The organism is Nostoc sphaeroides (assembly GCF_003443655.1).
Taxonomy (GTDB): domain Bacteria; phylum Cyanobacteriota; class Cyanobacteriia; order Cyanobacteriales; family Nostocaceae; genus Nostoc; species Nostoc sphaeroides.
This window is the reverse complement of the sequence record NZ_CP031941.1, coordinates 3,546,885-3,604,555: the sequence shown is the minus strand read 5'-3', so window position 1 is coordinate 3,604,555 and position 57,671 is coordinate 3,546,885. Positions and strand designations below refer to the sequence as shown.

General features: G+C 41.7%; 49 protein-coding genes, 2 other RNA genes and 1 pseudogene. 25 read left to right on the top strand and 27 right to left on the bottom strand.

From position 1 onward, the window contains the following. Window positions 1–183 precede the first annotated feature (183 nt). The 3 genes from atpA to ssrA all read left to right on the top strand — a co-directional run bounded on the left by atpA (window position 184) and on the right by ssrA (window position 3,448). Window positions 184–1,704 (top strand): F0F1 ATP synthase subunit alpha, encoded by a 1,521-nt coding sequence (atpA, locus tag D1367_RS15810; protein ID WP_118167292.1) that lies wholly within the window; start codon window positions 184–186, stop codon window positions 1,702–1,704. 146 nt (window positions 1,705–1,850) lie between these two features. Next, complete coding sequence (locus tag D1367_RS15805) at window positions 1,851–2,798, top strand: F0F1 ATP synthase subunit gamma (RefSeq protein ID WP_118167291.1); 948 nt, start codon at window positions 1,851–1,853, stop codon at window positions 2,796–2,798. A 260-nt stretch (window positions 2,799–3,058) separates the two neighbouring features. Continuing rightward, window positions 3,059–3,448: a transfer-messenger RNA gene (ssrA, locus tag D1367_RS15800) on the top strand. 454 nt (window positions 3,449–3,902) lie between these two features. Here ssrA and D1367_RS15795 read toward each other — a convergent pair. After that, window positions 3,903–4,358: a helix-turn-helix domain-containing protein gene (locus tag D1367_RS15795; protein WP_118167290.1), complete on the bottom strand. Its 456-nt coding sequence runs from the start codon at window positions 4,356–4,358 to the stop codon at window positions 3,903–3,905. Window positions 4,359–5,527: 1,169 nt separating this feature from the next. On the opposite strand from D1367_RS15795, the gene D1367_RS15790 reads away from it, so the two are divergent. Together D1367_RS15790 and D1367_RS15780 are read left to right on the top strand one after the other, a co-directional pair. Beyond that, the gene (locus tag D1367_RS15790) at window positions 5,528–7,246 is read left to right on the top strand and encodes a diflavin flavoprotein (protein WP_118167289.1); all 1,719 of its coding nucleotides are present in this window, start codon (window positions 5,528–5,530) and stop codon (window positions 7,244–7,246) included. A gap of 177 nt (window positions 7,247–7,423) precedes the next feature. Further along, window positions 7,424–9,136, top strand: a complete 1,713-nt coding sequence (locus D1367_RS15780) for a diflavin flavoprotein (protein ID WP_118167287.1) — start codon at window positions 7,424–7,426, stop codon at window positions 9,134–9,136. A 454-nt stretch (window positions 9,137–9,590) separates the two neighbouring features. Here D1367_RS15780 and D1367_RS15775 read toward each other — a convergent pair whose 3' ends face one another. Beyond that, on the bottom strand, window positions 9,591–10,394 hold the full coding sequence (locus D1367_RS15775) for a M15 family metallopeptidase (RefSeq protein WP_118167286.1): 804 nt from the start codon (window positions 10,392–10,394) through the stop codon (window positions 9,591–9,593). 102 nt (window positions 10,395–10,496) lie between these two features. On the opposite strand from D1367_RS15775, the gene D1367_RS15770 reads away from it, so the two are divergent. After that, window positions 10,497–11,414 (top strand): AEC family transporter, encoded by a 918-nt coding sequence (locus D1367_RS15770; RefSeq protein WP_118171491.1) that lies wholly within the window; start codon window positions 10,497–10,499, stop codon window positions 11,412–11,414. A 27-nt stretch (window positions 11,415–11,441) separates the two neighbouring features. Here D1367_RS15770 and D1367_RS15765 read toward each other — a convergent pair whose 3' ends face one another. The 3 genes from D1367_RS15765 to D1367_RS15755 all read right to left on the bottom strand — a co-directional run bounded on the left by D1367_RS15765 (window position 11,442) and on the right by D1367_RS15755 (window position 13,079). Further along, on the bottom strand, window positions 11,442–11,648 hold the full coding sequence (locus D1367_RS15765; RefSeq protein WP_118167285.1) for a hypothetical protein: 207 nt from the start codon (window positions 11,646–11,648) through the stop codon (window positions 11,442–11,444). Between the two features lie 199 nt (window positions 11,649–11,847). Next, complete coding sequence (gene tsaB, locus D1367_RS15760; RefSeq protein WP_118167284.1) at window positions 11,848–12,507, bottom strand: tRNA (adenosine(37)-N6)-threonylcarbamoyltransferase complex dimerization subunit type 1 TsaB; 660 nt, start codon at window positions 12,505–12,507, stop codon at window positions 11,848–11,850. Between the two features lie 323 nt (window positions 12,508–12,830). Beyond that, complete coding sequence (locus D1367_RS15755) at window positions 12,831–13,079, bottom strand: Ycf34 family protein (RefSeq protein WP_118167283.1); 249 nt, start codon at window positions 13,077–13,079, stop codon at window positions 12,831–12,833. An 86-nt stretch (window positions 13,080–13,165) separates the two neighbouring features. On the opposite strand from D1367_RS15755, the gene D1367_RS15750 reads away from it, so the two are divergent. After that, on the top strand, window positions 13,166–14,488 hold the full coding sequence (locus D1367_RS15750; RefSeq protein ID WP_118167282.1) for a tRNA nucleotidyltransferase/poly(A) polymerase-related protein: 1,323 nt from the start codon (window positions 13,166–13,168) through the stop codon (window positions 14,486–14,488). Between the two features lie 31 nt (window positions 14,489–14,519). Here D1367_RS15750 and D1367_RS15745 read toward each other — a convergent pair whose 3' ends face one another. From D1367_RS15745 to D1367_RS15715, 6 genes are all read right to left on the bottom strand, one after another. Next, the gene (locus D1367_RS15745; RefSeq protein ID WP_118167281.1) at window positions 14,520–15,071 is read right to left on the bottom strand and encodes a hypothetical protein; all 552 of its coding nucleotides are present in this window, start codon (window positions 15,069–15,071) and stop codon (window positions 14,520–14,522) included. 147 nt (window positions 15,072–15,218) lie between these two features. Further along, window positions 15,219–16,502, bottom strand: a complete 1,284-nt coding sequence (gene iscB, locus D1367_RS15740; RefSeq protein ID WP_118167280.1) for an RNA-guided endonuclease IscB — start codon at window positions 16,500–16,502, stop codon at window positions 15,219–15,221. A 400-nt stretch (window positions 16,503–16,902) separates the two neighbouring features. Beyond that, window positions 16,903–18,183 carry an LbetaH domain-containing protein gene (locus tag D1367_RS15735; RefSeq protein ID WP_118167279.1) on the bottom strand — a complete coding sequence of 427 codons (1,281 nt, stop codon included), beginning with the start codon at window positions 18,181–18,183 and terminating at the stop codon, window positions 16,903–16,905. A 319-nt stretch (window positions 18,184–18,502) separates the two neighbouring features. Beyond that, complete coding sequence (locus D1367_RS15730) at window positions 18,503–18,679, bottom strand: hypothetical protein (RefSeq protein ID WP_225892231.1); 177 nt, start codon at window positions 18,677–18,679, stop codon at window positions 18,503–18,505. A 737-nt stretch (window positions 18,680–19,416) separates the two neighbouring features. After that, window positions 19,417–19,806 carry an agenet domain-containing protein gene (locus D1367_RS15720; RefSeq protein ID WP_118167277.1) on the bottom strand — a complete coding sequence of 130 codons (390 nt, stop codon included), beginning with the start codon at window positions 19,804–19,806 and terminating at the stop codon, window positions 19,417–19,419. A 273-nt stretch (window positions 19,807–20,079) separates the two neighbouring features. Beyond that, window positions 20,080–20,580: a lysylphosphatidylglycerol synthase domain-containing protein gene (locus D1367_RS15715; protein ID WP_228674857.1), complete on the bottom strand. Its 501-nt coding sequence runs from the start codon at window positions 20,578–20,580 to the stop codon at window positions 20,080–20,082. Window positions 20,581–20,823: 243 nt separating this feature from the next. On the opposite strand from D1367_RS15715, the gene D1367_RS30890 reads away from it, so the two are divergent. From D1367_RS30890 to D1367_RS15695, 4 genes are all read left to right on the top strand, one after another. Further along, window positions 20,824–21,021 (top strand): hypothetical protein, encoded by a 198-nt coding sequence (locus D1367_RS30890; RefSeq protein WP_152589897.1) that lies wholly within the window; start codon window positions 20,824–20,826, stop codon window positions 21,019–21,021. Window positions 21,022–21,054: 33 nt separating this feature from the next. After that, window positions 21,055–22,446 carry a hypothetical protein gene (locus D1367_RS15705; RefSeq protein ID WP_225892233.1) on the top strand — a complete coding sequence of 464 codons (1,392 nt, stop codon included), beginning with the start codon at window positions 21,055–21,057 and terminating at the stop codon, window positions 22,444–22,446. Window positions 22,447–23,301: 855 nt separating this feature from the next. After that, a complete protein-coding gene (locus tag D1367_RS15700; protein ID WP_118167274.1) occupies window positions 23,302–23,583 on the top strand; it encodes a DUF4212 domain-containing protein in 282 nt (93 codons plus the stop codon). Window positions 23,584–23,592: 9 nt separating this feature from the next. Beyond that, on the top strand, window positions 23,593–25,248 hold the full coding sequence (locus D1367_RS15695; protein WP_118167273.1) for a sodium:solute symporter family protein: 1,656 nt from the start codon (window positions 23,593–23,595) through the stop codon (window positions 25,246–25,248). A 330-nt stretch (window positions 25,249–25,578) separates the two neighbouring features. Here D1367_RS15695 and D1367_RS15690 read toward each other — a convergent pair whose 3' ends face one another. Both D1367_RS15690 and D1367_RS15685 read right to left on the bottom strand, forming a co-directional pair. Continuing rightward, complete coding sequence (locus tag D1367_RS15690; protein ID WP_118167272.1) at window positions 25,579–26,421, bottom strand: tetratricopeptide repeat protein; 843 nt, start codon at window positions 26,419–26,421, stop codon at window positions 25,579–25,581. 311 nt (window positions 26,422–26,732) lie between these two features. Continuing rightward, the gene (locus tag D1367_RS15685) at window positions 26,733–27,653 is read right to left on the bottom strand and encodes a ribonuclease D (protein WP_118167271.1); all 921 of its coding nucleotides are present in this window, start codon (window positions 27,651–27,653) and stop codon (window positions 26,733–26,735) included. A gap of 470 nt (window positions 27,654–28,123) precedes the next feature. On the opposite strand from D1367_RS15685, the gene D1367_RS15680 reads away from it, so the two are divergent. Continuing rightward, window positions 28,124–28,594 (top strand): BON domain-containing protein, encoded by a 471-nt coding sequence (locus D1367_RS15680; RefSeq protein WP_118167270.1) that lies wholly within the window; start codon window positions 28,124–28,126, stop codon window positions 28,592–28,594. A gap of 161 nt (window positions 28,595–28,755) precedes the next feature. On the opposite strand, the gene D1367_RS15675 is transcribed toward D1367_RS15680, so the two are convergent. Further along, window positions 28,756–29,118, bottom strand: a complete 363-nt coding sequence (locus D1367_RS15675) for a DUF5615 family PIN-like protein (protein WP_118167269.1) — start codon at window positions 29,116–29,118, stop codon at window positions 28,756–28,758. Beyond that, on the bottom strand, window positions 29,093–29,452 hold the full coding sequence (locus tag D1367_RS15670; protein ID WP_118167268.1) for a DUF433 domain-containing protein: 360 nt from the start codon (window positions 29,450–29,452) through the stop codon (window positions 29,093–29,095). The genes D1367_RS15675 and D1367_RS15670 overlap by 26 nt, the downstream gene beginning before the upstream one ends. Before the next feature lie 398 nt (window positions 29,453–29,850). On the opposite strand from D1367_RS15670, the gene smc reads away from it, so the two are divergent. Both smc and D1367_RS15660 read left to right on the top strand, forming a co-directional pair. Continuing rightward, complete coding sequence (smc, locus tag D1367_RS15665; RefSeq protein WP_118167267.1) at window positions 29,851–33,504, top strand: chromosome segregation protein SMC; 3,654 nt, start codon at window positions 29,851–29,853, stop codon at window positions 33,502–33,504. 199 nt (window positions 33,505–33,703) lie between these two features. Then, window positions 33,704–34,702: a PRC-barrel domain-containing protein gene (locus D1367_RS15660; protein ID WP_118167266.1), complete on the top strand. Its 999-nt coding sequence runs from the start codon at window positions 33,704–33,706 to the stop codon at window positions 34,700–34,702. 233 nt (window positions 34,703–34,935) lie between these two features. Here the strand turns inward: D1367_RS15660 and D1367_RS15655 are convergent, their stop codons facing one another. From D1367_RS15655 to D1367_RS15645, 3 genes are all read right to left on the bottom strand, one after another. Then, complete coding sequence (locus tag D1367_RS15655; protein WP_118167265.1) at window positions 34,936–35,163, bottom strand: type II toxin-antitoxin system RelE family toxin; 228 nt, start codon at window positions 35,161–35,163, stop codon at window positions 34,936–34,938. Beyond that, on the bottom strand, window positions 35,112–35,438 hold the full coding sequence (locus D1367_RS15650) for a hypothetical protein (RefSeq protein ID WP_323808699.1): 327 nt from the start codon (window positions 35,436–35,438) through the stop codon (window positions 35,112–35,114). Before D1367_RS15650 ends, D1367_RS15655 begins: the two co-directional genes overlap by 52 nt. A 63-nt stretch (window positions 35,439–35,501) precedes the next feature. Continuing rightward, window positions 35,502–35,738, bottom strand: coding sequence for a type II toxin-antitoxin system Phd/YefM family antitoxin (locus D1367_RS15645; protein ID WP_118167264.1), 237 nt, complete (start codon window positions 35,736–35,738; stop codon window positions 35,502–35,504). A 280-nt stretch (window positions 35,739–36,018) separates the two neighbouring features. On the opposite strand from D1367_RS15645, the gene D1367_RS15640 reads away from it, so the two are divergent. Beyond that, window positions 36,019–37,743, top strand: a complete 1,725-nt coding sequence (locus D1367_RS15640; RefSeq protein WP_118171488.1) for an ABC transporter ATP-binding protein — start codon at window positions 36,019–36,021, stop codon at window positions 37,741–37,743. 241 nt (window positions 37,744–37,984) lie between these two features. Here the strand turns inward: D1367_RS15640 and D1367_RS15635 are convergent, their stop codons facing one another. After that, window positions 37,985–39,442: a protein adenylyltransferase SelO gene (locus D1367_RS15635; protein ID WP_118167263.1), complete on the bottom strand. Its 1,458-nt coding sequence runs from the start codon at window positions 39,440–39,442 to the stop codon at window positions 37,985–37,987. Window positions 39,443–39,564: 122 nt separating this feature from the next. Between D1367_RS15635 and D1367_RS15630 the strand changes: the two genes are divergently transcribed. After that, entirely contained in the window at window positions 39,565–40,245 is a 681-nt protein-coding gene (locus D1367_RS15630; RefSeq protein WP_118167262.1) for an SMI1/KNR4 family protein, read from the top strand. A gap of 450 nt (window positions 40,246–40,695) precedes the next feature. Here D1367_RS15630 and D1367_RS15625 read toward each other — a convergent pair whose 3' ends face one another. The 3 genes from D1367_RS15625 to D1367_RS15615 form a co-directional block, all read right to left on the bottom strand. Then, entirely contained in the window at window positions 40,696–42,660 is a 1,965-nt protein-coding gene (locus D1367_RS15625) for a cytochrome-c peroxidase (RefSeq protein WP_228674858.1), read from the bottom strand. Window positions 42,661–43,079: 419 nt separating this feature from the next. Further along, on the bottom strand, window positions 43,080–43,655 hold the full coding sequence (locus D1367_RS15620; protein WP_118167260.1) for a GNAT family N-acetyltransferase: 576 nt from the start codon (window positions 43,653–43,655) through the stop codon (window positions 43,080–43,082). Between the two features lie 827 nt (window positions 43,656–44,482). Then, complete coding sequence (locus D1367_RS15615) at window positions 44,483–46,045, bottom strand: hypothetical protein (RefSeq protein ID WP_228674859.1); 1,563 nt, start codon at window positions 46,043–46,045, stop codon at window positions 44,483–44,485. Between the two features lie 565 nt (window positions 46,046–46,610). On the opposite strand from D1367_RS15615, the gene bioB reads away from it, so the two are divergent. Next, a complete protein-coding gene (bioB, locus tag D1367_RS15605; protein WP_118167259.1) occupies window positions 46,611–47,618 on the top strand; it encodes a biotin synthase BioB in 1,008 nt (335 codons plus the stop codon). 78 nt (window positions 47,619–47,696) lie between these two features. Here the strand turns inward: bioB and petL are convergent, their stop codons facing one another. The 3 genes from petL to D1367_RS15595 form a co-directional block, all read right to left on the bottom strand. Further along, a complete protein-coding gene (petL, locus tag D1367_RS15600; protein WP_109007553.1) occupies window positions 47,697–47,792 on the bottom strand; it encodes a cytochrome b6-f complex subunit PetL in 96 nt (31 codons plus the stop codon). Between the two features lie 320 nt (window positions 47,793–48,112). Continuing rightward, on the bottom strand, window positions 48,113–48,259 hold the full coding sequence (locus tag D1367_RS30885; protein ID WP_181984850.1) for a hypothetical protein: 147 nt from the start codon (window positions 48,257–48,259) through the stop codon (window positions 48,113–48,115). 18 nt (window positions 48,260–48,277) lie between these two features. Then, complete coding sequence (locus D1367_RS15595) at window positions 48,278–48,433, bottom strand: hypothetical protein (protein WP_181984849.1); 156 nt, start codon at window positions 48,431–48,433, stop codon at window positions 48,278–48,280. Window positions 48,434–48,984: 551 nt separating this feature from the next. On the opposite strand from D1367_RS15595, the pseudogene D1367_RS32250 reads away from it, so the two are divergent. Both D1367_RS32250 and D1367_RS32245 read left to right on the top strand, forming a co-directional pair. Further along, a pseudogene (locus tag D1367_RS32250) lies at window positions 48,985–49,563 on the top strand (Rpn family recombination-promoting nuclease/putative transposase); the annotation flags it as partial. A gap of 54 nt (window positions 49,564–49,617) precedes the next feature. Then, window positions 49,618–49,863, top strand: a complete 246-nt coding sequence (locus tag D1367_RS32245; protein ID WP_228674954.1) for a DUF4351 domain-containing protein — start codon at window positions 49,618–49,620, stop codon at window positions 49,861–49,863. Between the two features lie 62 nt (window positions 49,864–49,925). Here D1367_RS32245 and D1367_RS15580 read toward each other — a convergent pair whose 3' ends face one another. Beyond that, a complete protein-coding gene (locus D1367_RS15580) occupies window positions 49,926–51,008 on the bottom strand; it encodes an MraY family glycosyltransferase (protein ID WP_118167255.1) in 1,083 nt (360 codons plus the stop codon). 158 nt (window positions 51,009–51,166) lie between these two features. Here D1367_RS15580 and groL point away from each other — a divergent pair, with 158 nt between their 5' ends. From groL to rnpB, 4 genes are all read left to right on the top strand, one after another. Beyond that, a complete protein-coding gene (gene groL, locus D1367_RS15575) occupies window positions 51,167–52,843 on the top strand; it encodes a chaperonin GroEL (RefSeq protein WP_118167254.1) in 1,677 nt (558 codons plus the stop codon). Between the two features lie 560 nt (window positions 52,844–53,403). Then, entirely contained in the window at window positions 53,404–54,546 is a 1,143-nt protein-coding gene (gene corA / locus D1367_RS15570; protein WP_118167253.1) for a magnesium/cobalt transporter CorA, read from the top strand. A gap of 64 nt (window positions 54,547–54,610) precedes the next feature. Then, window positions 54,611–55,306: a hypothetical protein gene (locus D1367_RS15565; protein ID WP_118167252.1), complete on the top strand. Its 696-nt coding sequence runs from the start codon at window positions 54,611–54,613 to the stop codon at window positions 55,304–55,306. A gap of 51 nt (window positions 55,307–55,357) precedes the next feature. Further along, an RNA gene (gene rnpB, locus D1367_RS15560) (RNase P RNA component class A) lies at window positions 55,358–55,789 on the top strand. A gap of 278 nt (window positions 55,790–56,067) precedes the next feature. Here the strand turns inward: rnpB and D1367_RS15555 are convergent. After that, on the bottom strand, window positions 56,068–56,451 hold the full coding sequence (locus tag D1367_RS15555; protein WP_118167251.1) for a hypothetical protein: 384 nt from the start codon (window positions 56,449–56,451) through the stop codon (window positions 56,068–56,070). Between the two features lie 127 nt (window positions 56,452–56,578). On the opposite strand from D1367_RS15555, the gene D1367_RS15550 reads away from it, so the two are divergent. Beyond that, window positions 56,579–56,761: a hypothetical protein gene (locus D1367_RS15550; protein ID WP_118167250.1), complete on the top strand. Its 183-nt coding sequence runs from the start codon at window positions 56,579–56,581 to the stop codon at window positions 56,759–56,761. 108 nt (window positions 56,762–56,869) lie between these two features. After that, window positions 56,870–57,589 (top strand): ribonuclease III, encoded by a 720-nt coding sequence (gene rnc / locus D1367_RS15545; protein WP_118167249.1) that lies wholly within the window; start codon window positions 56,870–56,872, stop codon window positions 57,587–57,589. The last annotated feature ends 82 nt before the right edge of the window (window positions 57,590–57,671 follow it).

Below are 57,671 nucleotides of genomic sequence, written 5' to 3'. Positions count from 1 at the left end.
GGAGTTAGAAGTTAGGAGTTAGGAGTTAGAAGTTAGGAGTTAAGAGTTAAGTAAACAATAATTTATTTTGACTTTTAACTTTTAACCTTTGCTTTTTTAACTCATCGCTCTTAACTCATCACTCTTAACTCATCACTCCTAACTATTGAATTTTTCCGTCTCGAAAGCAAACAAGATAGACACATGAGCATATCAATTAGACCTGACGAAATTAGCAGCATTATCCAACAACAAATCGAGCAATACGATCAAGAGGTCAAAGTTGCTAACGTTGGTACCGTCCTCCAAGTAGGTGACGGTATTGCCCGGATTTATGGTCTGGAAAAGGCGATGTCTGGGGAACTTTTGGAATTTGAAGATGGCACAATTGGCATCGCCCAGAACTTAGAAGAAGACAACGTGGGCGCGGTGCTGATGGGTGAAGGGTTGGAAATTCAAGAAGGTAGTTCTGTAACCGCCACTGGTAGAATTGCCCAAGTACCCGTAGGAGAAGCCTTAGTTGGACGAGTTGTAGACGCTTTGGGTCGTCCCATTGATGGTAAGGGAGACATCAAGACTTCAGATAGCCGTTTGATTGAATCTCCAGCACCAGGTATCATTGCTCGTCGGTCTGTACACGAACCCATGCAAACGGGTATCACAGCTATTGACTCAATGATTCCCATCGGTCGTGGTCAACGGGAATTGATCATTGGCGATCGCCAAACAGGTAAAACTGCGATCGCGATCGACACAATCATCAACCAAAAAGAAGAAGATGTAATTTGTGTATACGTTGCGATCGGTCAAAAGGCTTCCACCGTAGCTAACGTGGTGCAGACATTGCAAGAAAAAGGCGCGATGGATTACACCATCGTCGTCGCAGCTAGTGCCAGTGAACCAGCAACACTACAATACCTAGCTCCTTACACAGGCGCAACTATTGCTGAGTACTTTATGTACAAAGGCAAAGCTACCCTGGTAATTTATGATGATCTCTCCAAGCAAGCCCAAGCTTATCGCCAAATGTCACTACTGCTGCGTCGTCCACCCGGACGCGAAGCTTACCCTGGAGATGTATTCTACATTCACTCCCGCTTGCTAGAAAGAGCCGCCAAGCTGAGTGATGAATTAGGTAAAGGCAGTATGACCGCCCTACCAATTATCGAAACCCAAGCTGGTGACGTATCAGCATACATCCCCACCAACGTAATTTCTATTACCGATGGTCAGATATTCCTATCTTCTGACTTGTTCAACGCTGGTATCCGTCCGGCTGTAAACCCCGGTATTTCAGTATCCCGCGTGGGTTCTGCCGCTCAAACCAAGGCAATGAAAAAAGTTGCCGGTAAGATTAAATTGGAACTAGCCCAATTTGACGATCTGCAAGCCTTCGCTCAATTTGCTTCTGACTTAGATAAAGCCACTCAAGACCAGTTGGCACGGGGTCAACGGTTACGCGAACTTCTCAAGCAGCCACAAAATTCGCCACTCTCGGTATACGAGCAAGTAGCAATTCTTTACGCTGGTATTAATGGTTATTTAGATGATGTGCCCGTAGATAAAGTCACCACCTTTACCCAAGGTCTGCGGGAGTACTTAAAGACTGGTAAAACCCAGTATGCCGAAGGAGTAAGAGCCTCCAAAGCACTAGGTGATGCAGAAGAAGCTGCCTTGAAGGAAGCACTTACCGAATACAAGAAAACCTTCAAAGCAGCAGCGTAATTAAAGTCAGGAGTGAAGAGTTAAGAGTTAAAAGTTAATGAAATACTCCTAGCTCTTGTACAGACGCGATTAATCGCGTCTCTGCTCCTAACTCCTGTACAGACGCGATTAATCGCGTCTCTGCTCCTAACTCCTAACTCAAGAATATGGCCAATCTAAAAGCAATACGCGATCGCATTCAGTCGGTCAAAAACACCAAAAAAATCACAGAAGCCATGCGTCTTGTAGCTGCGGCTAGAGTACGCCGGGCGCAAGAACAAGTGCTAGCGACTCGCCCCTTTGCCGATCGCTTGGCACAAGTATTGTATGGTTTACAAAGCCGTTTGCGCTTTGAAGAAGCAAACCTACCACTTTTGAAAAAAAGAGAAGTTAAGTCAGTTGGGCTATTGGTAATTTCAGGCGATCGCGGTCTATGCGGCGGCTACAATAATAACGTTATCCGTCGTGCAGAAAACCGCGCCAAAGAAATCCAGGCAGAAGGTTTAAACTATCAATTTGTGTTAGTCGGACGCAAAGCTACCCAGTACTTTCAACGCCGCAATCAGCCCATTGATGCTACCTATAGCGGCTTAGAGCAAATTCCCACCGCAGCAGAAGCTAATCAGATTGCCGACCAACTACTTTCCTTGTTCCTTTCCGAAGAAGTAGACCGCATTGAATTAATCTACACCAGATTCCTTTCCTTGGTTAGCTCCCGCCCTGTGATCCAAACCTTACTGCCCCTCGATCCGCAAGGACTAGAAGCAGGCGATGACGAAATCTTCCGCTTGACAACCCGTGGCGGTAAATTTGAAGTCGAACGGGAAAAAGTGGCTAGCCAAGTCCGCGCGTTGGCTCCTGACATGATTTTCGAGCAAGATCCAGTGCAGATTCTCGATTCTTTGTTGCCCCTGTATCTGAGTAACCAGCTATTGCGAGCGCTGCAAGAATCGGCGGCTAGTGAACTCGCAGCCCGGATGACAGCCATGAGTAATGCTAGTGAAAATGCCGGTGAATTGATTAATACTCTCACCCTGTCTTACAACAAAGCCCGACAAGCTGCAATTACCCAAGAACTCCTAGAAGTTGTTGGTGGTGCTGAAGCACTAACTTAGGGTATAGCTAATTATTTATTTGTAGTGCGTTGTAATATATAGTCAATTGCTAATTATTTTAAGATTAGCAATTGGCTATTTTTAGTATTTGAGACTTTTATCTATACGACATTACCTTATGCGCCAACTATACTGATGGTCTAGAGCCAAGTTCATATAAAGATACCCTGTGTTTCTCAGCAGTACTGGCATAAACCAAAAATTATTGTCAGCAACACATTTCCAAAATTGCGTATTATAATTAGGTATATGAAGCGCATGGGTCCGTCACGGTTTCGACAGGTTGGCGAACGCTGCTCTGTGATTCAGGTCGAGAGTGAGTCTCCTCTCGGAAATCAAAGGCTCGAAAAAAAAGTAAATGCGAATAACATCGTTAAATTTGCTCGTCGGGAAGCTCTAGTAGCTGCCTAAATACCTCTTTCAGGTTCGAGCGTCTTTAGTTTGACTCCGTTAAGGACTGAAGACCAAACCCCAACGGATGCTCTAGTAAGCGTTCTCTGGTTGGCTTGCTAGCTAAGATTAAATCAGAGCATCCTACGTTCGGGATAATGAACGATTCCCGCCTTGAGGGTCAGAAAGGCTAAACCTGTGAATGAGCGGGGGGTCAATACCCAATTTGGACAGCAGTTCGACTCTGCTCGGATCCACTAATAATAACTAACAAATCCACCTAAACATTAAAGTTTTGGTGGATTTTGTTTTATAAGAAGAATTTAGAAGTCAGAATTCAGAATCCAGTATGTATTCTGTACGACTTCCTAGCGCGGCCTCTTCTCTTTTTAGGTTGCGCCACCGAATCCACGTCCCTTGCGCGTCTGGTAGAAGAGCGTCTAAATAATATTAGTTTAAAACCCTACTTCCTCCCCCTAAGCGCTTTCGCCCCTAGTGGGCGAAACTAGCATTAAAATTTTTCTTTATTTAGGACTTACGCAAAAAGGCAGTGAAAGCCTTGATTTCCCGTAGGGGCAATACCCTGCGGGAAGCCGCTTTGCGTCTACATGAATTGCCCCTACATTTCCTACTTTATGCTTAAGTCCCTCTCCAATGGGCGAGAGGGACAGATTTGAATGAAAGTTAGACAGGGAGAGGTTTATTGAACTCAGGTTAATTATTCTGTTCTTGAGGTTGTTTGCGTGCGCTTCCAAACCTCCTTCCTCTTTTTTTAAGTACCCGTCGTAATCTATCTGCGCTCAAGTTGACTTGGCGCTCAGATGCAAGTTTATTTGCTAATTGTTTAGAGTTATAAGTCTGTGACTCTTGAGCTAAACAATTTTCTAGATAAGCTAAGTCTGATTCCGAATATCGGGGTTTTCCTCCTCGGCCTGGAGCATCCCACAAACCTGCTAAACCCATCTTTTCCCAGCGATGAAGGGTTTGACGTACTGTTGAAATCGCCCAGTTCAAGCCTTTAGCAATTTGCTCATTTTTTAAGCCACGAGTATTCAGCAGTAAAACTTGAGCGCGATCCTTAGTACGTTGAGGAACATCTTTAGCTTTTCTTAACTCTTCTAAAGTCAGCTTTTGTTCGTCAGTTAGAAAGACTTTTAATCGGCATCCCATAAACAATAACCTTTTACACAGTCAATTTTTGCAATTTTTTTATGTCTATTCACGCCTTTATACTTAATTACTTAGGTATTTAATAGCACTCTATAAAGCTGAATTACAAGCATTAAGGATGTCGGCGTTTAAAAGGCTGCTACGTGAGAAGTATTGGCTTGAGAACACTATCAAAGTTTGCAATTTATCATCAAGAATGGATTTTTATAAAAAGTTAGGTACATCATAAATGACACTATTAACCTGCATAGGTAAATTTATTAGATAGCTAAAAGCTGTAGCTTTCAGTTATGACAATAGGAATTTATTGGTGTTGTCCTGATTAATGTTTAAAGTCCATGATAAAGGACTGTATCATTAAATTTATTAGATCATTCGTATGGCTAGAGAGATTTATCGAAACTTTAAAAATGATTTTTACGGTGGTTTACACTTGAATGCCCAGGAAAAGGTATACAGGCCTAGTTCCTTTTTCTTTTACTCGTATCTGGAAATTTGCCTTGGTTATCTCCATAAAAATATTTGTTTTCTCCTCTTTACATAAAGTTTATATTTCCCATAAAGATATTTTATTTGAGAAAAAAATCTATTCGCTATCCATTAGTAAAAACAGTGCTAACAGATTATTCTATGCAGGATGCAAACAGAATTTATCTTACTTTTCCTACCTTTCCTACTTTTCCTACATTTCCTACTTTTCCTACTTAATAATAGAGGACTTGAAAAAAAGTAACTTTTGATGATCGACATCTAAATTTATTCTCTTAACACCTCGATTTTGTGACATATCAATATTTTATACCACAATTAAAAAATATATGTGTGAAACCTGTTAGTTCCTTGGTATACATACGTTATCTTAAAAAAAAGGTTACAAGAAAACTTCTGAGTATGTTCTTATAATTTTTAATATAATAAACACGTAATCAAGACGAATCTTTTTAAATTAGGATAAAATTAAATAAGTAGCAAAATCAAATACTCAGTAAAATTGGAAGAATAAAATAATAATTAGTAGATTTTTTGAGTCATATTTTTTGCTAAAAAAAAGCAATAATTGATACAAGTTAAAAATTTCAAAAACTGATATTTATTACAACTTAAACAAAAAATAATAGGGACAATGGGAGCAGAAGAAAAACCTGTTAATTTGCGCTCGGAGACGGATAATGGTAGCGATCGCAGAGAACGTTCAACATCGGCTAACTATACAAACTGTAGAAATTGCCCCTAACACAACAGCGATTCGCTCTCTTGATTGGGATCGCGATCGCTTCGATATCGAATTCGGACTGCAAAACGGCACAACCTACAATTCATATCTAATTAGGGGTGAACAAACAGTTTTGATCGATACTTCTCACCAGAAGTTTCGCGATCTGTATTTAGAGACTCTAAAAGGTCTTGTTAACCCCAAAACAATTGATTACATAATTGTCAGCCACACAGAGCCAGACCATAGCGGCTTGGTGGAAGATGTTCTTCAGTTAGCTCCTAGAGCTACCGTTTTAGCCTCAAAAGTTGCGCTTCAGTTTTTAGAAGGTTTGGTACACGATCCATTTTCTAAGCGAGTCGTTAAAACCGGCGATCGCATAGATATCGGCAAAGGACACGAAATGGAATTCGTGAGTGCGCCTAACCTGCACTGGCCGGATACAATCTTTAGCTTTGACCGCAAAACCCAAATTCTGTACACCTGTGATGCTTTTGGGATGCATTTTTGTGACGATCGCACCTTCGACGAAGATTTAGAAGCGATCGAAGCTGACTTTAGATTTTACTACGACTGCTTGATGGGCCCTAACGCTCGTTCGCTGCTGAATGCGATGAAGCGGATGGGTGATCTCGGAAAGATTAATATTATCGCCAACGGTCACGGGCCACTATTATACCACCATTTAGATGTTCTAACCGGGTGCTACGAAAATTGGAGCCAAAAGCAAGCTAAAGCAGAAACAACCGTTGGCTTGTTTTTTGTCTCAGATTACGGGTATGGCGAACGCCTTGGTCACGCAATTGCCGAAGGGATACTGAAAACTGGCATTGGCGTAGAAGTACTGGATCTGAGTACTGCTGAGAGCCAAGAAATTCAAGAACTGGCTGGTAGAGCAGCTGGCATCATTATTGGTATGCCCCCGACTACTTCCGCCGCCGCCCAAGCTAGTATCAGTTCGGTGCTAGCTGTTGCCAAGAACAAGCAATTTCTTGGGCTGTTTGAATGTTACGGTGGGGATGATGAACCCATTGATACACTCCGCAGACAATTTCTTGACTCTGGCATCAAAGAAGCCTTCCCACCCATTCGGATTAAAGAGGCTCCCAGCGCATCAACATTCCAGTTGTGTGAAGAAGCGGGTAAAGACATCGGACAATTGCTAGTGCGCGATCGCAACATCAAGCAAATAAAGTCTCTCGATGTCAACATGGAAAAGGCATTGGGTCGGATTAGCAGTGGACTATATATAGTCACTACTAAAAAAGATGATGTCTCAAGTGCAATGCTGGCATCCTGGGTAACTCAAGCGAGTTTGCAACCCTTGGGATTGACAATTGCCGTTGCTAAAGACCGCGCCATTGATTCCTTAATGCAAATAGGCGATCGCTTCGTCCTCAACGTTTTGGAAGAAGGCAATTATCAAGAACTCAAGAAACACTTCCTCAAACGCTTGCATCCTGGTGCTGACCGCTTTGCTGGGGTAAAAACTCAAACCGCGAAAAACGGTTCCCCAATTCTAACTGATGCTCTGGCATACATGGAATGTGAAATACAGAGCAGCATGGAATGCAGCGACCACTGGATTTTATACTGCACCGTCCAAGAAGGTCGTGTCTCCAAAAACGATGGATTGACAGCCGTTCGCCATCGCAAAGTAGGTAATTACTACTAAGAAAGAGGGAGTGGGGAGTAGGGAGTAGGGAGTAGGGAATAAAGAAGCGGAGGAGCTTATAAGCAAAGAAGAAATTGTACAAGTCTTTGCCCCATTCCCCATTCCCCATTTCCCATTCCCCATTTCCCATTCCCCACTCCCTACTCCCCACTTTCCACTCCCTATTCACCAACAGCTATGACCAATTCCAAGCCACGCGACGTCCAAGTTTTACCAATTGCTACAAATACTAAGGCGATTAAAGCACGTAGTTGGTCACGTCTGCGGTTTGAAATTGAATACGCACTTGAAAGAGGTACTACCTCCAATTGCTATTTAATTGAAGCTGATAAAACCGCACTTATTGATCCACCGCCAGAAAGCTTTACCGAAATTTATTTAGACGCATTGCGGCAGACTTTAGATTTGCAACATTTGGATTATATAATCCTGGGTCATTTTAGTCCCAATCGAGTTGCAACCCTCAAAGCAATTTTAGAACTGGCACCACAGGTAACTTTTGTCTGTTCTCTTCCTGGTGCGAACAATTTGCGTGCTGCTTTCTTAGAGCAAGATTTAAATGTCTTGGTGATGCGGGGGAAAGAAACTCTGGATTTAGGCAAGGGTCATGTTTTAAAATTCTTACCCACTCCCAGTCCACGTTGGCCGGAAGGACTTTGTACCTACGATCAGCAAACCCAAATTCTCTACACAGATAAGTTATTTGCAACTCATCTCTGTGGTGATGAACTGTTTGATGATAACTGGGAAGCGCTTAAAGAAGACCAGCGTTATTACTTTAACTGCCTGATGGCTCCCCAAATTGCTCATGTGCAAGCAGCTTTAGAGAAAATATCAGATTTGCAGGTGAGAATGTATGCTGTGGGTCACGGGCCCTTAGTACGCACCAGCTTAATCGAACTCACTAAAGCTTATGCAGAGTGGAGTCGTTCTCACAACGATCGCGAGATTTCTGTTGCCTTACTTTATGCTTCAGCTTACGGGAATACAGCGACTTTAGCACAAGCGATCGCTCTGGGACTAACTAAAGGTGGAGTTGCAGTTAAATCGATTAACTGCGAATTTGCTACCCCTGATGAAATTCGCATCAACCTAGCACAGTCAGAGGGTTTTATCATCGGTTCTCCTACCATCGGTGGTCATGCGCCAACTCCCATTCACACTGCTTTAGGGATTGTGCTATCAAGCGGTGACAACAGTAAACTCGCTGGGGTTTTTGGTTCCTACGGCTGGAGTGGCGAAGCCTTTGACTTAATTGAAGGTAAACTTCGAGATGCTGGATATCGCTTTGGCTTTGACACCCTGAAGGTGAAGTTTAAACCTGATGATGTCACTCTCAAGTTTTGTGAAGAACTAGGTACAGACTTTGCCCAAGCATTGAAAAAGGCTAAAAAGGTACGCGTACCACAACAAGCTGCTACTCCAGTAGAACAGGCCGTTGGTCGGATCGTTGGTTCCGTCTGCGTGCTGACAGCAAAACAAGGAGAAGTGTCTACAGCAATGTTAGGCGCTTGGGTTTCTCAAGCCACCTTCAACCCACCCGGAATAAGTGTGGCGATCGCCAAAGACCGAGCGATCGAATCTTTGATGTATCCCGGCGGTAAGTTTGCCTTAAATATTCTACCTGAAGGCAATCACCAAGACTACATGAAGCATTTCCGTAAATCTTTTGCGCCTGGGGAAGACCGATTTGCCAACTTTAGTACAGCAGTTGCAGATAACGGTTGTACTGTCCTCACCGACGCACTAGCATATTTAGAATGCTCAGTCAACCAACGTCTGGAATGTGGCGACCATTGGGTTGTGTATGCAACTGTGGATGAAGGTAAATTACTCAAGCCTGATGCTGTGACTGCCATTAACCATCGCAAAACCGGCACTCATTATTAAATAGTGAGAAATTTAACTTCACGAAACCGCTTTAGCTGAAATATAGGCAAGGCAAAGCGTTTTATGACAAAAATTCTCTTTTTTAAGTAGTCGGACAAAAATATTTACAGTCATTGCGAGCGTTCGCGCAGCGTCTCGTAGAGAAGCGAAGCAATCCCAGCCCTTGCGATTGCTTCATTCCGCTTCGCTCCATTCGCAATGACATTGTGTAATTAATTCTGTCTGACTACTTATTATTGTGGGATGGACAAGATGTCCATCTCATTTTTTTGTCAAGATGCAGAGTTCGCCGAAGAGAATTTTAGCTATTGACTAAGTGCCAATACGCTTGGGTTAAGGCTAAAAAATAAAACTGGTGTGTTCAATTTTCATGATGCCAAGCAATTCTGGGGATTGGAAGATTTTATGAACCTGGGTCAAACTGCCGTGACTAATGCTGCTAATCTTTCTTTTTTTATTGAGGCACTTTAGCGGGTTTCAAATTTCTGGCTTTGTAGAACATTTCTAAACTACTGCGATCGCCTACAAAACGCCAGTGCCACGGCTCATAACTCACACCTTGAACATTATCTTTAGGAAATGACATTTCAAAGCCAAAACGCGCTGCATTAGCTTGCAGCCACCGATAAGCTTTGGTATTGTCAAAGTTAGTTTGGAGATTAGTTGCTGGTACCGATCCGTCTCCAATATCTACAGCATAACCTGTGTGATGTTCGCTATGACCAGGAGGAGCGCTGAGGGCGGCTCGTTGTGCTGGCGTTTGATTTCGTTGGGCACCGACAGCAAAAAACAATTGCTCTTGGTCTTTGACTGAGCGAAAGCCAGAAATTGGCACTAATATTACACCTGAACTCCGTGCTGCTGCTACCATCTCCCCAAACTTTTGGGCAGCAGCTTTTCGCATTCTGAAGCCCCTATTTGCGGAGATGGTTATTAGTTCTGACTCACGGGCTTCTGGGTATGGAAAATGCCCTAACACAGTATCGCTAGAATTATTAGATGCTGCTGGACTCGCAGGAGCAGAAGTAGCTGGTAAAGGTTGAGAATCGGCGGTTTTTTTGGGTGTAGTGACGAAAAATAAAAAACCGCTAATTAAACCCAGCAAGACAAATCCTGCAACTCCCCCAATCAGCAAAATTCGGGGTTGCAACCAAAATTTAGTCGCTGCAACAGGGGTATCGCGTACAGCCACTGGAATATCATCACCAATGTCATTCGATGAGTTTTGCGGTTTTCCAGAAAACCCTGCCTTATTCAAGGGTAAACTCCTGTTTTTGTGGGATAGCCATAACAGATTTTGCACTGGACAAAAGTAAACGTAACAGGTAGCATTTTACATCTGTGGTTCTTAGGCGCAATCTTGACAAACCTTTTAGAACTATACGTCAAGCTGGGAGGATTAGTCCTGGTAGGTTTTATTCTGGGACGCAAACTACCTGTGACAGTTCCTACACGTTTGGGACTGTTTCTTTTTTGGGTGGGAGTACCCATCAGCATAGTATCGTTTTTGCGTCAATCTAGCTTGTCGGGGCAAATTTGGATTGCACCTGCCTTCGCTTACCTCGCTATTTTACTAGGAGCATTTTTAGCTTGGTTAGGAATTAAAGCACAAGCCTATTTTAAAAATACTGTCCCCCAACCACCAACTCAGGCTAGCTTGATATTAGCAGCAATGTTGGGTAATACAGGTTATCTTGGGTTTCCGATTACCTTAGCAATGGTAGGCAAGGAACACTTTGCTTGGGCGCTATTCTACGATTTGCTAGGTTCATTCCCCGGAACTTATGGCTTGGGTGTGTTGCTAGCAGCGCGTTTTGGCGGTGGTGTCCAGAATCATTGGCAGACTGCTAGGGCCATCTTAATTAATCCTGCGCTGTGGGGTTTCGGATTTGGCTTGCTGTTTCGGCAGGTGACAATTCCCACAGTTGCGGAATTCTGGTTAGAGAAATTTGCTTGGAGTAGTGTAGCTTTATCCCTGCTGTTAATTGGAATGCGACTGGCGCTGCTCAAATCTTGGCGTAGTTTACCACAAGTAGGCATGAGCTTGGGAATCAAAATGCTGCTAGTTCCCTTGATATTGGGGAGTATGTTACCACTGTTTGGAATAACTGGGGCGATCGCAAAGGTAATTGTCTTACAAATGGCCATGCCTCCAGCTTTTGCCACACTGGTAATTGCTGAGGCATTCAATCTCGATCGCGATTTGGCAGTTACAGCCTTAGCGGCTGGGGCTATACTATTGCTGGTTACTCTCCCAGTTTGGCTGTGGCTATTTTGATTGTCTCTTGAGAGTTCACAAAGTCTCCTAATCTAGCTCATTTTCATTTTCGTGAATTTGTATATGTAATAGTTCATCAAGAAGCCCTTGTTTAAAGATTTCGGAAGCTATTTCCCTAGCTTCCTTAATTTCTGTATCTGATAATCCAGATATATCTTCATCTGCAATTACTTTAGCTGCCTCTATTTTAACATACTCCCAGTACAAGAGCTTTCTATTTAGTTTTGTAGTCATTAATTTTCCCTGAGGCTGTTTACCATAATAAAAAATACCTTGCTATCTCTGCTTTTAAATTAAGCTTTCTGAACAATTTAGAATAGCTTCTACCAATTTTATGTGAGCCTGTATAGAAGCGTTTTAGTGCTGTTAGTCATAATGCTCAAACCATGCTTAAAATGAGTCAATTAGTCATTAGATAACTAGTTTATAAGTATTATGCATTCTGTACTGGATGCTGCCCATAATATGGCAAAGCCTCTGACCAATTAGGACACTTGCCCTCTTGCCAATCGAGATTAGCTAATTCCAAAATACTTGTCACGGTCGCTGCTAACCCAGATTGAGCTTGAATTAACTGATAATTAGTGTTCCAATTCACTAAAGTTTCCTGCCACGCTTCTGGTGTGAATACTCTATCTGACAAACACACTTTTAGTTTAGAAGCATCTGGCTCAAACTGATAAATAGCAGCAAAAATTTGACCTCGTTGTGCTGGCATTTCCACAGCAATAGTTTTTTGATTTTGACTTTTGCTTGTTTCTGACCAAGCTACGGCAGCCAAAGTTGAAATCGCAAATACAGGAATATGTAACTGTTGCCCTAAAGTTCGAGCAGTGACAACACCAATTCGAGTTCCTGTAAAGCCGCCGGGGCCTTTTGCAACTGCAATAAAAGACAAATCTGCCCAAGTTTGCGGTTTGATAAATTCAATTAAATATTGATGCACTAAGCTAGATAAATCACGCCCCAAATTCCAAACTTGAGAGCGATTTTCACCTGCAAAATTACTAATTGCCAAACCCAATTCGGGAGTGGTGGTATGTAGTGCTAAAGCGTATTTATTTATTGCTAGGTCTTCTAGTTCCGTTGTCAAAGTTACTTAAAATATCTATTTTTATAAAGTTAACGTGATTTATTTAAGCATATAACGTAGTGGTTATTAATTGAAAAACTACACAGTAATAATCAGCCAAACAGTCTTGTTACAAGGCTTGTGAGAGCTAATGCTGTTGACTTTCCTGCGATCGCTTTCCTGACATCTCCTCCCTATACCATGAATTCGCTGATAAATGAAATCTCATTACAGTAGTTTTCATGTATTTGAAGCACATCTGACGTAAGGGCACAGCATTGCTGTGCCCCTACCGCCTGTCTATTTACCTGAAAATAGCTGTAAGATACACCAATCATTTTCTGTCAAGTGGGCACTAATTCACCAGGACGCAACTTCGACCACTTACCCGTTTCTCGCTTAAAGCTCAGACAACCAACAACATCCCATTCCATTTCAATTACATCATCTTTAGTCCGAATGTTGACATTGATAGAAGGTTCATTCGGATCAAAATTTGGTGTTTCGGTCAAGTGAGGCTGTTGGTGCTGCCCTTCTACGGCATGATAGGTAACACAGCTGTCTACATAGTGGCAATTCACGCAAATACACATAATAGAACCAACTCCAGGGGCCTTTATTGTTAATCTAACTTAAGCCCAACTGTTATTCATGAGTTGCTGGGTTGATTTTTATTACAATGCTTGAATCGATTCCTTCTACTCTAGCTCCCGAAAATTGGCCTTTTAGTTTGGAATTCTTGCCACAACCAGCTTACATGGTAGGTGGCGCTGTCCGAGATGCTATCCTTGGCAGAACTCGTGAATATCTGGATCTAGATTTTGTTATACCATCAAAGGCGGTAAAGGTAGCGAGAGCGATCGCTCATCATTACAAAGCTGGTTTTGTGTTACTTGATGCAGAACGACAAATTGCGCGTGTAGTTTTTACCCACGCTACGGCTGACTTTGCCCAACAAGAAGGAGATAGTATAGAAGTTGATTTGCACAGACGGGATTTTACAGTAAATGCGATCGCTTATAATCCCCATACCCAAGAAATCATCGATCCTCTGCAAGGTTATGCAGATTTACAACAGGGCATTTTGCGAATGGTATCACCTGCAAACCTAGAAGATGACCCTTTACGGTTAATGCGAGGTTATCGCCAAGCTGCCCAACTAGGTTTTACTATTGAGCCAGCTACCCAAGCCGCAATTCGTTCTTTGGCATCACATATCAGCAAAGTTGCAGCCGAACGAGTTAGGGTAGAAATTGGGTATCTACTGGCAAATTCTCAGGGTACTCCTTGGATTACGAGTGCTTGGCAAGATGGTTTACTTAACCCTTTCTTCAAAAATGCCACCCGTGAAAGCTTGATAAAACTAGCAGCAGTTGACGAAGCAGCTGCCTTACTTACAGAAAATTGGCAACAATTAGGGGCACAACTGCAAGAATATGTCCGCGATAGTGTTAAAACTACTTGGTTAGGTATTGCAAAACTTGCTTGTCTTGTGAACCCAAATCCAGAGTTAGCAGAAATAGAACTACAAGAACTAACTTATAGTCGTGCCGAAATTCGGGGTGTAACCACTGCCTTGAAAGTGTTACCGCAGCTTCAAGTAGTCGATATGTCTTTGCGAGAACAATATTTTTTCTTTCATGACGCAGATATTGTGTTTCCCGCTATGACAGTCTTAGCTGTAGCACTTGATATTTTGGTAGAGGCGATGTCTGGTGACAAGCCACTACACACAGCAGTGGAAACCAAAGCAAAACGCTGCCAACTTTTAGCACCTTTGATAAACCGCTACCTGAACCCTGATGATCTGGTCGCTCATCCCACTCCACTAGTGAGCGGGAAGGAGTTGATTATAGCATTAGATATTCCAGCTTCGCCAATTATCGGGCAATTGTTGAGAGAAATTGGTGTAGCACAAGCTGAGGGGAAAGTTTCAACAGCAACAGAGGCGATCGCTTATGCACGTCAGTTATCTAAACTACCCCACTTGCCTAGCGGCTGAGGTGCGATTCGCCTCTGTTGCCCTGAGAATATCAAATAACGTTAGTTGCACCAACCGCCATAACTTCAGACCATTGACTCACATGGTTGTCATCTAAAACCGCTCGGACTCGATAACCAAGCTGAATTTTATGCGTCAGCAAGATTAATTCACGGTTGAGAAGTCCAAGTGATTTTTGGTTTTCATTAGATGCAGCTTGTATACGAAAGCAGCGATCGCTTTGACGTCGCAATTTTGGAGACTTGCCTTCCATAAGCACCGCTTGTAGTTCGTATTCTTTAGCTTCGGGATATGGTTGCCAACAAAGTTGCCAGTAAGTTGACCAGCGAATTAACTCTGTAGGTAATTCCTTGACCTCATCCGACAATGTAGAAGTAAGTCCGGTGACTGGAGGTTCTACCACCTGAAGCTGATTGGAAGTGATGTCAGCATTTATAGGGTCTATAAATCCAGGTTTCCCAACCTTCTGTGCGGCTATAGATGAACCGTCATCAAGACTTAGCATCAGTCCGAATATCAAAGTAAACAGCAAAATCAATCGTAGGCATTGTAATTGCACTAGCGGCAAGATTTTCAGATTCATCTAGACCTCCAGGAGACCCCCACTGTATTCGTACCCGAATCAGTGGCGGGAGGAATGGAGGGTGAATTACGAAACGTTCCTTGAATGCCTTTGAGCGAATGCGAAAACAATGAGAGGAACAGTTGAGTAATTCCCAATTTCTTGGGTTTAAGTGGCATACGAGTAACCATCTTTTGCATGAATACGTTTACAAAATTTGTGGGATATTCCTTGAATCAATCCGTTCTTGGTTGAAATATTGAAACTACCTGACGAACGAATAGCGACTTTTCCAACATAAGTACCAATTTTTTTACCAGTGGTAACGACTGCTTTTACGATGTCGCCAGTTTGAAAGCCAAAATGTATTTTTTCTCTAGGTACGTGCCGATTTGGAAAACCGAACTTATCGGTTCTACATGACTGCCTAGAACCGTGACCGAAAGCTTGGATTAGCAATGGTTCAATACCTTTAATAATCAACACTGGCGTTGATTTACCGACACACGCCGCATCTAACCAGTGAGTTTTTCCAAGCATTTGTTGACTGCGATTAAATTTAGTTAAACCACCGGAACCAGTTTCTACTGGTAGTCCAGTTGATTTTAATACGTTCAGCAACGCAAACCTGGTTGTGTTTACTGCTGCGGCATCTGCCAATGTTTTTTTAGCTTGCGCCAAGATTTTTGTTAATTTAGATGGGTCAAGTTTAAGAAAATCTTTAATATCCTTAGTCCCTTTTTTTGTGTTGCATTTTTCGCAGCTCAAGGCAAGGTTTGTGATTGAATTACTGCCTCCTTTGGCTCTTGGGTGAATGTGTTCTATCTGCAAAGGTGCGTCTTTAACTCCACAGTAAGCGCACTGTCTACCCCACTTTTCAAGTAGATATTCTCTAGTTTCGTAGCCAGCAAGAGTACCTTGTTGATACTCCTTACCTTCGATATCTGGGTTACGCATTAACTGCATATCAAACCGTACTAGTTCTTGACTGATAGCCGTAATTGGTGCAAATCGACGCAGTTTCTCAACGAGCGTTTTGATATTATCAACTCGACTTTGCAAACTAGGTGCTAACCATCCTTCTGGACGGGTTCTATTCAAAAATCTAGGTTTACGATATCTGGTTTTCCTAGCGCGTCTACCACGCCTTAATTGTCTCCTTGAGGTAAGAGCGTCTCTAATTGCAAAACCTCTATGATTCAATTCAGAAGCAAATACAACCTCTCCGGTTGAGTCGCTAACTAGTGCAATTCCAGTTACTTTTGCACCAGGATCAACCTTTAACCTGAGTGGTGATACAGGAACTTCTGGAAGTGATTCAGCAAGAATTAATGTGAATGGGAATTTTCTATAAATTGCTGCTTTTTTGCTTGTTAGTAATTGCCTCGCTTGCGCTGGATGAATTGGATTTAGTGGTCGTTTCTCGGAATCAATTACAAATATTTTGGACATTTCTGCCCCTCCTTTCGGGTAAAGTTAGCCTGGACAATGATTTAAAGGCTTTTTACGCTAACAGCACTGATTCAAACCCAATGATTCTGTTTAACTGCTAACCTCAGAGCTACAAACTGGCTGCGTATTCGTAGGTGAGATGACCTAAAAATCGTAGTACTCAAGGTACTTAGTCGGGTAAACTCGCTTGCTTTAAAGCCCCCACCATATTGCTCTTAGCAATTGGTGGTGGGTAGTTTACAATTATGCAAAAGTTATTGCTTAAGTAAGTCGGTGAGAATAAATCAAACTAGATTAAGTAATGTAAAAAATCTTGAAACTAGTTAGTAGTGAGGACTTTAGTCCTCATAATAGGACTAAAGTCCTCACTACTAACCTTGAATTATTCACGCCGCTCTACTTACCACTCCACAGATGAAATCGTTTTGCCGTTGTCAGCATAGATTGTTCGAGAACCGATAGCCGTTCTCGGAGCTACTGTAGAATTAAAGACTGCGCTTTTTTGCCCAAGTGCTGATCTCCTGCCAATGATTGAGCGGAATACAACAGAGTTCGGTGCTAGCCCTACGGAATCATCTATCCTGGTTTCAGGGCCATTAGCAACACCATTGACAACCTGTCTACCGCCATGAACTAGAACACGACGCCCATAGCCAATATTATCACCAAGAGTCAGGCTAGTTGTTGTTAAAGCGTGAAAGACAACATCGTTTGCCATACCAGCAATTTCCCCAACATTAAAAGGTTGACCCTCATCAGCACGCAGGGAAATTCTATTACCTATTTTGTTAGAGAGGGTTGCTAAAGAATCTTCTAGAACCACATTGCCAATGATGCGGTTACGGAAGCTCGGATTGCGAGTTACAACCCCACCTATCTGCGGCAGACCTCCGGGGTTAAAAGATGTGACTGGAGCGTAATTTATGCCTTGTACATTTGACAAGTCTGCTCTGGCCAATTCTGTGTAACCTTTGGCCAATGCATCATTGACTTCAATGATGCCTTCGAGCAATGCAACGTCGGCTTCTGTCAGGTTTGCCACTTTCCCTAAACTACCGCTAGTAGCTTCTAGGTTCGTTGTGACGTTTTTACCTGGCAGGACAACTTTACCAGCAGGTAAGGTAACACCAGGGCCAACCCGCGAGAGAAAGTTGACTACCGTGTTTCTTTCTATAGTTGCACCATCTATTTCACAGTTGAAGCTGAGAAATGTCTCTGGAATATCATTGTTGAACTGAGTATGGGTAATCGGGTCGCTAAAAGGCCCGGTTGAGCCTTGAGTCCCGATTTTGGCTGCACCTTTGATAGTGGCCATGTGTGCCATAATTACTCGCGGCCCAATATCCACTCCCGTTCCCGAAGCTATAATTCTCACTTGGTCTTGGACGTTAGAATCTTCCGCGATCCTAATGGGGGCAATAGTAGCGTTTAACTGGGCAAATGGCGCTACGTAGACTTTTTCACCGAAGCGAATATTTCTTGGATTGATGATTCTCGCAGTTGGATCAAGAAAACTAGCTGACTCTGACGGTGCTGTGCTTGGGCATACAGGTAGGTTATGTAAAGTTGGATTACACCCTCCAAAAGAAGCAACTGCGGGTTGCTTATGCACCTGTGTACCTATGACAAGTGCTAGGATAATTGCAGCTAAGGCGCTAAAAATTGCGCGAGGTTTGAACATAAAAAACTCCTCACGGTGTTTGAAATATTTGGCTATGGCAGAATCGGAGCTAAACCAATTCGCAATTCGCAATTCGCAATTCGCAATTACGTTTTGTGACGGGGATTTAGACCTCTACATAAAACGCGCTGTCTGTAGAGACAGGGGACTTAAACCCCCCAAAGTTTGTTAACGAGTTAGAGATATAGTCAGGTGGGGAGCAGCGCAGGAATTACCAAAAAATCACAATTCCTTACTCTTGATTCTCAAGATAAGTCTACTCAGAACTTTTTTTAGCCAAAGGTCTAAGCATTCCAAAAATCCGCCAAGTTGAAAAATTTTAGTGGGCTATAAAAGTCGAAGCTGTAACTGTCGTTGTTGCCGAAGCAACCGCCTCATTGTAGACTGTCTGCCAAGCTTCTGGCCCAGCAGTGGATTGTCCATAGACTTGTGTGCTAAACGCTAACGTTAAGCCAAGTGCAAGTAGACCGGATAATATCGTGCGACGTTTAAACATTATTCCTCCATACCTAATAGTTAACCAAGTTAGTTTGGCAAGGTATACCGAAAAGATAAAGGAATAAACCTTTAACTTTTCCTTCTGTCTATAAGCGTCAATTTTGGCTTGATGAAATATTATTGCTATCAACTAGCATTTAACTATACTACTACTTGCTGTTTAATGCTATAGCTTTTGATATTGATAAAAACTATGTTGAGCATAAGACTCTTACCCAAGATTAATGAGAAGGAGTCAGAAGACAGATTCAGAATACCCCATACGGAGAGACAGCAAAAAAAGATACCAGCCGTGTTTTAAAATTATTCGTTATAACAGGTGATCGGCTTTGCTAGTGCCTTGTTGCGATCGCTAAGTATAAAATCAGAAAGTCAAAGCTTATTTTGCTTGCGGAAAACACCAAAATGAGAAAGCAAAAGCTGCTTTTGAGTAAGTCAAAGCTTATTTTGCTTGCGGAAAACACTAAAATGAGTAAGTAAAAGCTGCTTTTGAGTAAGTCAAAGCTTATTTTGCTTGCGGAAAACACTAAAATGAGTAAGTAAAAGCTGCTTTTGAGTAAGTAAAAGCTGCTTTTGAGTAAGTAAAAGCTGCTTTTGAGTAAGTCGAATGGCATTTTTACTTAGTTCAATATGAATTTTAGTCTAGGCGATACCTTTCCTACGGAACGCTACGCTTAAAGGGACGACTCCAACAAGTGAAATCGTCCCTTTAAACTTATAAAAGTGAAATATTCTCTATCTGCTTACCCTTGCAGGTTCAACCCACTCATCCCAAGAGCTATCGTAGCCATCATAAGTAATTTTATAAAGGTTATTATAAACTTGTAAAACTTTCCCTGGATACCATTTACCTTTCCACAAAATTCTCACTGAATCTCCAACTTGAAATGATACCCGGAAGCGTGTAGTACCAACCCATTCATTCCAGGAACTATCATAACCATCATAAGTAATATAGCACTTATCATCATTAACCTTAAGTACCGTTGCTGGATACCATGCTTGCTTCCAAAGAACCTCAGCCTTTTGTCCCACAGAACAGGGTGTAGCAGCAAAAGCACTGGGAATCAATGTTCCTACCCAAGTTGCCATGAAGATGGCACTAAATAATACTTTGTTTTTCATCGTTTTTTATCTCTTCAAATAGTAAAGCCGAATTTTGATTATGATTGATGAAAATATTATAATTCAGAATTTACACCCCTCACCCTAAATCCCTCTCCCAAGCTTGGGAGAGGGACTTTGAAATTTGCTCCCCTTCTCTCAAAATTGGGAGAAGGGGTTGGGAGATGAGGGCTTTTGATTCATGCAAGAGACTCCATGAGTTGCACTCACAAGGAGCAATGAAAATTTCTTGTCTTTACTCCCTACTCCCTATTTTCAAGGCAGGTCTATTTTTTAATTCCCCGATCTAAATCTAATTTCATAAATTCCTACTAAACCTGCTGCTATTAGCAAAGGTAAGAAATAGTAGACTCCGCGATAAGCTAGCATTGATACCAAAATTGCCGCAGCCGAAACTTTAGATGAAAAAATCAGCAAAATTATAGTTTCAAATACTCCCAAACCACCGGGAACATTACTAACAACACCCGCAAACATTGCTAATAAGTAAATTTCTAAAAAGTCTAGATAGGACAAAGATATATTGGCAGGAAGTACCGCATAAAAAACTGCTGCTGCCAAAATCCAGTCAAAACTAGAAATTGCTATTTGAGCTAGGGATATTTTAAAGGAAGGAAATCGAAATTCTTGTCTCCGAATTATTAACGGTTGTTTAATAAAATTACTTCCTATTAAATAGATAGCAACTAATAACAGAAAAATCACGGCGATGAGACGCACAGAGGTAACATCAGCGCTAAAAGGAGAGAGACTTTGAATTTTCCCCCTTCTCACGACGAGTTGGGGGTTAGGGGGTTAGGTCAATCGTTGGCTTTTCCACATAACGTGAAAAGTCAGACACAACTTGTCCTTATTGTGATACAATTGTACTATAAAGAATATCCGGTGAGTATGCAACGCAAAGTTTACCAGGCGATGCCCAAAGTTTGTAGTAAATAAACGCGATATTAGTTAGTTCGTGAATGCAATCATGAACAGACAATAGTTGTGTCAATACGGTTCGGATAAGGTTTTTTGATGACACCCCCTAGATCCAAAGACGCGATAAATCGCCGTCTTTACAAGAATCAGTCCTTTGTCTTGACGGCAATTTATCGCGTCTCTTGCCTTAACCGAACCGTATTGATAGTTGTGTGGTATGTGCCAAATCTAGTATTTTGGCGTCAATTTATTGTGTGTTTGCCCTTCAATTTTCCACGGTTTAACAGGCTTTAAAAGATTCTTGACCTTTATATGGAAGGTAGCAATATGACGAATAATAAAATTTCTCTGGTAGAACTAATCCAAATTTTTGCACAATATCGCAACCATATTATCGTCAATATCAAGCACCTGCAAGAGCATTATCAAAGAACAGGTATCAAGCGCGTTAAAGGTGTGAGAGACGAAAATGGGGAACTGCTTCAGCCTTGGTTAAGAACAGAAAATATAGATAATGCTGAGTATGTTGGTATGGGCGAGTTTCACTTTAATCGCAATACTGCTACTATCAATATGCTTATCAAACGTCAAGTCAAACTTGCCAAATTGGAAGACCAAACCCCTACTATTGAGGTAGCAGGTTTGCTAGTAAATGACCTCAATAGCTTTAATAATTACACAATTGTCAGTGACGGTAAAATCAACGTAAAATCTTTATTAGTCAAAATCAGCAGTAAAAAAGCCTTTGACTTGCTCAAAGAAAAGGGTGTGTTGGATGCAGAAGATTTTGACTTCCGTGCTGAACATACCATTGAGTTAGATAACTTGCCGCTTGTAGCTGCAAATAGTCGTTACAGCAACATTGATGGACTATTCAATCAACTCGCAGAAATTAAAGTACTTACTAGTATTATTTCTGCTCACTTAAGAAAGGAGTCAGATGTATTTGTAGCAGGACAGTTAGATGAGTTTAAAAAGCACTATCTGTCTAAAAATGTTTATATCAACTTTCCTACAACGAATGAATACACAGACATCAATGAAGCTCTAGTTAATGGTACTCTTGACTCAAGATTGAGCTATAAAATTGATATCGGTAATCAAGATATTATTAACCTGAGTAAGTTTCATTCGGCTAACAAATTTCTGAATAGAATGTATCGTCTTTATGATAAGATTACTGGAGAAATTTTCATCAAGCCTAGTTTTGCGATCGCATTGAATGAAAATCTCGCTGTTCGGCATAGGCTACTATCATCACGCACCAAAATTACGAAAGTTGACGAGTTGATGAAACCAATTTTTGATGATTTTCTTGGGCTTGAGCAAAATGGTATAGTTGGGAATATTCTGGCCAAAGTTGGTGCTGATAATTTGGTACAGTTATTGCAGGATAAACAAGCTGGTAAGCAGATTATCAAAGAGGAAATGGTTGCAGCTTTGACGGCAGCGAATACCAAGCTAGAACAATATGCAGAAAAAATTTACCAAGACAAGATTTCTCCCTTAGTATTTTACATTGGTTGTACTGGAGTATTGCCAGAAGAAATGGAAGCAAAACCCATGACTGCCGAAGAAGCTGCTGCTAAATACCCAAATTTGCAATTATCAAAAGATGAGCAACAAGGTACTTTTTTTGCAGTTGGTGATAGTATTATCAGCATCTACGCTAAGACTGAATATTACAGCAAAAAGGTTGCTATCCTAAATCATTCCTGAACAACAAGATCCCCCACTGTTCAAAACAGTGGGGGATCTGTGGCTTTCAATTATTGCAAATCATATAGGATTGCTATATAAATAATCTATTTTTGCTTAAGAAGCTGGTCATTCTCCTCCAAGCGCTGACTGAATAACTAAATGAGCAATGCCACTAAGTCCAGTCCCAAATTCTGGAATTATAAAGCGAATCAGTTGCTTGAAATCAGCTTTTTCTCCCCATGATGATAGAAGTTCTCATCTATATCGGCTGCAAGGTATCGGAAAGCTTAGTTAAGCTGTTACGTATACAACTTGCATTATCAGGGCGGGCAGGATGCCCACCCCACAATCATCTTGAAAAAATATTAGTGCAAATTAAAGGCACAACAGCTTAGACAGTATTTATATAACAAAATACAAGATTTTGGTAATGCCCCATGCGTGTAATAACAAGCTCATTATATAGATGTTACTAAAACTACTACGTAAAACACATAGTGATTGTTCGTATATTTTTAAAATTAACTTTACTAACTTTTAGGAGCGTCAATTGCTTGTATAGCTCTAAAAATTCAATTAGTACCATTTAAGGGTGTAAACATTACAAGAGATAATACGTAACTTGCCTTAAAATTTTTGTATATAAAGTTATGTATTGCTAATGATTTCTTACATGTTTCAGCTTCATCAACCAATATTTGTTCATAACTGACGATAGGTTAATTCTCTGCTAGTTATTGCTTAGTTATATTGAATACTTTAAAAGTAAATATTATTTACTAAATAATTTAAAAATTAATACAATCATTAGACAGGATATTAACGGCTTATTGGTATTATTTTGATACACCAACGCAATGATGATGAACAACAATGGATGAAGATCAGCGGCGTTCTTATTGGCGTGCTAATACTGCCTTAATTCGTAATCTTTTAATTGTCTGGGCATTGGTTTCCCTAGTTTTTAGTATTTTGTTGGTTCAACCTTTGAATGCAATACGGTTTTTTGGCGTGCCCTTTGGCTTTTGGATGGCGCAACAAGGGTCAATCCTGGTATTTGTGGCCTTGATTTTCATTTATGCCTTCCAAATGGATAAGCTAGACCGCAAATACAATCTCAGCAAGCAAGACAACAAATACAATATCAAAAAGTGAGGAAAAACCGTGTCAGTTGAAATTTGGACTATTGTATTAGTTGGACTTTCCTTCCTCGCCTACATTTATATTGGTTGGCAATCACGAGTTGAAAATAGTAAAGACTTCTTTATAGCAGGTCAAGGGATACCTTCAATTGCTAATGGTGCGGCTACCGCCGCCGACTGGATGTCCGCAGCTTCGTTTATTTCAATGGCGGGGCTGATTTCTTTTTTGGGCTACGACGGTTCTATTTATTTAATGGGGTGGACTGGCGGCTATGTACTGCTGGCATTATTGTTGGCTCCTTACCTACGGAAATTCGGTAAGTATACAGTGCCAGATTTCGTAGGCGATCGCTACTACTCTAATATCGCTCGTCTGGTGGCAGTAGTTGCAGCCATTTTCGTCTCCCTCACCTACGTTGCTGGACAAATGCGGGGCGTGGGCATTGTTTTTAGCCGCTTCTTACAAGTAGATATCAATACAGGCGTAATCATCGGCATGGTGATTGTCGGCTTTTTCTCTGTATTGGGGGGGATGAAAGGCATTACCTGGACACAAGTAGCACAGTACTGTGTGTTGATTTTTGCTTACCTGATTCCAGCGATCGCGATCGCCTGGTTTCTCACTGGTAATCCTGTTCCCCAACTAGCATTTACCTTCAGTGATATTGGAGAAAAACTCAATCAAATTCAGGTTGACCTCGGGTTTAAACCGTATACTGAGCCATTTGTGAACAAGTCGATGCTAGATGTGCTGTTCACCACCATTGCTTTAATGGTAGGTACGGCTGGCTTACCTCATATCATCGTCCGGTTTTACACAGTTAAGAGTGTACGTGCAGCCCGTTTTTCTGCTGGTTGGGCACTACTATTTATTGCCATTCTTTATACAACTGCTCCAGCCCTGTCGATGTTTGCTCGCTACAACCTGATCGATTCCCTGCACAATCATACAGTTGCAGAAGTGCAGCAGCTAGACTGGGCGGCCAAGTGGGAAAAAACTAAACTGTTGGCTTTTGATGACATAAATAAGGATGGGCGTCTCCAGTTAACTCCAAATAAAGACACTAATGAAATAAAGATCGACCCAGATATCATTGTGCTTTCTACCCCAGAGGTAGCTAATCTGCCTCCGTGGGTGATTGGCTTAGTAGCGGCTGGCGGTTTGGCAGCTGCTTTGTCTACAGCATCAGGTTTATTGCTGGTAATTTCCAGTTCTATCGCCCACGATATCTACTACCGGATCATAGATTCATCAGCCTCAGAACAAAAACGGGTGTTTGTCGGGCGGATCATGGTAGGTTTTTCCCTTGTCCTCGCTGGATATTTTGGGGTGAATCCGCCAGGATTTGTTAGTCAGGTGGTGGCTTTTGCCTTTGGTTTAGCTGCTGCTAGTTTCTTCCCGGTGATTTTCCTGGGGATTTTTGACAAGCGCACCAATTCTGAAGGTGCGATCGCCGGTATGTTGACGGGTTTAATTTTTACGATAATCTACATTATCGGCGTCAAGTTTGGGGGTATGCAACCCTGGTTTTTTGGGGTTTCTCCCGAAGGAATTGGTACTTTGGGTATGCTAATTAACTTCGCAGTTACCCTAGTGGTTTCGCGCCTAACGCCACCTCCTCCAGCAGAAATTCAAGCGCTGGTAGAAGACCTCCGCAGCCCGATTATTGAAGAATAGGGAATAGGGAATAGGGAATAGGGCATTGGGTATTCATTGCTTATTTCTTTCCCTACCTCCCCTGCCATTGGTGTCAACTTAAGCTAAAAATCGCTTATCTGTTGGCTTCCACGCCCGCCCAGAAATAAATTTCAGCGGCTCCAAGCTAAAGTCTACTGAAGTAGACTAAAGATTTTTAGGAATATTTAGTCTACTTCAGTAGACTTTAGCTATAAGCAAGGAACTGAAGTTCCTTGCGGGACATGGCTTTTACGTTAAGTTGACACGCCTGCTCCCCTGCTCAAGAACAGCTCCCTCATCCCCCACTCCCCACTCCCCACTCCCCACTCCCTACTGTCCAAGTTCTTTAATGTTTTTTGTTACTTGTTCATATAAGTCGTTGTTACCTTGACTTTGAAAAATGCTTGCTGCTTGTTGTAAGTCCTTGAGTGCGCCCTGTTTGTCTCCATTGGTGGCGCGGGCATTTCCCCGGTTATTGTAGGCAGGGGCAAAGTTAGGATTGAGGCGAATGGCTTGATTGTAATCTGCGATCGCACCCTGTGGATCTCCATTGGCAGCACGGGCATTTCCTCGGTTATTATAAGCGATCGCATATTTGGGGTTGAGGAGAATTGCTTGATCGAGATCATCTAGCGCCCCTCTTTTTTCTCCCAAGGTGGCGCGGGCATTTCCCCGGTTATTGTAGGCTTCGGCGTAGTTGGGATTCAGGCGAATCGCTTCACTGTAATCTTTCACTGCTTCTCTGTTATTTCCTAGTGAGGCGCGGGCATTCCCCAGGTTATTGTAGGCTTCGGCGTCGTTAGGATCGATGTTAAGTGCTTGATTGTAATCTGCGATCGCTTTTTCCTTGTCTCCCAAATCAAAGTAAGCTAATCCCCGCCCGTTGTAGGCAGCGCCATATTGAGAATTTTGAGCAATTGCCTTACTGTATGATGCGATCGCAGCTTGTAAATCGCCGTTTAAATGCTGATTCTTTCCCTGAAGATAGAATTCCCCACCAAGGGAAGCTGTAGCTGAACGACGGCTAGGTTGACTAACTCCTATTTCTGTCACCAAAACATTGTCATTCTTACTACAAGAAACACTACTAATTGCTGTCAATGTAGTAAAAATCGCTATGGTAAATACTTGATTTACCCTTGTTCGCTTTTGTTTAAATAAACGCCGTCTCATAATTTAATATAAACTGCCATAACACCTGAACGCAATTAGTACCAAAATCTAGATTTTAATTCTTTAACTCAATAGTTATTCTAACTTTTGATAGAGATTTCAAGTCAATTAATAAATTTCCCTGAGATTCAATAGATTTATTTAATAGTTATTTTAAGGAAAAATCAGAAAATATAAAGTATAAAACTTGTCAAATTAGCTCTTTGCTATTGTCATCTCTGTAATTTTTGACAATGGATTTCTGAGAGATTGTTTGAAAAGGTATCAAGTTGTATTCTATAAATTCTGTTATTTGTAACCAACTAAACAATTTACTCATCCTCAATATCGCTTTCTTTATTTTTGGAATTTAGCCGCCAAGAGGTGGTTTTTTCAATATCTACAGAGAGTTGTTCTAGGTTTTGCCCTAAATCTTTTTGGAGTTTCTGAGTGAGTGTGATTGGAAAATCTAAATTAATACCTTCACTTTGTGCTAGCCTTGCCAATTCTGTAAAAGTAGCTTTGATTGTAGTCCGCTCATAACTAGTCAGCTTATAATAGGCAGTTTCAGATATGTTCTGAGCTTGCATGGCTTTTTTCATGCGTTCTTGCAAATGCTCAAATTCTGAATTCAACAACTTGTATTGTTGCTCAAGTTGCGAGTATGTGCTACTTAGTGATATTAAATCTTCCGTTGCAGGATCGGGACTGGCTTGAGCTTGTAAATCTAATAAATTTGAGTGAATTTGAGCCAGATAAATACAATCTAAGTAAGCATACTCTATCTGTTCTTCAGTCAGAGGGCGTTTTCCCCAATCGCTTGTTTGTTCTTGTTTATCGATATTGTTAAAGTTACAAAGTGATGTAGCTATGGTTTTAAGTTGGTAATTAGGTAATGGTAAAAGATAGTAGGGAATTTTTTTTGCCATTTCTAAAGTGCAAGTAATATTTTTGGCTTTCTTGTTACCAAGAAGCTTTAGATCATAACTGGCGTTGTGAAAAACTTTTTCAATTGCAGAATTTATCATAATTTCTTCAATAAATTCAGCTATAATATTAGGCTGATCTAGGACATCTAAAAGGTAAACGCGATCGCCACTCATATCTTTGGGATTATCTAATACCTGAATCAGCGATAGTCGGGGATTACGACTTTTATAGTCAGCAACTTCTGTATCTATCCACAGCATTTTAGCGTTGGTATATTCAGCAACAATGGCACTAATTTCGTGGGCGGAAGTAAGGTACGGCATTGGCTAATATTTCCTGATATTTGGGGCATTGTAAGTAAGCCATAGTTTTCTAAAGTAACATTTTGTTGGTAATTTTGCTGCCACAGAATTGCAAAAATGCTGAAGTTTTGAGTTGCATAGGCTTAGATATCGCCAAACTGACTTAAATCTGATAACATCGAGTCACTACTGTCAGGCTGCACAGTCTACCACCTAAAGAAGCTCTGGGCATCTACATTAAATTCATAGAGAGCTACAGACTGTATGTAGAGGCATCCTGGTTAGCAACCGTCAGGAAAATTGGATTGGCGCTTCTGAGAAATGGCTGCAAAATCTTAGCCTCAAGAAATCGTCTAAGTTTCAATTTCTAGTAACCTAAGCAATTGCTTGGGAACTTTTGCTACTTCACATTTAATTGCTTTTTAACATCTGCTCCTCACAATCACACACACCTCAATTAATCGCTTCTAGTATTCAATTTGGAGAAGATAATGAAAAAGCTAATTCTATTACTAGTTAGTAGCATTTTGGTAGTTGGTACTTTTGGCTGCCAAGAGGCTCCTAAAACTGGTTCAGAAGCTTCTAACACTACTAATGAAGCCGCTCAAGCACCAGCAACACCAGCTTCTCAGATAAATCAAACGGCAGATAAAACTATTGCCAAAATTCCCGGAACACAAACGACTCCTTTAGCAGTTAGCACAGATACTATTAAAACCGATTCTGAAAAAACAGCAGCAACAAAAGCTAAAAGCAACTTGAAAACTCAAGTTAGTGAAAAGTTGAATAAAGGCTTACCAGGCAATAAGTTACAAGTTGAAAACAAAGAGGGTGAAATTATCCTCAAAGGCACAGCAACTTCTGCTGAAGAACTCAAGAAAGCTGAAACCTTGGCTAAAGAAGTTCAAGGTGTAAAGACAGTGAAGGTGGAAGCAAAAGTTGAAGCTGTGAAAATGCCATAAAAGAATAACTGAAGCTCTCAGTTAACATCGGCATAAAAGCTAAACAAGGACTTACGCAGATGTAAGTCCTGTTTTTTATTTGCAAGTTCGTAGTAAGGACTTTAGTCCTTAAGACTTTATATAATGAACATCTGTAGTTCATTTAGTTAATGAAATTGTTATTAAAGTAGTGGTAAATGAAGAATTTGATTTTGATATTCGTTATCAAAAGATGCTTCAGCAATTAAAATTAATTCATTAATATTCTGACCAATTGTTAATTTATCATTCAAAATAAAAATACCTGGTATATTACGTCCTTGGGCGATATGTTCAGCCAAATGTACAGGCATAGATTTGCGGTTATTCGTAACCAATAAAAAGTAGTGTTCTTCACACCAGCATAATATTTCTGGGTCTAATGTACTTTTAGGAGGCGTACCAGGATCGCCAACTACCCAGACAACTAAATCACGTTTTTGTCGTTTGAGTTGAACCTGATAAAGAGGGGCAACATTTTCATCCAGCAGATATTTGAGAGTCATTTTCTTGTGCTTTTTTGATTGCTTCTCTTTCAGCTATCAGTTTTTTTAACTTAATTACAACTGGTGGGGGATTGCGTCGCTGTTCTTCTTGCATTCTATGACTCCATTCCAACCAATCAGCTATATAGTTGCTTACAGCTTCTTTGTTGTGCAAATAATAAAGAATAGTCGCGTAAACTTGTTCTAGTGTTAGTGATGTATAAATGTTGGAAATTTCTTCTGGAGTTCGAGCGCGGTGAATGTACTCGTAAAGGATAGTTTCAATTCCTACTCTTGTACCTTTGAGTCGAATATCATCAGGACGCTGAAAGTCGAAGTAATCTTCTAGTTGCATAATTTACTTTATTATATTTACCCCTAAAATCATCTTACATACTTATAAAATATTCTTGCAATAAATAGTAATAAATTGATAGCGATGTCTACGACGGGCTACGCCTACGCTTTGCAGTTGATGTCTTAGCAGTTAGTTATCTCAACTAAAACTGGAATGATTTGATATAGTTGCTTTTGAGCGCCTGCAATGAAATCTCGTGCTTGTGCTAACTCTAGCAGGATTGTATTTTCTCTAAACCACGATTATCCTACCCTCTCTGCGTCTCTTTTGCCTTTGTGGTAGCCTGCGGCAAGCCGCTACGCGTCTACGATAATCCCTAATTTTCCCCCTACCCTCTTGCGAATTTTTTATTAGTTGATACACTTGTTCTTCATTAGCCCAGTGAACCACGGCCTATGGTGCATATCAAGCGCGTGGAACTTACGAACTTCAAATCCTTCGGTGGCACAACCTCAGTCCCTTTGCTACCGGGGTGTACTGTCATATCTGGGCCAAATGGTTCGGGTAAATCTAACATTCTAGATGCACTGCTATTTTGCCTCGGACTCTCCAGTTCTAAAGGAATGCGAGCCGATCGCCTCCCAGATTTGGTAAATAACACCCAAACGGCTAAAGGACGCGCTTCTATTGAGGCTAGCGTCACTGTGACATTTGATTTATCAGGAGAAGATTTATCACGCAAAGCCGCAAAGGCGCAGAGTGACGAAAGCACAGAAGAAGATCAAGAGAATTCCCACTCCCCACTCCCCACTACTTCGGCTCCGCTCAGTACAAGTCCCCACTCCCCAACTGAGTGGAGTGTCACTAGAAGGCTGCGAGTCACTCATCAAGGAAGTTACACATCGAACTACTATATCAATGGTGTACCTTGCACGCTAACGGAATTGCATGAACAACTAAGTAACCTGCGGGTTTATCCTGAAGGCTACAACGTGGTGTTGCAAGGGGATGTCACCAGCATTATCTCGATGAATGCGCGGGAACGGCGGGAAATTATTGATGAATTGGCTGGGGTGGCTGCATTCGATCGCAAAATCATTCAAGCTAAATCAACTTTAGATGAGGTGAAGGAAAAAGAAGATAGCTGTCGGATTATTGAGACAGAATTAACTGCACAACGCGATCGCCTTTCCCAAGATCGGGCTAAAGCTGAGAAATATCAAAAACTCCGCACGGAATTTCTCGCCAAACAATCCTGGGAAGCTGTATTATCATGGCGATCGCTACAAGCACAACAAGAAAAATTAGTTCACGAAATTCAAACAGGCGATCGCAATTCTACTGAACTCACTACCCAACTCACAAACCTAAATTCCCAAATCGTCCAAAAAACTGCTGAACTTGAACAACTCAACGCCCATGTAAAAGCCTTGGGAGAAGAGGAACTTTTGGCGGTACAATCTACCCTCGCCACCCAAGAAGCAGAACGAAAACAACTCCAGCGTCAGCTAACAGAATTACAAACGACTTCCCAAGAAACCGCCAAACGTCTGCTTCAAACTCAGCAAGAAATTGAAAAACACCGTCATTCCCTAGAAGAAATTGCCCAAACCCAGCTTGTAGAGACGCGATTCATCGCGTCTTCCCAGCACCAAAGAAATGAAGCCCACCAATCTCTAGAAACCTCCCGCCAAGCCGCCGCAGAAATCGCCTCGGCTTCAGAAGCCTGGGTGCAGCAACAAACTGCATTCAACCGTCAAATTGAAACTCTGCTGCAAACTCTAGAACCGCAACGCACAGAAAAAGCACAACTCACAGAACGCAATAATCAGTTACAGCAATTAATTTCAGAGCAAACCCATTTAATTGAACGCGACGAACCCCTTTTAGCCCAAAAACAAACCGACTGTAATCAAATTGAAACGGAATTTAACGCCTCTAGCGAACCCATCCAAAATTTAGCTCAAAATCTCTCAGCCACAGAACAAGAACTGCTAATCCAACAGGAAACCCAAAAACGGTTACTTTCTGAACAACGAGAAAAACAACGCCAGTTGGATAAAATCGAGGCGCAAGCGCAAGCACAGCAAGAAGTCCAAGGAACCCAAGCGAGTAAAGTCATCTTACAATCGGGAATGCCTGGACTTTGCGGCTTAGTTGTGCAGTTAGGAAAAGTGGAACCGCGCCATCAGCTAGCTTTAGAAATGGCAGCCGGTGGACGTTTGGGACATATTGTGGTGGAAGATGACAGCATCGCCGCCGCAGGGATTGAATTGCTCAAACAGAAACGTGCAGGGAGAGCGACTTTTTTACCACTAAATAAAATTCACGCTCCTAAATTTACTCAAGATGCAACGCTGCGTTTTGCTAACGGTTACGTTAATTATGCTGTGAACTTAGTCGATTGCGATCGCCGTTACAAAGATGTATTTAGCTATGTTTTCGGTAACACGGTGGTATTTGCCAACCTGGAGGCGGCGCGGAAAAACTTAGGATTATATCGCATCGTCACCTTAGACGGGGAACTCTTAGAAACCAGTGGTGCAATGACTGGTGGTAGTAACAGCCAGCGTTCAGCCTTGCGCTTTGGCAATGCAGAAGCGGCAGAATCTGATGAAGCGATCGCTTTAAAAAGTCGCTTGCTGGATATTGAGCGAGTTTTAGAGCGTTGTACAGAAGCGATCGCTACTTTGTCAGCCAGAACCAAAAAACTCACCCAAGAACTCACAGAATCGCGTCAGGCGCGGCGCGAACAGCAGTTGCAATTGGAACAGTTGCAGAAAGATATTAAGAATTTAACAACGCAATTAGAAGGGACGCGATCGCAACTCGCCCAAAACAGCGAAAAGTTAGCCACAGCTCAATCCCGATTAGAAATCTTAGAGCGGGAATTACCGGGACAAGAAACTCAATTGCAACAATTGCGACACGCCTTAGCAGAGTTAGAAGCATCCCAAACCCCCAGCGAATGGCAACAAATCCAGGCAACCATTAAAATTCAAGAGCAACAATTGCAACAACGCGAAACAGCGTTACGGGAAGCCGAACAAAGATTAAAAAATTTAGAAAATCAGCAACAACGTTTACAAGAAAAAATCCAAGAAGCAGAAACGCGAATCACCGAATACGAAACCCAACAAACCTCTTGTAGAGACGCGATTCATCGCGTCTTGAGCCAAACCACAACGCTAGACGATCAAATCACCCAAACCCGTTTATCGTTAAATCAAATGGAACAAAATTTAGGAGAAGAAAAACAGAAACGCGACGCCACAGAACAAGAAGTGCGATCGCATCTTTTGCGCCAACAACAATTACAATGGGAAATCCAAAAACTCCAAGAAACCCAAGAGAAGCGCCGCGAAGAACTAATTGCACTACAAAACCAATTGCGGGATATGGGAGCAGAATTACCAAATCCCTTGCCGGAAGTTCCAGATAAGGTAGATTTAGAAGAATTGCAAAAAGAATTGCGATCGCTTACCAAACGCTTACAGGCAATGGAACCTGTTAATATGCTGGCGTTGGAAGAATACGAACGCACTCAAAACCGTCTCCAAGAACTGACGCAAAAATTAGAGACACTAGAAGGGGAACGCACCGAACTACTTTTGCGGATTGAAAATTTTACCACATTGCGGCAACTTGCCTTTAAAGAAGCATTCGATGCCGTCAACGAAAACTTTCAATCGATTTTCGCCATTCTTTCCGACGGCGACGGCTTCTTGCAACTTGAAAATCCTGAAGATCCCTTTAGTAGTGGGTTAAATTTAGTCGCACATCCCAAAGGTAAACCCGTACAGCGCCTAGCTTCCATGTCTGGGGGAGAAAAATCACTTACAGCCTTGAGCTTTATCTTTGCCCTGCAACGCTACCGCCCATCGCCATTTTACGCCTTTGACGAAGTAGATATGTTCCTAGATGGAGCAAACGTAGAACGATTAGCTAGAATGATTAAACAACAGTCACAACAAGCGCAATTTATAGTTGTGAGTTTGCGTCGTCCGATGATAGAATCAGCCGAACGCACAATTGGCGTTACTCAAGCACGAGGAGCTTACACTCAAGTTTTGGGGATTAAGTTACAATCATCCAATACATCTGCTTGAGTTTTTGTTAATAATAGTGTATAGATAAACCACGTAATGTGCGACTTTCTCCCAAACCTAACCCCCAACACTTTCCCTAAAAGGATTGGGGAGCAAAAATCAAAGCCTCTCTCCCTGTGGGGGAGAGGTTTGGAGAGGGGTTCTAAGAATAAGTTGCATATCGCGTTAAACCGGATTCGAGATCAGGACTCGGTATAGAATGACCTCCGAACAGATAATTAGGCGTTCCGACATATTAAATACCCAGGTGATTACCCGCGACAACGGCAAGCGGCTAGGCATCATCAGTCAAGTCTGGGTTGATATAGATCAACGAGAGGTTGTGGCTCTTGGTTTGCGAGACAGCCTGATCTCCATTTCGGGCATACCGCGCTATATGTACCTCAACAACATCAGCCAGATTGGTGATGTCATCCTGGTTGATAACGAAGATGTTATAGAAGATATCGAAGTTGAATCTCTCAGTAATCTGATTAACTGGGAAGTAATTACAGAAACAGGTGAAGTCTTAGGCAAAGTTCGGGGCTTCAAGTTCAACGGTGAAACTGGGAAGCTTAACTCCATAGTTATTGCTTCTTTAGGATTGCCCCAAATTCCCGATCAATTTCTCAGTACTTACGAGTTCTCAGTAGATGAAATTGTCAGCACTGGCCCCAATCGGTTGATTGTGTTTGAGGGAGCCGAAGAACGGGTAAACCAGTTGACAGTTGGTTTACTAGAGCGTCTGGGTATCGGCAAAGCACCTTGGGAGCGAGATATAGAAGAAGAATACGGCTATACCCCACCGCGCCAAGTTGCCCCAGCCAATCAACTGCCTAGTGGAGTGCCATTGCAGCCACCCAGGCAAAAAGTTCGCGCCCCCGAACCCGTAGCGCGGGAAGAGGAATGGACAGAAGACTATGTGGAAGAGGAAAGGCCACAGCGTCAGGTAATGAAGGCGCGGCAGTATGAATCTATTCAATACGAAGAAGATGAGGAAGAAGATAACTGGAGCGAAGCAACCGGCAGCGACAGGTATCAACAACAGCAGCCGCTAAAGTATGATGCCCAGTCCTATAGCAAGAAGCCTTATGTTGATGAATACGATGATTATGACGACGTAGACGGCGATGCTTGGGAAGATGCGCCGAAGCCTGTGAATATTCCTAAGAAAGTCAAGGAAAGACAGCCAGAATACGAAGAAGAAGGCGGATATTAAGTAATTCGTAATTCGTAATTCGTAATTAAAGAAGATTAATTTAGCTCTTTCCTTAGAAGTAAGGAGGGGGCTAATTTTTTAGAACGCACTAGCGACAGCAAGTCGCACAGAATTATTTACACACAATTTTTAGTCTGGACAAGGGTTTCATTGCTAAATAGTGTGTAATTAATTTTGTTTAAGTACTTGTAGCGAAGACAGTGTAAGCGATAGCTCTAATATTTTCTTGTTTGTCAACTTTCATTTTTATAAACCTTGCTACGATGCCCGATATCTATAACATTTACTAATAAAACATCATCGAAAACATCGTATATAACTCTATAATCGCCTACTCTAATTCGATATGTGTTTTCTTCACCCTGTAACTTTTTAACTCCATTGGGACGTGGTTCTATAGCCAACTCATCTATTTTGGGTTGTATGCGATCTTGTAATTCTTGAGATAGTTTTTTAAACATTTTTCTAGCCCCCTTGGTAAATTTAACTTCGTAAGTAACGCTACGCCCTTTTTTCTTTCATTAGCGATTTCCTTTTTAATGTCGTCCCATGCAATAAGACTATTATTTTCTATATCACTTTTAGCAGCATGATAGGCTCTTAAATCGTTTTCGTCCTCTTCATCTTCGATTTTCTGAAGTAGTGCATAAATTTCATCTAGGGTACTATCGTAAGCTTGGTTTAGCAGTACGTTGATAGCTTTGATTAATTGTTCGCGTTCGTGTTCGGTTTTCATAATTAAGCCTCTTTAAGATTGTTAAGTTTGATTAATTTATCAATTCTATCAAGTATAAATAACTCATTTTGAAAACTCAATATCATCTAAGGGTAATAATCCTTCGTCCACGTCGGCAAAGTCTTCGTCCAGTGGTTCAAGGGTGGAAAGGGTTTCCAGGAGGGATTTTTTCTTGATGGGGGAAATGATGGCGAAGGGGATACCGTTTTGGGTAATAGTGAGGGGTTCGCCTGTTTTCTGGGCTTGGTTGAGTAGGGTTTGAATGGTTTCGGGGAGATCCGAAAGGGTGATTTGTGTCATGGTGGGTTCTGGGGTTAGCGGATGGGGACTTGACGCACATCTATTTTACCTGTGACGGCGTTGGTGATGAGGGCGGTGCAATATTCAAAACAAGATTAAATCCGGGATTCCACACCCAGAACTGTCACACCACAATTAAATGGATTTATCTAGTATTTATGAACTAATTAACTCTAGGATCAACGCTAAAACAGTTTGTAACTAATTAGTGAACTATTCAGAAACTCACCAAAAACTGCTAGCGTCAAACAAAGGAAAATATCGTTGTGGACTTTCGAGCTTGAAAACCCGTTCTAATTACTGGCAACTGCTGCCTTATATCCGACTCCAGTGGCAAACCATCGCCAGGGGACTTATTGGTATCTTGGGATACGTACTGGCAACATTAGTGTTGATAAATATTGCCGGTAAATTGGCAACTCCCTTTGCCCAAGGTAATGTAGTAGCGATCGCTCAAATAACTGGCAGTTGTGCCTTAGTATTTCTTGTTAGAGGCTTGTTTCAGTCTATACAAGATATGTACATGGCGAAAGCTGCTTTGAGAGTTGCTTTTCATCTCCGCCAGCAAGTCTACACACATCTGCAAAAGCTAAATCTCAGCTATTTTGAAACCGCAAAAGCAGGTGATTTATCTTACCGCCTCACCGAAGATGTTGACCGCATTGGCGAAGTGGTAAATAAAGTATTTCACGACTTTATCCCCTGCATTTTGCAGTTGCTAGCAATTCCGATTTACATGATTTACCTGAATTGGCAACTGACATTAGCAACGGTGATAGTTGCACCGTTAATGGGTATTTTAGTTGGCTGGTTTGGTGAACGGTTACGCAAGTATTCCTTAAAAAGTCAAAATCGCGTGTCGGGTTTATCAGCCATCCTCGCGGAAGTTTTCAACGGTATTCGTTTGGTACAGGCTTTTGCTGCCGAAAATTACGAAATCGCCCGCTTTGGCCATGAAGCAGAACGCAGTCTCAAAGCCAAATACTCAGCCGAACGCCTGAAAGCGATTCAGATTCCCATCATCGGATTTTTGGAAGCCTTAAGTGCCTTATCGTTACTGATTGTGGGAGCGTGGCAAATTTCCCAAGGTAACTTAACAGTGGCGAATTTTTTCAGTTATCTGGCGGCGGCGGCGCTGTTAATTGATCCCATTGGTCATACTACTAACAACTACAATGAATTTAAACAGGGTGAAGCATCTGTTGATCGCGTTTTTGAATTGATGGCAATTCAGCCGACAGTGATTGAAAAGATAAATGCGATCGCTCTCCCCCCAGTCAATGGCAAAGTAGAATATCGTCATATTTCCTTCGCTTATAAACCGGGTGAACCTGTATTAAAAGATATCAGTTTATTAGTATCACCAGGTGAAGCGATCGCTCTTGTGGGTGCTTCTGGTGCTGGTAAAACCACATTTGTCAATCTCCTCCCCCGTTTTTACGATCCCGAAACTGGTCAAATATTAATTGATGGTGTTGATATTCGAGATGTCAAGCTGCATAGTCTACGGCGACAAATTGGGATTGTTCCCCAAGAAACCATCATGTTTTCCGGGACAATTGCCCAAAATATCGCCTTTGGGCAAGATGTTTTTGATATGGAAGCAGTTACAGAGGCGGCGAAAATTGCTAATGCTCATCAGTTTATTAGCCAACTGCCAGAAGGTTATCAGACTTGGGTGGGTGAACGTGGGGTAAACTTATCAGGGGGACAAAGACAAAGAATTGCGATCGCTCGTGCTGTTCTGCTCAATCCCCAAATCTTGATTCTCGATGAAGCGACATCAGCATTAGATTCTGAGTCAGAAGCACTGGTACAGGAAGCACTGGAAAGATTGATGGAAAAACGCACAGTGTTTATTATTGCTCACCGTTTATCGACAGTTAGAAGGTGCGATCGTATTTTAGTTCTCGAACAAGGACAAATTGTCGAATCGGGAACCCATGAAGAATTATTAGCCTTAGAGCGTCGCTATGCGCGGTTTTATGCCCAGCAGTTTAGTTAGGCGGACTGAATAGATGATTTTAGTCCAATACAGTTCACTTAGTGATTTTTGACCTCGGAAGATCCCCCCAACCCCCCGATAAATTGGTTCGCTCTAGTTCCCTCCTTAAAAAGGAGGGTTAGGGAGGATCAAGCCTTAACTAAACTCTATTGCATTTTAGTCCACTTGAGTGGACTTAAGCTATCAGCCTGGAACTTCAGTTCTGGGCGGGATGTCTGTAAACACGACTATTTAACTTTGACTACCCCCTAGACTGAATTGCCTTAATTAAGTCATAAAAAGGTTGCCAATTATCTTCCTGAGCAATTGGTTCCCAAATAGATTCAATCACAGGTCTTAATAATGCTGTTTTCGGATTATGAACAGTTAGAGTTTGAGCAATTACATCAATGCCATCGCTCTCCAAATCATTCAAAATTTTATGATAGAGTATACACCAATCATCAAAAACTCCTGACGCACCCGGTACTGGCACAATATCTGAACTATTCATCACAAAACCTGGTTCGTCTCGCCATTTCGATGAAAAAGTCCGAGCCATTTCATAAAAAAACTGGTGATAACCAACTTGGCTATCTTTCAAAAATTCAACCGTTAGATTCAACAGTTCCCCAGCTTCTGGATGTGGCAAATCCTCAAAACCTAACTTTTTCAACATCAAAGAACTGTATTCAGCTTGATAATACTCATCAAACATTGCTAATCCAGCTTCCATTTCCTCTTTATCGATAATCGCCTTTAAAGGTTCCTGGAGCATTTGTAAATTCAACTGACAAATACTTGGTTGATTACCGTAACAGTAGCGTCCATAATAGTCAAAATATGCAGCTATAAAGGATGGGTTATAAGTTGGGATAAACGCGTAAGGCCCATAGTCAAAACTCTCTCCCGTAATCGACATATTGTCAGTATTTAGGACTGCATGACAAAAGCCAGCCGCCATCCACTGCGCTACTAGTTCTGCAACTCGTTTCACTAATTCGGCGTAAAACAAGGCATATTTATCTTCTTCAGCACTTAAGTGTCGATAATACTGCTCAATTACGTGGTCTAATAACTTCTTAGTTAAATCTGGACGCTGGAAAAAATGCAGTCGCTCAAAAGTGCCAAACCGAATATGAGAACTGCTCATTCTAATCATCACACATGAGCGGGTAGGCGAAGGTTCATCGCCCCGCCAGAGGGGTAAACCTGTTTCAATCATGGTAAGACAGCGCGAGGTACGTACACCCAAGTGGTGTAGTGCTTCCGCAGCCAGAACTTCCCGCACCCCACCTTTGAGCGTCAGCATACCATCGCCACCACGGGAGTAAGGCGTTCTTCCAGAACCTTTTGTGCCAAAATCGTACAATTCGCCATCAGTAGCGCGTACTTGCCCGTAGAGGAAGCCTCTACCATCACCTAACTGTCTGTTATATTCACCAAATTGATAGCCGTGGTAACGTAGTGCCAACAAGGGTTTACGCCCCTGAAATTTGCCAAAAGCTGTGATAAAATCATCATCTTTGACTAGTTGGGGATCTAAACCCAAGCGGGGTAGTAGTGCATCGTTACGCCAACGCAGTAAGTGTTGAGGAAATTCCTCTGCTGCAACCTCATCGTAGTAGTCATCGCCTAGAGATTCCAAGGCGCTTTCGTAGTTGAGGGAGAGAAAAGGATTGCTAGAATTTTTGTAGTTTGGAGTTTCAGCCAGAGTCATTACGAGCAAAGCTTAATTCATTCTTCCCTTAATACTACCTCTGGCTTTGGCATCAGCATAGACGCAAAAAGCGACCCATATCTAAAATATGGCAGCGCCCCCATCCAAATCTAGAGCGCATAATGAATAAAGTTTTGCAATTAAAGAAAAACTTAACTCAATTAGCTATTTTAGACGCTACATTTGAGGTTTTTGGCTCAGAATCACACCAATATCAATTCAAACCTTGCTTAAGTAACAAGGATATTCAAGTGTTTGAATCTAGATACAATATTACGCTACCAAGTGAATATCGAAACTTTCTCTTAGAAATTGGTAATGGTGGTGCGGGGCCAGGATACGGCTTATCTGGACTATCGGGAATTGAATCTGAAGATGTCATCCCAGAAAAACTATACCCTGAGAACTACGAAATTCTCTCTAAACCATTTCCTTTCACAAAAGCATGGAATAATTTGGATTTAATTGTTAAAAATAATACAGATTTGGTTACAAACAATAATGACTACTTCGACGATAAATTTATCCAGGGTACTCTTACCATTACAAATTATGGCTGTGGAATTTATGCGATGTTAATCGTTACTGGGGAGCAGTCAGGAAAAATCTGGATAGATGACCGGACTAATGATAATGGAATATATCCTGCTTGTTTGAGTTTTTGCCATGCTTTCCATGACATCAACCCTGATGATTCTTATCCAAATAGCAATAATGAGGAGCAGCCTTTAAGTTTTTATGATTGGTATGAAGACTGGCTTAACCGAAGTTTGGAGCAAATCCGCCAGTCTTCTGAAACTTAACCTTAATTAAATAAACCAAGTAATTAAAGCTGCTTCAATTTTTGATTGTAAATTAGCGTCAGTTTGTAAGTAAGCTAAAAATCTTTTAATTTGCATCCTCAAAAAAATGAATCTTTTGTGGGGTGGGCAACATGAGCGCCCTAGTTGTGCAATCTTATTTGCGCCACAGCTTATGCAAAGAGCAGGGGGACAAGGAAGTAATTTTTTTCGCTTATTTCCCCCTGCTTTTACCATTTTTTGAATTCAAAATTCAAAATTCAAAATTCTGTTAGGAGTAAGAAGAATAATTTTGAATTAATTAATTCGCTCTTTTCTTGCCCCCACTGATTCAAAGAATCAGTGGTCTACAATCAGTGGCTGGTTTCAAGCCCCCACTGATTGTAATAATGAAATTGATAATTTTGAATTTTGAATTGTTTTGACACCTGAGCGACTAACTCAAATTGCTAGTTAGTTCAGGAAATTTGGAGTACCTTTACCACCATTCTTACCAACAGCAGGAATTTCTATTAGGTTATCGGCAGCTTTGCCAGTACCATCATTGACAACATACATAGAATTACCGAAATGTCCATTGGGAACGAACAGTTGCGGGTGGTCAAAGGGCGCTTTCTCAGAGACAACTCGCTCATCAGTGAGTCCTTTCAAGAAAGCCACCAAGTCATCTTTTTCAGTTTCGCTTAATCCCAATGGGCGGAGAACCCCTTGCTGACGGAAATCTCCACCACGATTATAGAAGTCTACCACTTGCGGCAAAGTCAAATAGCCACCATTGTGGAAGTAAGGAGCTGTGAGTTCTATGTTGCGTAGTCCAGGAGTCTTAAACAGTCCGTCTGCAACTACTGTGTCATTGGGGCTAACTGTAACGTTGGGGCTTGAACCGAGAAGTAGCGGGAATTTCCCCAAAGCAGCTACCCCCGACTCCGAAAGCGGATTACCAAATGGGTCTTTACCACCAAGACTGATATCTTCTAGGGTGGGTCTAACACCGATATTGAAGTAACCTTTGTCCGAGACGGTTTTGGGAGTGCTGGTAGTGGCTCTAAGTCTTTGGTTCTTGACGTTGCTAACCGAGGCGCTAGTGAGTTCCAACCCACTATGGCAGAATATGCAGGCAGCTTTACCCTCGAATAGTTGTTTACCTCGTTGCTGCTGCACGGTGAGGGCGTTGGTATTTCCTTCTAAGAAGCGATCGTAGGGTGTATCGTTGGCAATGAGTGTAGACTCGTACAACTGAACTGCAAGCCCAAAGAATAGCGAGAAGTTATAATCCAACAGCCTGTACTCATTAGTTTGGGAAGAGTTATCAGGTTTGTTAACAAAAGTCCGTTTACCTTCAGCATCAACTTGGATGAGTTGATTAGAGTTCCACCACTCTGGCTTAAAGGCATCTTGAATCAGATCCTCGTAGGTTTTATCCTTGAGTCCGGGCTGAGGATATGCACTGTCTGCGCCTAAAACGCTGTCTTGTGGATGCACAACCTGTTTGCCTAGTGGTGTGAGTCCAGATAACTTTTGCCCCAAGACTCTGGGGAGCTTTGTACCCCCAATTGACAGAATATTGTCCAGCGAACCATTGACAACTATAAATTTGCTGAGGTCAATTTGACCAAACTTATTACCAATTTCTTGAAAAGTGCGACCATCAGCAGACGACTCGAAGGAACTGAGTGGCGGCCCGACCGCCTGGGAAGCTAAAGACGAATTATTCAGGCTGACTTTGACAAATTTAAGCTGATTTGGATTTTCTGCTTTCACGACAGAGGCGTTAGGATCTCTTAAACCGAAGGGATTCACCCCATTAAAGATATCTTGTGCCCTTCCATCCCAGAAGTTGCGGAAGTTGAATGCTGCATTAATTACGGTTGGCGTATTACGCGGCTGGACGCGGCGCACATTGATACCTCCCACTTTAAACACTGGATCTGGCTCACTTGTTTCTATATCTTTTGAGCTACCAGGTATAACACCAAGAAATTTTGTATTGGCGACTCCTTGAGATGAGCTAACATCGTTACTGTCAGATACCACAGTTGTAGAATCATTTGGATTTGACAGCTTGTGAAAGGGAAAATCTTGTTTTGTTAGCTGGTAGTTTGGCCCGCCGCCTATATTAAAAATTGTATCTGGATTCTCTGTACGATCAGCGTTAATCCGCAAAAGCCCAGGAGAAATCTGATTTATGGATCTATTGTCGGCTCCAGCATGGAAGTGACAACTAGCACAGGAGGTCTGTCCGTCGCTCCCAGCCTGCATATCCCAAAAAAGAGTCTTTCCTAACTTGATTGCAGCTGCTTTGTTTTTTACAAAGTCTCCAAGATTGTCAGGTTCTGGAACCGATACGCTCTTGAGCGAAACTGGAGCCGACCCCGTAACCTGCGCCGATACACTATTTCCAGCGATTACTGCTACCATAATAATCGCAGCAATTGTTATAGTCTTGGAAAATCTTGATCCTAGTCGGTTAAGCTTGCCAAAGCTAAGTCTCCGCCATTGGCAGTTTATTTTTGCCACTAAAGATTTGAGCAAAATTCGACCTTTTGAGGTCAGTAGGAAGTAAATTAATAAGCCAGTAATAAAGGCTACTAAGCTTATTGTGAGTATAATTTTCATGATTTTCGTTATCAAATAATACCGAAACAAGCAGTAGTTGATCCCACAACGGTTACGCGATACCAGACCAAGTAAACCTCAATTAATGATTGTCCAGCAAGTACCTACATAATTTACATTGGGCATACAAGTTTTATGCAGAAGCAGCCAATCGTTTACAAAAGTTCATAAAAATTTCTGTAAGTAAAATATATTATCTTAAAAATTATACTTAGCCGTTTTTAAGATTTAGGTGCTTGCCAATTAGGATTGATGAGACTTGTCATAATATGATCTTCCCATTGCCCATTAATTAACAAATAATCTCTAGCATATCCTTCAATGACAAAACCGAGTCTTTTAAGTACGTTGCCACTGCGCCGATTGTGAGGCATATAATTAGCCATGACTCGGTGAAAATTTAACTCTTCAAAAAGATATTCAATGGCGGCTTTTAGCCCTTCTGTCATATATCCTTTACCTTGCTTACTTTCAGCAAGGCTATATCCCACATAGCAAAAATGAGCGGCTCCTCGGACAAAATTACTAAAATTTACAGTGCCAATAATTACGGTAGGATTTTTTTTGGTAAAGATAAATAGCTTTAACGATTGACCATTAATAAATTCCAGAAAATTGTTCTCTATCTGATACTGCCAATACTCTTCAGTAAAAAACCCATCAGCCCAAAGAGGGTAAAATGGAGTGAGATAGATTTTGTTATGAATGAAGTATTTCAGAATTTGGGGTATATCTTCATGGATAGCCGCTCGTAAGAACAGGCGATCGCTTGTAATTAGTGGCAGTTCTGATATCATAGACTACTTGATTAACAGGATGTCTTGCAAGCAGATTCTCTAGACTTTGTAAGTTTTTTCATGCCTGCGGTAGTGCGGTAAAATTTTTTTCAAATACTTGCACTGTTAGGGTCAATATTATTAATAGCGATCGCCTTGCTCGTGTTAAAGAATATGGGCGTACAGCCAAGTGGCATAGCAGTTTTTATATTGGCTTATATGGTGAACCAGCGCTATAGAGGGTTTCCCTCCGTAGGCGACTGGTATTAGCATAGCGCTAGCAACGTAGGAGCGTCACCTGAAGGCTCAAACTTGGGTAAATTTTTTGGAACTATATTAAGATTTAGTCACGAATTTAATTAAATTAAATTAAGTTGTAATAAGGGGAAGTATTATCAACGGGTACGCAGGGCTATAGAGCTTATTTTATCTGCATCCTAGCCTTTTTTGTTGCCGCGTCAGGTTATTTAATTAGTCAATAATATAATTATAACTTGATTTTTACATTAATGTTCTATAATTAATTTCGTTAAAATTGTTTTGAGGAGTATGTTGTTATATGAATAAAGTTCTTTCTAAAAACAATTTACTATCTTGTTTATTAATACTGGGCGTTACTATTCCGGTTGTTTATTCTACAAAGGCCGCGTACAGCCAAGTAGGATTAACTCCTTTAGAACTTTTTTACAGTGGTAATAGAGGAGATAACTTTACTACAGGAACAGATATCGGTCGGAGTTCAGCTAATGATGCTGGATACAGTTTAGTCCGAGTTGAAGGGTGTGCTTTTCTTAGGCAGCAGCCTGGAACTAGGCTGTTGACTTTGTGCCTTTTTAGGCGTTTTTCGCTCATGCAGTTTTTGTGTCGTCAACGAACTCCGAGAATAGGGTTTTTCTTTTCGAGAGCATAGATTGACCAAAAACTTCAGCCAACCATGCTTCAACATCAGCAAAACTAATTGCTTCCAGCGCATTTTTAACAATTGTATTTGTTAAATTCATGGTAGATAAACAAATTGTTAGCAACATCTGACCCATCTCCTTAAATGGACAACGTGCAGAAAATTGCTTATATTTTCCAAACAGCGATTCAATCACATCAGAAGTTGCTAAAAAAGTTTTTTCGTCCTTGATGTGAGAACTTTGAATGACCACGTAATCACAAATATGTTGCTGAAAATTTAATAGCTCACTATCGACTTCAAACTGGTTTTTCTCAAAATTAGTGAGAGACTGCTGATTAATTCCTAATTTTTTTAATTGAGTTTCAAGAGTCCTAGTAAGCACAGTCATTTGATGCCAACGAACTAGTTCTGATTGATAATCAACTAACCATCCTAATTTATCTATTAATTTCTTCTTAATCACGCTTGGGTCGATATCTTTAACCAATTCAACCAAAGTATCTAATTGTGAACTCAACAACTTTAGACCCCATTCAGTGAGCCTTTCAATATTAAAATAGCGACACTGGGAACGTTGTGTGGGTGGAGATAAAAAAGATAATTCAGTTTGTTGTAACTGTTGCCTGCATCTGTTACATTTTTGGATAAATAACTGATATTTATCATCAGAATCTAACTCATATTTTAAAAGTAAAGCCATTGCATGAGTTACATCATGAGTATAAATTAAGTCTTCATTCTCCTGTTTATAAAGCTTTATTCCCCGAGACAGGTCACTACCGTGATCAGCCACTATTTGTATTGGTTTACCAACCCGTAAGCTAATTTCATCCAGTTTCTGCTTGATAATTTCTCCTGTTGTCGATGACATTATTTCTAACCCTAAAAGCTCTACGTCTCCGTGAGAAACTCCTCGTCCATAAGGAATAATTTCTTCAACCAGATGTTGTTGTGAAACACCTAAAACTACAAGAGCTTTTTGTTTTCCTAATTCCAATGTAAAATCGACAATAAATATCCAATCGCTTCGATATTCTTTTTCACGATTAAGTTCGGATAATCCAATCCGACCTAGCCATTTCCTTATACAAGTAAAACTGGGAGTTTTCTCTTCTAAGTTATTAAATAACTCTAGAGTTTTTTCTATTCCTCTAAAAATGATGCCACATTTAATTAAAAGTTGTATACTTATCATTACTATATCAACTGTATAGTGATGATTTTTAGCATTCAAATCTTCGATTTTGCTACTTGTTTCTAAATTAGACTTTATTAAGTCTATATTCATCTTTTTTTCCTCTGCGAACACCTCCCTACTCTCTTTAGTTACTCCTTGTTCAGCAGCGATCGCACGGCTTTTCCAATACTCTCGTGACGCTGATAAATCTCTTACTTTTATTTCTAAAGCTCTGAGTTTTTTCTGTTTTTCTAAAGCTCTTTGTTTCCAATTATCTCGACCTACACGAAATAAACGGGCTAATCTGCTGGTTGGACTTTTGAATTCCATTAGCTTTTAACTCCTCTAGAAAAGGCGACATAGTTATTGTATGAGAAATATCGCTCAAAAACCCACAAAGTCAACAGCCTAGGCTATGTCTACCCCGCAAATAGGTGTTCTAAATAAATTCACGCCAAAATTTGTAATTACTCATCATTCTTATAATTGAGAATAAGTTTGATCAAATAAAGAATAGTGGAGAAGATGGTAGTCGTTTTCACTATCTCTTTTGTTGTTTCAAAATTTCTTTCAAGATGGTAAATTTTAAACTATACGGTTTAGTTTGCCCTTTATGTTAGCTACGCTATATCTACCTGATTTTGCCAAAAACGCTACGCTTTGGTTTTACTTCTAATTCATAGAATGAGTATTTTTACTGGTAATCTGCCATTCAAGCAAAATCTTGATAAGCTGATGTCTAATATCTAGAGCGGAAGGATTGAGAGCCAATGGGTGAGAAAGCACAGTAAGCGGCATAACTTCGATAAAATCGCTTTGCCCAAACGCTGTACCGCAGTAAATTCAACCAAAAGACAGCTCAAGATTTAACCCAGTCTAAAAGAAGGATAGTGATGTGGTGGGAATACGCTACGATTGGCAGGATTTAGAGATTCGGGCGATATACAATACGCCATTGCTAGAGCTTATTTATCAAGCTGCTAGCGTGCATCGCCAATATCATGACCCAACAAAAATACAAGTTTGTAAGCTTATATCTATTAAAACGGGAGGTTGCCCAGAAGATTGCAGTTACTGTGCCCAATCTTCCCGCTATAAAACAGAGGTAAAGCCGGAAGCACTTCTAGAAAAGGAAACGGTAGTTAACATCGCCCAGAAAGCGAAAGAAACTGGTGTTAGTCGCATTTGCATGGGTGCAGCTTGGCGCGAAGTGCGGGATAACTCACAATTTGAGGAAGTCCTGGAAATGGTCAAGGATGTCACCGCAATGGGTTTAGAAGTGTGCTGCACTCTAGGTATGTTGACGGCAAATCAAGCCAGAAAATTGTCAGAAGCGGGACTTTACGCCTACAACCATAACTTAGATACCTCGCAGGAATATTACAGCACAATTATTACCACGAGGACATATAGCGATCGCTTGAACACAATTGAGAATGTCCGTCAGACAAATATTACTGTCTGTTCCGGTGGTATCCTGGGTTTGGGCGAAACTGTCGATGATCGGGTTGGGATGTTACAAACTCTGGCAAACTTACATCCGCATCCAGAGTCTGTGCCCATTAATATTCTTTCACAAGTACCGGGCACACCCTTAGAAAATCAGCCTGATGTCCCTATTTGGGATATTGTGCGGATGATTGCCACAGCCAGGATTTTAATGCCCGCTTCTGATGTGCGTCTGAGTGCAGGTAGGGCGAGACTTTCTCAAGTTGAACAAGCTTTCTGCTTTATGGCAGGAGCCAATTCTATCTTTTCTAGCGACGACAACAAAATGTTGACAGTGACAACTCCCTGTCCAGATTATGATAGCGATCGAGAAATGCTGAATTTACTTGGTTTGGGAATGCGATCGCCTTCCCAAAGACAAGAGAAAGTAGCAAGTCCGGCTGTTGTGGGATAAATATCTTCTTGTGGGATGGGCGTCTCGCCCGTCCCTTAGTTGAGGGCAGGCAAGATGCCCGCCCCACAAGAGTCTTGACTAAATTATCTTGGCAGTCCGCAGACCAAACAGCAGACCGACAGCCAAACCAAAGAACAAAGCTAAAAAGCCGATGTAAGCTGCAATCGCAAACATTTATTTTTCTCCACAATAGTTCCTAAATCTATTGAATCATTAGTCATTGGTCATTGGTCATTTGTCATTTGTCATTTGTCATTGAGCATTAGTCAATTTCTTCCCCTGCTCCCCCTGCTCCCTCTGCTCCCTCATCTCCCCACTCCCCACTCCCTTTCAAGGGTAGGTGTTTAAAAATTAGGCACTAGAGAGGGTGATTTGGGAAACATTGAGTTGTGGAATGAAGCTTGGCCAAGGTTCAGGAAAAAAACCAGCCTGTGGTAACGTCAAATGATTGAGGAATGCGGCTTTAATCACTAAATAGCCACGTCGAAAACAACTCAAACCTTCGGTTTTTTTTTCTGTGTAAGAAAATTGCGTCTGGCAATATGATTGGGGGGTAACTCATCGACACCACTGATATGCTCCTTGGCATCAACGACACCGCCAACACTTACCTGCCATAAAATTGCGATCGCTAACGCCAACCAATGTCGTTCAGCTCGTTATTCTCTAAGTTGCTGACGTACAGTGTTCTCTTTTTTGCCCAATAATGTCGCTAAAAATACAGAAACCGTCGTTAAACCACATGATTGGGTCATCACAATGCCAAAACTCCACATTGCTAATACAACTGCTTGAGATTTGGTCAGATGCGGCATTTTTTTGATCACTGTTCTCGTCCACTCATTTAATGGCTCATTCTTGACCACTTGCATCCAAAGAAAACCTCAGAGTAAAGTTAACGATCGCTCCCCATGAAGAGAGTGGTTTCTACCCACAAACCTCAGTTCGCTATCATACCTTACATTTGGCGACTTTCTTAAACACCTACCCTTGAAAGGAGGGTTAGGGTGGAGTAAAAAAATATTGTCTCGTTTGTCTCGTTGTCTCGTTCCCAGTCTCCGACTGGGAATGCCGTCCTAGAGGCTCCGCCTCCCTTGTTGGCGGCAGAGCCGCCAGGAGCCACATTTCCAGCCCAGAGGCTGGAAACGAGATTCCAAAGGAGATTCCAACGAAGTCCGCCTGCGCGGACTGAATGTAAAATTAGGATTTGTAACCCTCACAGGCGATAGCTATAAAACCCATCTTGAGTTTTGCTAGTTGACTGCACATTCCAAAGACGGTAATCCCACTCATAACTAGTACAAGTCGGCGTAAATACGCCTACCATTTTCAAAGACTGCAAAGGTTGATTTTTTCAGGGTTTGTAATGGTGGGTTTATTTCCGCCATGCTGTACTAGGATGAAAACAGACTCCATTTTTTATCGTTTATTTCAAACTTTTCCCAGTGCTTTCTTTGAATTAATCAATCTGCAAGCATCAGAAGCAAATGCATATAATTTCGCTTCAGTAGAATTAAAGCAAACAGCATTTCGCATTGATGGAGTCTTTCTTCCTATTGCTGATACTAGTAGTCAGCCGATTTATTTTGTGGAGGTTCAATTTCAAAAAGACAACGAATTTTACGCTCGTTTATTTTCAGAAATATTTCTGTATTTATGACTTTACGCACCTACTACAGATTGGCGATCAGTAGTTATATTCCCTCGTCGCAGCCTTGAACCAACCCAAGTACAACTTTATCGAGTCTTACTCGAAAGCCAATTGGTAACGAGGCTATATTTAAACGAGCTTCCAGAAGTAACTGAACATTCCTTGGGAGTTGGTATCATCAAATTAGTAGTTGTAAATAAAAAACAAACTCCCATATTAGTCAAAAGTTTGATTACAAAGACACGTTCACAAGTGAGCGACAAAGCACTTCAAAAAAAAGTGTTAGATTTAATAGAAACAATTGTAGTTTACAAACTACCGCGTATCAGTCGTCAGGAGTTGATAAAAATGTTTGGACTCGGTGATTTTGATATCAAAACGACTAGACTTTATGAGGAACTTAAGCAGGAAACAACTCTAGAGGTAGTCATGCGTCAGTTACGACGACGCCTTGGTAATTTGAGTCAGCAATTGCAAGACCGCATCAGTCAGTTATCTATTAAACAGCTTGAAAATCTAGCCGAAGCACTGTTAGATTTTTCCACAGAAGGAGATTTAGTTGCTTGGTTGCAAGACAATTTAACTCAAGCTTGAATTTTTGGTGAACTGAATAAACCATAGTAGGGCTAGCATTGCAATGCCCACCCTACAAATAATTAGGGCTGTTGACGTATCCTTTGCCAGATAGTAAAGCCCAAAAGAATGATAATGCTACTGGCGGTAGTAAGCATCACAGCCAAACTCATGCCTTGTATTCTCATCGCCAGCAAGTTGAAAATTAAGGTAATTGACCAAAGCGTAAAGGCAGCATGGCGCTGGGAGAGTCCCCAAGCAAGTAAGCGGTGGTGCAAGTGGTCTTTACCAGGAGTACTAAGAGGGTTATTTCCTGCTAATAGCCGTCGCACAAATACTTGAGTCGTATCTAGTACTGGCAATAACAGAAATAAAACCGTGGGAATTAACGCATAAACTGTGTTTTGTTGCAGCCTACCTAAAATACTAGTTGCCGCCAATACATAGCCAAAAAAGTATGCTCCGGCATCACCCATAATGATTCGCGAGGGGTGAAAGTTGTGACGTAAAAAGCCCAGTGCAGCACCTGCCAAAGCTGCTAATACCAAGATTGCTGCTGCACGATTGTTAAACTGGGCTGCAACGCCCAACAAACTCATGGCGGTAATAAAGCTGATTCCTCCCGCTAAACCATCCATACCATCCATCAAGTTGATGGCGTTGGTAATCCCTACTACCCAAAGTACTGTTAACGACATAGACAAGAGCGAGTCTATGGGAGTACCAAACATGACATGAATACTGATGCCATTAGCTACCAGTAAAAGTGCCGTGAGAATTTGCGCCCACAAACGAACAGAGGGCGGTAAGCCGAACTGATCGTCGATAAAGCCCACAAGGACTAATATCGAACCCCCCAACAGAATAGTTAGCACTTGAGCCAATACGTTTTGGAGTTCGATCGGTCGCAAAAGGCTAGCTAATATCAGTGCGGCAATCACACCCGCGTAGATAGCCAGCCCCCCTGCATTGGGTAAAGGTTCTCGGTTAAGCCGCCGGGCGTTGGGTTGGTCAGCCCAACCTACCCGCAAGGCGAATTTGCGTACTGTCGGAATTAAACGCCACGTTACAAGGCAAGCCAAGAGAAACGTAAATACTACCGCCAACCAGCCGGTGCCGCTAGGGTCGGCAATACCAAGGGACTTAAGGGAGTTGTCTAGATTCATCTCCCAATTCAAGCATTACTGCCTGTATGTAATATGAGCATCACCTGTATATTAATCAATTTTTTTTATTTCCATTTGTAACTTGAGCCGCTTGGGAGATTAGCACTCTGGCGCTGTGAGTGCTAAATTGTCTAATGGAAGCGCTAGAGAAATAAAACATGGCGAAAATTATTGCATTTGACGAGGAATCGCGGCGAGCTCTAGAAAGGGGTGTTAACGCCCTTGCCGATGCCGTAAAAATCACCTTGGGGCCCAAAGGTCGCAATGTCCTTTTAGAGAAAAAATTTGGCGCACCTCAAATTGTCAACGATGGTATCACTGTTGCCAAGGAAATTGAATTAGAAGATCCTTTGGAAAATACTGGTGCAAGACTCATCCAAGAAGTGGCCTCAAAAACTAAAGATGTCGCTGGGGATGGTACAACCACCGCCACAGTTTTAGCACAAGCCTTAATTCGGGAAGGTTTGAAGAACGTCGCGGCGGGTAGTAACCCTGTTAGCTTGAGACGGGGGATCGACAAAACTATTGAGGCATTGGTACTAGAAATTGCCAAGATAGCCAAGCCAGTAGAAGGAAGTGCGATCGCTCAAGTTGCCACTGTTTCTGCTGGTAACGATGAAGAAGTTGGCCAAATGTTAGCCCAAGCAATGGAAAAAGTCACCAAAGATGGTGTAATTACCGTTGAAGAATCTAAATCTCTCACAACTGAACTAGAAGTAGTTGAGGGGATGCAGATTGACAGGGGTTACATTTCACCCTATTTTGTCACCAACAACGAACGACAAATAGTCGAATTTGAAAACGCCCGCATCTTGGTTACTGACAAAAAAATCAGCAGCATCCAAGATTTAGTGCCGATTTTGGAAAAAGTCGCCCGTTCTGGTCAGCCCTTGCTGATTATTGCTGAAGATGTTGAAGGTGATGCTTTGGCAACTTTGGTAGTGAACAAAGCGCGGGGTGTACTGGCTGTAGCTGCAATTAAAGCACCTGGGTTTGGCGATCGCCGCAAAGCTTTGTTAGAAGATATTGCTATTCTCACCGATGGACAGTTGATTTCTGAAGAAATCGGCTTAAGTTTGGATACTGCTGCTCTAGAAGCACTGGGAACTGCCCGCAAAATCACCATTGACAAAGAAAGCACCACCATTGTCGCTGGTAGTGTCACCAAGCCAGAGGTACAAAAGCGGATTGGTCAAATTCGCAGACAGTTGGAAGAAACCGATTCTGAATATGATCAAGAAAAACTGCAAGAACGCATCGCCAAGCTCGCTGGCGGTGTGGCAGTGATTAAAGTGGGTGCGGCAACCGAAACCGAACTCAAAGACCGTAAACTGCGGATTGAAGACGCGCTGAATGCTACTAAAGCTGCTGTGGAAGAAGGTATCGTTCCTGGTGGTGGGACAACCCTAATTCACTTAGCTAAGAAGGTACAAGAGATTAAAAAGACCCTACAAAATGACGAAGAAAGAATTGGGGCTGATATTGTCGAAAAAGCGCTAGAAGCTCCCTTGCGCCAAATAGCAGACAACGCCGGTGCTGAAGGTTCTGTAATCGTCTCGAAAGTTCGGGATAGCGACTTTAATATTGGCTACAACGCCGCTACTGGCGAATTTGAAGACTTGATTGCTGCTGGTATTATTGACCCTGCCAAAGTCGTGCGTTCAGCTTTGCAAAACGCTGGTTCCATTGCTGGTTTGGTCTTAACCACCGAAGCGATCGTTGTTGAAAAGCCGGAGAAGAAATCTGCTGCTGCTGCCCCTGATATGGGCGGTATGGGCGGTATGGGCGGCATGGGCGGTATGGGCGGCATGGGCGGCATGGGCGGTATGTTCTAACTTCTGCTCACCCAGATAAATATTTTTTCAGCAGTTTGTCTTGCCAAGGCAAACTGTTTTTTTATAGCATTGCTGATTCAGAAACAATATGTTATCTGTATTGCTGGTAACTCACGAACCTAAATAAACTTACAGCAGTTTTCATCTATTTAAACCATACGTATCGTAGGGGCACAGCAATGCTGTGCCCTTACAACTGACTATTAACAAAATGTTTGCCTCGTTCCCAGTCTGCGACTGGGAATGCCCGTCCTTGAGGCTCCCGCCTCTCTTGCTGGCGGCAGAGCCGCTAGGAGTAGCATTTCCAGCCTCTTGCTGGAAACGAGGTTTTAAAAGAGTTTTTGCTTAAGTTGACACCAATGAGCATTGCTGTGCCCTTATAACTGACTATTAACAAAATGTTGATCACCAAATTAGCAACCTAAATAATTGCTTAATCTAGAAATTACCGTCTTTGTATTAATTTTTGTAAAATTATGTGTAATCGGTTATTAGTCACTAGTTAATTATTTTTACTAATGACTAATGACAAATGACTAATAACTATTAGGTAATATTACATGATCCGAAAACTGCGTCGCCTTCCCAAAATAATCACCAAAGTATATGAAGATGAGTTCTATCACCAACCTGGGACTGTACCTGGAACCATTTTTATTGATGCAGATGCTCCACCACCGATAATTTTTTTGATTGACTATAACCAAACCAATTTCATCCACGAACAAATAGCAACTCCAGAGGAGTGTGTTCCATATCTGGAGATGGAATCCGTTTCTTGGGTAGACGTACAAGGTTTAGGCTGTCAAGACATATTACAAAGATTGGGTAACGTTTTTGAGTTACATCCTTTAGTTTTAGAAGATATAGTCAATGTGCCGGAGCGTCCTAAAACAGAGGATTATGAAGACCAATTGCTATTCATTGCCCGCATGGTAGTACCAAAGGAAAGAACATGTGGCTTTTACAGTGAGCAAGTGAGTTTGATATTAGGTAAAAATTATTTGCTGACAGTCCAAGAGGAACCAGAACATGATTGTTTTGAAGAAGTGCGATCGCGGATTGAAAAAAACAAAGGTACTATCCGTAAACAGGGAGCAGATTATTTAGCTTATGCTCTGTTAGATGCAATTATTGATGGCTTTTTCCCGGTGCTGGAGCTTTATGGTGAGCGAATCGAAGAGTTAGAAGAGGAAGTAATAGTTAAACCTACTCCGCAAACACTACAAAATATTTATCAAATTAGGCGAGAATTACTGCAACTACGTCGTGCTATCTGGCCCCAGCGAGATGCAATTAATTCCTTAATTCGAGATGCTCCCGATTTGATTAGTGAAGAAGTGCGAATCTACCTGCGAGATTGTTATGACCATACGGTACAAGTGATGGATATGGTGGAAACTTATCGAGAACTAGCATCTGGATTAATGGATGTGTACCTTTCGGCAGTAAGTAATAAAATGAATGAAATCATGAAGGTACTAACGGTAGTTTCAACAATTTTTATTCCACTGACTTTTGTTGCCGGAATATATGGTATGAATTTCAATACTGAAAAATCGCCATATAATATGCCAGAGTTGAATTGGTATTGGGGCTATCCACTTTGCTGGGCAGTAATGTTAGCGATCGCATTTGGTTTGTTATTCTTTTTTTGGCGACGAGGCTGGCTGCAAAATTCTGTAGTAATCAAGCGCAATTAAAAATTGCAGATGAACGATGAGCAAAATATACATTCATTAACACTGGGAGTTGAGATTCTGAGTTATGAGGAGTAGCGACCAGAATTTAGTAGTTTTAACGATTTATATTATCGGTGTTTCTTATGTGTTTAACCGCATGGTTGAATCCATCGATGATCAAATTAAGTTTGAGTTTAAAAAAGGAATCGTTGACGAGCAACTCAAAGAAAACAATCTTGATGATAAAATCGGGATTTCCTTTAAACTCAAATCCTCATACCCAATTGACGATTTGAAAGATTTAGGAATTAGCATTGAAAATAAATCTGAAAATATTGCTGTATACGTTGACTGGGACAACAGTTCTTTAGTAGTTGAACATAGCAAGCAATCACGCCGCGTAATTCGGAAATCACCAGACTTAACCCGCGACTTAGCAGTACCCCAAAGTCCTAGCCTAATTGCTCCCAAGAAAACACTTTCGGAAACGGTGACAGCAGAAGATGTTTTCGAGCGCGATCAAGTAGCTGGAACCTATTCAGCCAAAAAACCCCTAATTGATATCAACGGGCTGCAAAAAGGGCAAAAAAAATTGTACAACGACTTTATTAACAGAAGAAAGGAGTTAGACTTTTCCCTGCAACTAGTGCTACGGATATCTGAGGTGCGTTTAGGTTTAGCCCCAGGTCGTGATTTTCCTCCCATTAGCATTATCAATTGTCCTTTCACAGTCAGGAAACTGCCTTGGACTTACGCTTTACCTTGGAATAAAAAAAAGTAATGCTGTGTCAACATATTAGGGACTTCCAAAGATTACACTGGATCTAAGGAGAGAGTAGGCGCAGGCGGTTGCAGATCAGTCATAGTTACTGGTTTGAGGAAAGTCCGGACTCCCGAAAGACCAAACTTGCTGGATAACGTCCAGTGCGAGCGATCGTGAGGATAGTGCCACAGAAAGATACCGCCAAAACAGTTAGGAGTTAGAAGTTAGGAGTTAGGAGTTAGGAATCATTAACTCTTAACTCATCACTCATAACTCCTAACTAAATTTGGTAAGGGTGCAAAGGTGCGGTAAGAGCGCACCAGCAGTATCGAGAGGTGCTGGCTCGGTAAACCCCGGTTGGGAGCAAGGCGATAGGAACTACGGTTGGTCTTTTACCAGTTCCGCTCAATGAGAGCCGCTAGAGGCGTTTGGTAACAAGCGTCCCAGATAGATAACTGCCCTCGCAAGAGAACAGAACCCGGCTTATGTCCTGCTCTCTCCCCTTTAATTGAGTATGAACCTTTCACGGTTTGTACTCTATTATTTTTTGTACGGGTTTTGTGCGTAAGCGTACCCCTGCGGGGAAGCAAGCTACGCGTAGCGTCTCGTAGAGAAGCTCGTCGTAGACATCGCTAATTTATCTAAGGGAACTCCAAAAAATAAATTATTCCACATTAAAGTCGTTGACTGTTGACTGTTGACTGTTGACTGAAAACTCGTGAACCGTCAACGGTCAACAGTGAACAATAGCAATGGAATATTTTTTTACTTGGAAGTCCCTAAAGCATTCCCAATATCTCTAATGCTGTATCCAAATGCCATTTAACCCGATACAGTCCAAACAGTTTCTCTTGGCTGTACCGTGCTGGGTACTCTAGTTTTCTCCCCTCCATCGTCACCTTGAGCAATGCTGACTGCTCTGGTGTCGGTGTTCCCATCGCTTCTAGTGTCGCTTCTAGCGCTTCTACTTGAGAGAAGATAGGAGACTTCAATCCTTTATTTTCTGACACTTGCTTGCAAGCTATAACAGGGAAGGTCAGGAGTGCGTTAATGTATGATGCTTTATCAGCAGGGTTTCCTATTGCTTGGATGCCGTACTGTATCAGACATAAATCGCGTAACGCTCTCAAGCTTTTAACTTCTAATTCTGTGCGCGTGAACATAAAATAGAGTTACCTCTGTAAAAGTGGGAATCGGTGGGCAACAAGTTTCTCAGGCTAAAATGCCCATCGATTTAACATTATCCACTGATATACATGTGGAGAATAAATTTATTTGTATTTCTATACAATGTCTAAAAATAAAGGTAATCCAGATAACTTAAAGCCATTCACCACGGACAGAGAGCGACCACTAACTGAATATCTACATTTGCGTATCACCAAGGAAATGAAGGAAGAGGTAAAAGCTAAAGACGATCCTCCTGAATTTTGTCGTCAAGCTATCCAAGAGAAGCTAGATAGAGAGAAGTAGCGAAAAGTTGCTAGAGTAATAGTCCAAGAGATTTAGATATATAAGTATAGATAGCTAGTTACCTTCCCCTACTCCTCTGCTCCCCCTGCCCCCTGCCCCCTGCCCCCAATGTCCCTTGCCTATCCACGCCGTCAACGGCAACTCGAAAGTTTAGTCCAAAAATTAGGTTTGTCGCTAGAAGCACCTATAAAGTGGGAATTGCTGGATTTAGCGCTAACTCATCCCACTGTCTCTGATTCGGCAAATTATGAACAACTGGAGTTCGTTGGTGATGCAGTGGTGCGGTTGGTGTCGGCTGTTGTGTTATGGGAAAATTATCCCGATTGTCCAGTAGGAGATTTTGCGGCAATTCGTTCGGTGTTGGTGAGCGATCGCATCCTCGCCCAATTGGCCAGAGTTTATGGTTTAGAGTTATACTTACTAGTCGCTGGTAGTGCTACCGCCGATAAAGTTGGTCAAGAGTCACGACTGGCAGATGCTTTTGAAGCAGTTCTGGGTGCGCTTTACTTAAGTACTCAAAATCTGGAACTGATCCGCTCTTGGCTAGATCCCCACTTCCAAGAACTAACGACAGAAATTCGCCTCGATCCTGCCAGACTTAATTACAAAGCTGCTCTCCAAGAATGGACTCAGGCACAATTTAAAGTTTTACCAGAATATCGGGTTGTAGAAATCACTCAACCGCACCGCAATCAAGAACGTTTCGTAGCGGAAGTGTGGCTGCACGGAAACAAGCTCGGAGTTGGTAAAGGGCGATCAATCAAAACTGCTGAACAAGCCGCAGCTAAGGTAGCCTTTTTAGCAATTCCTCAACCGGAAATACCCTGAAGCAAAAATACTGCTGATAAACTGATATAGCAATACAATTTGACCTCACTTCCATTCCTCTCTCATAAAATAAGAGAGGCTT

Bases quoted from the DNA above. Each gene is read 5' to 3' on its own strand.
- atpA (WP_118167292.1), top strand. From the start codon at position 184: ATGAGCATATCAATTAGACCTGACGAAATTAGCAGCATTATCCAACAA.
- D1367_RS15805 (WP_118167291.1), top strand. From the start codon at position 1,851: ATGGCCAATCTAAAAGCAATACGCGATCGCATTCAGTCGGTCAAAAAC.
- D1367_RS15795 (WP_118167290.1), bottom strand. From the start codon at position 4,358: ATGGGATGCCGATTAAAAGTCTTTCTAACTGACGAACAAAAGCTGACT.
- D1367_RS15790 (WP_118167289.1), top strand. From the start codon at position 5,528: ATGGTAGCGATCGCAGAGAACGTTCAACATCGGCTAACTATACAAACT.
- D1367_RS15780 (WP_118167287.1), top strand. From the start codon at position 7,424: ATGACCAATTCCAAGCCACGCGACGTCCAAGTTTTACCAATTGCTACA.
- D1367_RS15765 (WP_118167285.1), bottom strand. From the start codon at position 11,648: ATGACTACAAAACTAAATAGAAAGCTCTTGTACTGGGAGTATGTTAAA.
- D1367_RS15755 (WP_118167283.1), bottom strand. From the start codon at position 13,079: ATGTGTATTTGCGTGAATTGCCACTATGTAGACAGCTGTGTTACCTAT.
- D1367_RS15750 (WP_118167282.1), top strand. From the start codon at position 13,166: ATGCTTGAATCGATTCCTTCTACTCTAGCTCCCGAAAATTGGCCTTTT.
- D1367_RS15745 (WP_118167281.1), bottom strand. From the start codon at position 15,071: ATGAATCTGAAAATCTTGCCGCTAGTGCAATTACAATGCCTACGATTG.
- iscB (WP_118167280.1), bottom strand. From the start codon at position 16,502: ATGTCCAAAATATTTGTAATTGATTCCGAGAAACGACCACTAAATCCA.
- D1367_RS15735 (WP_118167279.1), bottom strand. From the start codon at position 18,183: ATGTTCAAACCTCGCGCAATTTTTAGCGCCTTAGCTGCAATTATCCTA.
- D1367_RS15730 (WP_225892231.1), bottom strand. From the start codon at position 18,679: ATGTTTAAACGTCGCACGATATTATCCGGTCTACTTGCACTTGGCTTA.
- D1367_RS15720 (WP_118167277.1), bottom strand. From the start codon at position 19,806: ATGAAAAACAAAGTATTATTTAGTGCCATCTTCATGGCAACTTGGGTA.
- D1367_RS30890 (WP_152589897.1), top strand. From the start codon at position 20,824: ATGACACCCCCTAGATCCAAAGACGCGATAAATCGCCGTCTTTACAAG.
- D1367_RS15705 (WP_225892233.1), top strand. From the start codon at position 21,055: ATGACGAATAATAAAATTTCTCTGGTAGAACTAATCCAAATTTTTGCA.
- D1367_RS15700 (WP_118167274.1), top strand. From the start codon at position 23,302: ATGGATGAAGATCAGCGGCGTTCTTATTGGCGTGCTAATACTGCCTTA.
- D1367_RS15690 (WP_118167272.1), bottom strand. From the start codon at position 26,421: ATGAGACGGCGTTTATTTAAACAAAAGCGAACAAGGGTAAATCAAGTA.
- D1367_RS15685 (WP_118167271.1), bottom strand. From the start codon at position 27,653: ATGCCGTACCTTACTTCCGCCCACGAAATTAGTGCCATTGTTGCTGAA.
- D1367_RS15680 (WP_118167270.1), top strand. From the start codon at position 28,124: ATGAAAAAGCTAATTCTATTACTAGTTAGTAGCATTTTGGTAGTTGGT.
- D1367_RS15675 (WP_118167269.1), bottom strand. From the start codon at position 29,118: ATGACTCTCAAATATCTGCTGGATGAAAATGTTGCCCCTCTTTATCAG.
- D1367_RS15670 (WP_118167268.1), bottom strand. From the start codon at position 29,452: ATGCAACTAGAAGATTACTTCGACTTTCAGCGTCCTGATGATATTCGA.
- smc (WP_118167267.1), top strand. From the start codon at position 29,851: ATGGTGCATATCAAGCGCGTGGAACTTACGAACTTCAAATCCTTCGGT.
- D1367_RS15660 (WP_118167266.1), top strand. From the start codon at position 33,704: ATGACCTCCGAACAGATAATTAGGCGTTCCGACATATTAAATACCCAG.
- D1367_RS15655 (WP_118167265.1), bottom strand. From the start codon at position 35,163: ATGTTTAAAAAACTATCTCAAGAATTACAAGATCGCATACAACCCAAA.
- D1367_RS15650 (WP_323808699.1), bottom strand. From the start codon at position 35,438: ATGAAAACCGAACACGAACGCGAACAATTAATCAAAGCTATCAACGTA.
- D1367_RS15645 (WP_118167264.1), bottom strand. From the start codon at position 35,738: ATGACACAAATCACCCTTTCGGATCTCCCCGAAACCATTCAAACCCTA.
- D1367_RS15635 (WP_118167263.1), bottom strand. From the start codon at position 39,442: ATGACTCTGGCTGAAACTCCAAACTACAAAAATTCTAGCAATCCTTTT.
- D1367_RS15630 (WP_118167262.1), top strand. From the start codon at position 39,565: ATGAATAAAGTTTTGCAATTAAAGAAAAACTTAACTCAATTAGCTATT.
- D1367_RS15625 (WP_228674858.1), bottom strand. From the start codon at position 42,660: ATGGTAGCAGTAATCGCTGGAAATAGTGTATCGGCGCAGGTTACGGGG.
- D1367_RS15620 (WP_118167260.1), bottom strand. From the start codon at position 43,655: ATGATATCAGAACTGCCACTAATTACAAGCGATCGCCTGTTCTTACGA.
- D1367_RS15615 (WP_228674859.1), bottom strand. From the start codon at position 46,045: ATGGAATTCAAAAGTCCAACCAGCAGATTAGCCCGTTTATTTCGTGTA.
- petL (WP_109007553.1), bottom strand. From the start codon at position 47,792: ATGTTTGCGATTGCAGCTTACATCGGCTTTTTAGCTTTGTTCTTTGGT.
- D1367_RS15595 (WP_181984849.1), bottom strand. From the start codon at position 48,433: ATGCCGCATCTGACCAAATCTCAAGCAGTTGTATTAGCAATGTGGAGT.
- D1367_RS32245 (WP_228674954.1), top strand. From the start codon at position 49,618: ATGTTTGGACTCGGTGATTTTGATATCAAAACGACTAGACTTTATGAG.
- D1367_RS15580 (WP_118167255.1), bottom strand. From the start codon at position 51,008: ATGAATCTAGACAACTCCCTTAAGTCCCTTGGTATTGCCGACCCTAGC.
- groL (WP_118167254.1), top strand. From the start codon at position 51,167: ATGGCGAAAATTATTGCATTTGACGAGGAATCGCGGCGAGCTCTAGAA.
- corA (WP_118167253.1), top strand. From the start codon at position 53,404: ATGATCCGAAAACTGCGTCGCCTTCCCAAAATAATCACCAAAGTATAT.
- D1367_RS15565 (WP_118167252.1), top strand. From the start codon at position 54,611: ATGAGGAGTAGCGACCAGAATTTAGTAGTTTTAACGATTTATATTATC.
- D1367_RS15555 (WP_118167251.1), bottom strand. From the start codon at position 56,451: ATGTTCACGCGCACAGAATTAGAAGTTAAAAGCTTGAGAGCGTTACGC.
- D1367_RS15550 (WP_118167250.1), top strand. From the start codon at position 56,579: ATGTCTAAAAATAAAGGTAATCCAGATAACTTAAAGCCATTCACCACG.
- rnc (WP_118167249.1), top strand. From the start codon at position 56,870: ATGTCCCTTGCCTATCCACGCCGTCAACGGCAACTCGAAAGTTTAGTC.